This is a genomic window from Chloroflexia bacterium SDU3-3, assembly GCA_009268125.1.
GTDB lineage: Bacteria > Chloroflexota > Chloroflexia > Chloroflexales > Roseiflexaceae > SDU3-3.
This window is the reverse complement of sequence record WBOU01000002.1, coordinates 461,374-519,044: the sequence shown is the minus strand read 5'-3', so window position 1 is coordinate 519,044 and position 57,671 is coordinate 461,374. Positions and strand designations below refer to the sequence as shown.

The following is a 57,671-nucleotide window of genomic DNA, read 5'->3' as shown; positions in this document are numbered from 1 at the left end:
AGCGTGCAGGATGCGCCGCCGCGAGTGCGCGCCCTCCAGCCCCAGGGAGACCTCGCCATCGTGGCGGTCGAAGGGCACCTGGTAGCTGAACAGGTCGCGGATGCGAGCGGGGGCCTCGTCGGTCAGCACGCGCACCGCCGCCTCGTCGCACAGGCCAGCGCCTGCGATCAGGGTGTCCTCGTAGTGCAGCGCCGGGCTGTCCTCGGGCGAGAAGGCCGCCGCGATACCGCCCTGGGCATAGCGCGTGTTGCTCTCCTCCAGCTTGCTCTTGGTGAGCACCAGCACGCTGCCGTGCTGGGCCGCCCGCAGCGCGGTGTACAAGCCTGCGATCCCGCTGCCGATGATAATATAGTCGTACATAGCTGTTCCTCACTATATCGTGGCCGCGGTCAGCACGTGGGCCTCGGCCTGGCGGGGCCGCGCGCACGGCGGCCCCTGGGAGAAAGCGACGCGCTACCGAAGCTGAAGCATGCGCTCAAGGGCAACCTTCGCCCAGCGCTTGGTGTCCTCGTCCACCGTGATGCGGTTGATCACGCGGCCCTCAAGCAGGTTGTCGAGCGCCCAGGCCACATAGGCCGGGTGGATGCGGTACATCGTCGAGCAGGGGCAGATCACCGGGTCCAGGCAGAAGATCGTCTTGTCGGGGTTCTCAGCGGCTAGCCGCTTCACCATGCTGATCTCGGTGCCCACCGCCCAGATCGAGCCTGGCTCGGCCTTGGCGATCTTGGCCAGGATGTGCTCGGTGGAGCCGTAGCTATCGGCGGCCTGCACCACCTTGATATCGCACTCGGGGTGCACGATCACGTTCACGCCGGGGTAGTCGCGGCGGGCCTGCTCGATCTGGGCCACGGTGAAGCGCTTGTGCACCGAGCAGTGGCCCTGCCAGAGAATGATCTTGGCCTCGCGCAGCTGCTCGGGGGTATTGCCGCCCAGCGGCTTGCGCGGGTTCCACAGCACCATCTGCTCCAGCGGGATGCCCATGGCGAAGCCGGTGTTGCGGCCCAGGTGCTGGTCGGGGAAGAACAGCACGCGCTCGCCGCGCTCGAAGGCCCAGCGCAGCACCGTGTCGGCGTTGGACGAGGTGCAGACCACGCCGCCGCGCTCGCCGCAGAAGGCCTTGAGCGAGGCCGCCGAGTTCATGTAGGTCACGGGCAGCAGCGGCTGGCGCTGGCCCTGCTGGGGGCCGTACAGCTCGGCCAGCTGATCCCAGGCGTTCAGCACGTCGTCGGGGTGGGCCATGTCGGCCATGGAGCAGCCCGCCGCCATGTTGGGCAGGATGACCTGCTGGTGCGGCTGGGCCAGCACGTCGGCGCTCTCGGCCATGAAGTGCACGCCGCAGAATAGGATGTAGTCGGCCTGGCTGCGGGCGGCGGCCAGCTCGGAGAGCTTGAACGAGTCGCCGCGCAGGTCAGCGTACTGGATGATCTCGTCGCGCTGGTAGTGGTGCCCTAGGATCAGCAGCTTCTCGCCCAGGATGGCCTTGGCCTGGCGGATGCGCCGGTCAAGCTCGGCGGCGTCCATGGCGCGGTAGCTGGCGGGCATCTGCTGCTGCACCGGCGCATCCAGCGGGATGGTGTCCTCCTGGCTTGCGCCTGGGCCGTACTGCGGTGCCTTGGGGGCGTCGAAGTTCCAGGGCTGAAGCTCAAGCTCGGGGCTGCATGTTGCGCCGACCAGTGTCGGCGGAAGAGCGGTGGTCATGGATGCTCCTTTGAGTAAAGGTCACAAATACCTTTACACTAAACACACAAAAACCTGTAGGCTAGTGACACGCATCCGAGCAACATCGCTCGCGTGTTGGAAAGGCTTCTCTTAGCTTTGCGGCCCCTTAAAGAGCTGGTCGGGCGAAAGGGTGCAGCGGTAGAGCTTGGGCGGGCGGTGCGCGCCGCCCTCCACCCGCGTGCCGGTGGGCACAATCGTGCCGCTGGCCTCCACCTTGCGGCGGAAGTTGGTCGGGTCGATCTCGGTGCCGAGGATGCCCTCGTACACCTCGCGCAGCTGGGTGAGCGTAAAGGTAGGCGGAAGCAGCTGGTAGGAGATGTAGGCGTAGCTGACCTTGTTACGCAGCCGCCAGAGCGCATACTGCACGATCTCGTCGTTGTCGAAGGCCAGCGGCGATGGCAGGCGATCCACGGCAAACCAGCGGGCCTCGCGGTCGGGCGCGGTGGCGATCTCGCTCTCGTCGTTGCGCACTAGGGCGTAGTAGGCCACCGCAATGCGGTGCTCGCGCGGGTCGCGGTCGGGCCGCCCGAAGGTGTAGAGCTGCTCAAGGTAGGTGGGCCGTAGCCCGGCCTTGGTGAGCAGGTGCCGCCGCGCCGCCTGCTCCAAGCCCTCGCCGCTGTGCACCCAGCCGCCCGGCAGCGCCCACGCGCCCTCGCACGGGGCGCAGGTGCGGCGCACCAGCAGCACCGACAGCTCGCTGCCGCGCTCGGCGGGCTGCAGGCTGAAGATCACCACACTCACTCCGACGGTGGGCCATTGCCCATCGCGTAGCGGCGGGGTCGCAGGTTTGTCGAGCGTGATCGTCATTTCACTAGTAATAGTTATAATAACCTTTACTTTCAGTGAGGGTAGTATACCACACTTTGTCTATTTTGTTAAGACCACAATAAGCTATACCATGGCCTCAATCGGTACCACTTTTTGGCACGTAGCACCTGCCGCACCAGCAACGCCAGCGGCACGCACACCGCCCCAATTGCTTAGCTCGCCGCGCCGAGATACCAAGCGCAGATAAAATCTTGGTTAGCATTTGCTGGCAGATCACTACTCTCAGGGCACAGCAGTGCGCAACAACCTCACCCAGCGCAGTACGAAGGTGAGTAGAATGTTATCGCGGTGGTTGCAGCAGTATGGCAAAATGTGTCATCATGGTGGGCACAGCATCGGCGCGGGCACACTGCCGGTCTCCATGCCAAGATGAACGAATAGACAGCTCGGGGCGCAGAATGTTCATGCTGAACATGGCCAATGCCGCTACAATAAGCACTGCACACAGGCCCAACAGCGCTGTTCTGATTCGGCGCGCCCTGGCGCTGCCCGCCAGCGAGCCATAGAGCCGCGTGGCCGACACCTGCCCAACATCGCCACTATCTGTTCCTACCTTGGGAATGCCAACAACCGGAGGATGGTGCCCATATGATACGACTTGCGCTGCTGCGATTGATCGAATCGCTGTTTCGCTATTTCTGGCTCTACATGCTGCCGATCGTGATCGCGGCGGCGGCGAGCGGCTTCTTCGCGCTGAGGGAGAAGCCCTCGTACACATCCGCCGGGTCGATCTATGTCCAAGGCTCCTCGCTGGTCTCCTCGCTCACCGATCTGCCGGGCAACGGCACCGCAGCCTGGGTCACACCATCCTCGGTGTTTGTCAGCGAGATCTCGGCGCTGATGAAGACCGAGGCCTTCATGCGCCGCGTGGCCGCTGGCACCTCGCTTGAGGCCAAGATGAACAAGAGCCAGGAAGACCTGAACAAGGCCATGGCCGACCTCAGCAAAAACCTGGCGGTCGCCTCGGTGAACGACAACCTGGTGGGCTTCAGCGCCACCGCCGAGGATGCCGACACCGCCTACCTGCTGGCCCAGCACCTGCCAGAGAGCTACGTGGTCTGGAAGCTGAACAGCAACAAGCAGGACAGCCAGGCCGCCGAGGAGTTCTTCCAGAAGCAGCTCGACCCGCTGAAGCAGGAGCTAGAGACCGCGCGCCAGGCCCAGCTCGAGTACCTGCTGGCCCACCCCGCCCCCGAGCGCGGCGAGCGCCCCGGCGACGAGCTGGTGAAGGTCGACCAGCTCCAGTCGGCGGTGAAGCAGGCCGAGGATCGCGTGCAGGATGTGCAGTCGAAGGTCGAGAGCGCCCAGCTGGCCAAGGACCAGGCCGAGCGCAACCTGCGCCAGATGTACCTGATCATCGACGCGCCGCTGAGGGCCGACGAGCCGACCAACGGCCTGCGCAAACGCCTGATGGAGAACATCATCTTCGTGATCGCAGGCTTCCTGCTCAGCATCATCGCAATCGTGGGCGTGGCCGTGCTCGACCCGAGCCTGCGCTTCCCGATCGACGTAAACAACCGCCTGAGCCTGCCCGTGCTGGCCATGCCGCCGCGCAGCCGGGTGCGCAAAGAGCTGCTGGCCGCAGCTATGCCCGCCGCCAGCCCTGGCGAGCCAGCCGCCGAGCCGCCAGCAGCCGAGCCAGCAGCGCAGCCCATGCCCGGCGCACTGGCCCAGAGCACCCAGGAGTAGCCCATGCCCAAGCTAGGAAAGCGCAGCAAGCCCATACCCGCCGCCAGCCTGCCCACCGTGCTGCTCTCGGCGGCGGGCGTGCCGCTCACCGTGTTCTCCGCCGAGGTGATCGCCAGCTACCGCCGCATGATCACCGGCATGCTCTACCGCGAGCACATCCCCGCGCGCATCGCCATGGTCAGCGCCATCCGTGGCGAGGGCGTGACCTACAGCGCCCTCGCGCTGGCCACCACCATGGCATCCGACCTAGCCCAGAGCGTATGCGTGGTCGAGCTGAACTGGGCCAGCCCGGGCCTGCAGCGCCAGCTGGGCGAGGCCACCCGCCCGCCCAAAAAGCGTTTCGGCAAGCCCGCCCCGCCGCCCGATGTCGATCTGCCCACCAGCCTAGGCGTCAGCGGCGTGCTGGCCGGGCAGGCCACCCTGGATGAGGCGCTGATCGCCACCAGCCTGACCAACCTGCTGTTGCTGCCAGCGGGCGAGATGCCGCCGCACCAGTGGGCCATGGCATCGCGTAGCCAGGGGCTAGATCAGCTGCTGGCCGAGCTGGCCGGGCGCTTCGACCACATCATCATCGACGCGCCCGCGCTGATGGCCAACAGCGACGGCATCGCAATCGCGTCGCGGGCCGACGCCGCGTGCGTGGTGGTGCGCCAGGGCATCACGCCGGTGAGCTTCGTGCGGCGCGCGCTTGATGAGGTGAAGCACATCCAGATGCTGGGCGTGGTGCTCAACCAGACCAAGGTGAGCATGCCGCGCTGGATCTACAACCGTATCCCGCAGGACTGACGCCATGAAAGTTGTGCTGACCTTCACTGTCGCGTGCATCGCGCTGGGCATCTTCTGGAAGCCCAAGTCGAACTACACCTACCTGCTGCCGGTTATCGGCATGACCATCCTGTTCGCCATCGGCATCTACTTCATGGACCCATCGTAGCCGCCAGGCGAGGAGCCGGATGAACCAGCCGATCACCACCGATCCCAAATACCTCTCGATTGAGGCCCAGATCAAGCGCGGGTGGATCCGCAACGGCCTGTGGGCGCTGTTCGTGCTGGCGGCGGCGCTGTTCCAGTCGTACGCCATGGGGCGGCTGATGGCACCCGTGTCGCTGATCGCGTGGCTGTGCTTCTTCACCTGCGTGGGCCTGATCATCTACGAGCCGCGCAACGGTGTGTTCTGCCTGCTCACCTTCAGCTTCCTAGGCGACGCGCTGCTGATGCCGTGGTACCCCTTCCGCAAGAACCTCTCCAGCGCCGAGTCGCTGCTGTACTTCAGCGACTCATTCAGCTTCTCGCCCTTCGAGCTGTGCCTAGCGCTGACGCTGGCGGTATGGTTCCTGCGCATGGCCTTCCAGCGCAAGTGGCGGTTCCGCTTCGGGCCGGTGTTCTGGCCGCTGGCGCTGTTCAGCGGGTGCGTCATGTTCTCGCTGCTCTACGGCATCGCGCGCGGGGGCGACCGCGTGATCGCGCTGTGGGAGGCGCGGTCGCTGCTCTACATCCTGCCCGCGTACTGGCTGACGGTGAACCTGATCGAGCGGCGCAGCCACGTGCAGACCATGCTGTGGCTGATCATCCTGCCCAACATCGTCAACGGAGTCGTCGGCTCGGTCTACACCGCCACCGAGCTAAAGTTCCAGCTGGCGGGCGTCGAGGCGATCGGCGAGCACGCGCTCTCTATCCATTTCAACGCCTTCTTCATCATCTTCTTCGCGTCGATGCTGTTCCGCACCTCGGTCGCCAAGCGCACGGTGATGTGGATCGGCTTCCCGGTGGTGCTGCTGGCCTACGCCGCAAACAACCGCCGCGCCTCGTTCATCACCATGGGCATCGCCGTGGTGATCATCTTCTTGCTGCTGCTGCGGCTGAACAAGCAGAAGTTCTGGCTGATCGTGCCGCCACTGGCCGCATGTGGCATGCTGTACGTGGCCATCTTCTGGAACAGCTCGGGGGCGCTGGGCGCGCCGGCCAAGGCGGTGCGCTCGGTGTTCGGCCAGGCCGACCCGCGCGACGCGGCCTCGAACATTTACCGCGTCTACGAGAATATCAACAACCTCTACACCATCCACAAAAACGTGCTTTTTGGCGTCGGGTTCGGCAATAAGTTCATGCAGATCGTGCCCACGCCCGACATCAGCTTCTTCGAGTGGTGGGAGTACATCGTCCACAACTCGATCCTGTGGATCTGGATGGACATGGGTGCGCTTGGATTCCTCTCGATGGCAGCGACCTTCGGCACGGCCTTTGTGATCGGCGGGCGGCGACTATGGGAGACCGCAAACGACGAGGTGGGCATAGCCACCGTGCTGGCGCTCTCGTATCTGGTGGTATTCTTCGTCTACGCCTACGTCGATATGGCGTGGGAGGTCAGCAACATGGGCGTGATCGGCATTATGATGGGGCTGGTGTGCATCTTCGATGTGGTCGCACGCGAGCGCCCCGCCGTCGCGCCCATCCGCTGGCCCTGGCAGCAGCCAGCCGCGCCCCAGCCAAGCAGCTAGCGCCGGGCACGCGCTCCAGGGCCACATCTTGTAGAAGGATCGCTTGTGTCTGGTAACAACTGGAGCCATACGAGATCGGCCCGCACGCGCTGGCGCTGCGCGCTGCTGCTGGCGGCCATCGGCGCGCTGGCGGCCTGCGGCAGCCCCGACAGCGCCGCCACCACCACCGCGCTGGCGCGCCCCACCCCCACCATGTCGCCGCTCTTCGCCGACCCTGTCACCGAGGTGCCCACGCCAGTGACGCCCACCGCCATCCGCACGCCCGCGCCCACCCGCGACCGCGCCGCCACCCCCCAGGCCGCAGCTTCGGCCCAGGCCGACGCCACCCCCGACATAGCTTACGAGTACCAGTCGGTCTACACCGACAAGCTGGCCGCAGGCTGGAGCACAGCCCAGAGCCAGAATATGAAGCTGAGCCTCGCAAGCCGCACCGAGGTCTACACCGGCACCGCCGCCATCCTGGCCCAGCCCCAGGCTGGCTATGGGCGGCTGTTCTTCACACGGCAGAAGGGCGCGGCCCCGCTGCTGCGCAGCGATGTGTTGGGCGTGAGCTTCTGGGTGAACGGCGGCGATAACGAGGTGAAGCTGGATGACCTGCTGATCGCGGTGGAGGGCAGCAACGACTACAGCTACTGGCTGAAGACCGATAGTTCGGTCGAGCGCCAGCCCGACGCCAACCCCAAAGACCCGCTGTTCCCCGAGACGCGGCTCTACTTTTTGGGCTACAACCGCGCCTTCCCGGCCAACCGCTGGACCGAGGTGGTGCTGTGGCTCGACGACCTGATCTACGACCCTCAGTACACCTATGTGACCGGCGTGGCGATCATCAACGACGAGAAGCGGCTCACGCCGTTCTCGATCGACCATGTGCGGCTGATGGTGCGTCCCGCGCAGTAGGACCACCAGCGGCGCAGAAGCGCATCATCCCTATCGCATCTCCCGCTATCCGCTTCTAGAGAGAGTACGACAGCATGAACTCATCGGGTAAGACCATCGTGAAGAACGTGAGCGTGATGCTCGTGGCCCAGAGCATCACCTGGGCGCTGGGCTTTGTGCTCTCGATCTACCTGCCGCGCTATGTTGGCGCGACCGACATGGGCAAGTACGCCCTGGCAGGCTCGATCTGGACGATTATGGGCATAGTGATGAGCACCGGCGTCACCACCTACCTCACCAAGGCGATCGCGCGCAACCCTGAGCGCGCCGCCGACCTGCTGGGCACGGCGCTGCTGCAGCGCTATGCGTTCTTCGCTATATCGTGCGTGGTGGTCTACCTCTACACCTTGGTGGTGCCCTACTCCGATGATACTATTCTGCTGGTGTGGGTGCTGGCGCTCTCGCAGCCGTTCCAGCAGACGGTGGTGGTGTTCAACGCGGTGTTCCAGGGCTACGAGGCCATGCACCGCATCTCGATCATCGAGATCGTAAATAAGGTGATCACCGTCGCACTCAGCTTTCTGTGTATTTTCATGAAGGCCAACATTATCGTGATCGCGGCCATCCCCGCTGTGGTCTACGCGGTGGCCACCATCATCGAGCTGTGGTTCCTGCGCAGCTACACCCGGTTCCGGCTGCACTGGGATGCCCAGATCGCCAAGTCGCTGCTAAAAGATGGCCTGCCCTACTTTATGTCGGGCCTGGCGCTCACATTCTACTTCGAGGTGGACAAGCAGATCATGGGCATGCTGGCCGAGGAGAAGGTGGTGGGCTGGTACACCGTGGCCATCGGCCTCACCGGCACGCTGATCTTCCTGCCCAACATCCTGACCACGGCGGTGTTCCCCGCGCTCTCGCGCACGGTGGCCGAGTCGATGGAGGCCGCATCCAGGCTGCTGCGCAAGAGCTTCAACATCCTGCTGCTGGTGGGCATCCCGGTGGGCTTCGGCACATCGGTGATCGCCAACCAGGTGGTGCTGCTGATCTACGGCCCCTCGTTCGCGCAGAGCGGGCCGATCCTGCACATCATGGGCTTCGTGCTGATCATCACGTGGCTGGCCACGCTGCTTGGCCAGTTCGTGGTGGCCGCCGACCGCACCAACATGTGGACGCTGCTGGTCTTCATCAGCACCGCGCTCACCGTCCCGCTCGACCTAGTGCTGATGCCCTGGGCCGAGCTGCGCTACCAGAACGCGGCTATCGGCGGCGCGCTCAGCTTCGCCGTGACCGAGCTGGCCATGACATGTATCGGCATCCTCATCCTGCCACGCGGCACCTTCACCTGGGAAAATGTGTCGGTGGCGGCCCGCACGGCCGTGGCCGGGGCGGTGATGGCGCTGGCCTGCTGGCTGGTGAGCGACCAGTTTGTGCTGGTGCCCATCGTGGTGGGCGGCGTGGTGTATGTGCCCATGGTGCTGCTGCTGCGCATCCTGCCCAAGGAGGATCTGGCGCTGCTGCTGCGCGGCTTCCAGAAGGTGCTGGCCCGCTTCCGCCCCCGCCCGACCGACGCGGTGGGCAGCGGGGGCTAGGCAGCCCCGCGATACAGCAAGGCGGGCTGGCACCAGTGGTGCCAGCCCGCCTTGTGTGTGCGCTGCCCTGGGCGCTACTGCCCGGCGGGCGAGGGGGCCACCGCAGGCACGCGGAAGCGCAGCACGCGCCCGTTGCCACGGTCGGTGGCGTAGACATTGCCGCTGGCATCGGTGGCGATGCCGGTGGGCAGGTTCATCGAGGCCAGATCGTTGCCCGAGCCGCCCCAGCTGAGCAGCGGCTCGCCGTTGGCGGTGTAGGCGCGGATGAGGTTCTCGCCCGGCACCGTCACATACACGCGGCCATCGGGCGACACCGCGATGAACGGGTCGTCGTACGAGTTGGCCTGCCAGCCGGGGACCGACCACACCGAGCTGGGCGTGGGGCTGACCTGGTCGATGCCGGTCGAGAACACCTGCACGCGGCCATTCCAGACATCGGCCACATAGACATTGCCAAACGAGTCCACCGCGATGCCGATCGGCTCGGTGAACTGGCCGTCCTGGCTGCCCTCGTAGCCCCACTGGTAGCGGTAGTTGCCCTCGGTGTCCGTCACCACCACGCGGCGGTTGCCCGTATCGGTGATGTAGACATTGCCCTTGCTATCCACCGCCACGCCGCGCGGCCCGAAGAAGCCCAGCTGGTTGGCCTGGTTGCCCGCCTCGCTGCGGTCGGTGGTGGTGGCGGTGCGCCCATTGCCGAAGTCCTCTTTGCCCTCGCCCCACGACTTGAGGAAGGTGCCATTGGCGTCGAACTTGGCGATGCGGGCGTTCCAGGTGTCGGCCACGTAAATATTGCCCTGCAGATCGACCGCGATGCCGCGCGGCTCGTTGAACTGGCCGGGGCCAGCGCCCAGGCTGCCGAAGGTGCGCAGCACCGCGCCCTCGGGGCTGTAGACCGTCACGCGGTTGCTGGCGGTGTCGACCACGTAGATATTGCCCTTGCTGTCCACCGCCGCGCTGCGCGGCTCGGTCAGCTGGCCCTCCTGGCCGCCCAGCGAGCCGACCGCCTGCTCGGCCATCAGCCGCAGCGTCGAGGATGCGCCAGCGCTGCCAGCGGGGGCCGAGGTGCTGGCGGCGGGGGCCAGATCCTTGCGCACCCACACCTGCATCTCGCGCCCGCTGATCTGCAGCGGCTCGGGCAGGTCGCGCCACATCACAAAGCGCCACAGGTCGGGCCAGTGCGACTGGTCGAAGACCCACGCGATCGGGGCCAGCGGCGGCTGGTACTTGGCGGTCGCAAAATCGATCGAGGCGCAGTCCTTGTCGGCCTTGGCCTGTTCCACCGACCACGAGCTGTAGAAGAACTGCTTGTAGCCGGGCGTCTCGGGGTTGCAGCCACTCAGGTCGCCCTCGGGGAACCACCAGTTGAGCTTCGAGTCGTAGCGCTTGACGTAGTTGGCCTCAAGCGCCTTGGCGGCCTGCGGCGTGATATGCTGCGAGTAGGCCATCACCACTGGCGCGGGCTTGGTCGAGCCGTCGGGCATGGTCACATCGAAGCTATTGGCCGTGGCGTCGCGGAAGAAGTCGGCGCTGCGGTTCTCCAGCCGCTGGTAGTCGCGCAGGTACCACTGGAACGGCCACGAGAGGCTGCCATCACCGCTGCTGTCGCCGTTGTCGATGATCACCGGCATCGAGAGGCCGCCCGCATCATCCTTATCGGTGCGACTGTTGCGCGTCTGGCTGATCGCCAGCGTGTTCAGGTCGTTAACGATCAGCGGCACATCGGGCGACGACTGGGTGTAGATCAGCAGCTCGCGCGGGGTGTCGGGGTGATCGTAGACCACCATCCAGCTGGCGCGGATGCTGTAGAGCGCCAGCAGGGTGCAAACCGTGAGCACGGCCAGCCCGCCCGTGGCCCGCCAGCCGATACGCTGGGCCAGGGTGAGGATGATGAAGATCAGCACACCGCTAACCACCAGCGGCACCAGCCCGGCGATCAGGCTAGAGCCAGCGGTCATGCCCACGCTGCCCTTATCGGTGAGCCGCCAGAACATCACGCCGATGGTGATGAGCAGTAGCACGAGGCTGGATGGGATGACCACGCGGCCTATGGTGGGGATATCGCGCCAGGGCATGCGCCCCAGCAGTTTGCCCAAGCCCCAGGCGAACAGCAGGTTGCCCGGCAGCGCGATGTGGGTCACCAGCCAGGGCATCTTCTCGCCCGCCCACGAGTAGGCCACCAGCGAGCCGAAGAACCAGAACACCAGAAACAGCGGGAACAGCCGCTTGACGAGACCCTGATCTGGATCGGCATCGAAGGATTTGCTCTCGGCGGCAACTTCCTCGCTAGGCGCGCGCCGCGCCAGCAGGGCGATGCTGGCCGAGATCGAGCCGAAGAAGCCCAGCGGCTCGTAGAGCGGCATCAGCATCAGGTAGTAGTACCAGGGCTGCTTGCCGCGCGCGTACTCCTGCTGCGAGCCAAGCCAGTACGAGATGCCCGCCACAAAGCCATCGATCAAGCCCTTGGGGTAGGTGAAGTAGGTGGTGAACAGCACAGCGTACAGCCCAAAGAACAGGCCCAGCGCCACCCACACCGCCACGCGCCGCTCGGCCCACAGCTCGCGGAAGCGCCGCACAAACAGCGGTCGGCGGTCGGCCACGCGCAGCGCCAGCAGGCTCACCAGGCTGACGCAGCCCACCAGCAGGCCCAGGCCCGAGACCATCTTGGGCAGCAACAGCCGCGTGCCCACCAGCTCGATCAGCACCGCAGCGCCCACCAGCACACCCAGGCCGATGATCACCGGCCTGCGCGGCAGCAGCTCGACCAGCAGCTGCACCAGCAGGTAGAAGCCGAACAGGAACACCAGGATGTACCACAGCTCGTGGGTGGCCACCGCCAGCACCGCGCCCGCGCTCAGCAGGTACAGCCAGCGGGCCTTGCCCTCCTGCAGGAAGCGGAACATGCCCACCACGATCCAAAGCGTCCACAGCAGCATCAGGCCGTCGTGGCGGGCGAACCGTGTGTAGTAGAGGATGGACGGCGCGAAGGCCAGCAGCGCGGCGGCGCTAAAGGCCCCGCGCCTGCCGATCAAGGGCCGCAGCATCCAGCACGAGGCCACCAGCACCACGCCCGCCACCGCCTGCGGCATGCGGGCCTGGGCCTCGCCGATGCCAAAGAGGAAGTAGGAGATCAGAGTCAGGGTGTAGAGCGCCGGGCCATGGTAGACCGGGTCGTAGCAGTAGGTGAACGAGCTACCGCCGTTGGCGCAGGTGAACCCGCCCGAACCCGTGAAGAACTTCCAGCTCATCCACGCGTGGATGGACTCGTCGTGGTGCATGGCCATGTGGCCCAGGCCCCAGATGTGCGCCACGATGCTGAGGATCACCAGGGCGGCGTAGGCCACAAGCTCGGTGTTGACCCGCGTAAACTCGATCACACGATCGATCGCGGGGGGCGCGGCATAGTCGCGGCTGTCGCTAGGTAGTGCTGACATAGTTGTGTGGGGGCCGCAGCACAGCGCGCCGCGCGGGCCAGCGCGCCGCGCTACGGCCTACTGCTTCGCTCCTGTTCCAAGGCCGATCTCTTGCGCAAGATCTGGGCGCACGGCGATCACAAAATCGGTGGAGCCGAGAATCCCCGGCGGGTTGCGGTAGATCAGAAACTGCCAGAGCTGCGAGGTGGTGGTGTTGTCGAACTGGAAGCGCATCAGCCGCATCAGCAGCGGCGATCCCTCGTTCACCTGGGCGGTGCGCCACTCGCTGGGCAGCCGGTACTGATCCTCGGGGAACCACCAGCGCAGCGGCAGCCGCTGGATGACAAAGCCGTTCAGCTTGTCGCGGTTCTGCGGGTTGGTGTCCAGGTTCTCCTGCAGCATCAGCACGGCCTGCACCTCTGGCCCAGGCGCGGCGGCCAGCGCGGGCGACTGCTGGGCCTTAGTGGTGAAGCGGCGGGTGTACCAGCCCCAGATCGTCTCGTTGTCGTACCAGATCGGCATGCCCATGCCGCCGGTGCGCCGCACCGAGGCCTGCTCCAGCCGGGACATCACCCGCGCCACGTCGGGCGAGGTCTGCACGAAGATCATCATCTCGCGCGGCGTGTCGCCCCACAGGTAGTTCAGCTGGTACGAGCTGCGCAGCGTGTAGCTGCCCAGCACCAGCACCATGCCCAGCGCCAGCGCGCCCAGGGCCTCGCGGAAGCCGCGCATCAGCCCGTAGAGCACGGTGGCCATAACGCCCAGCAGCAGTGCCAGCAGCGGGAACACCGCGATCGGCAGCGCGAAAGTGGTAGCGCTGTTGCTGGTGGCCGCGCCCATAATGATCACGGTGAAGATCGCCAGTGCGGCGACCACCGCCAGGTAGATCAGCAGCGCGCTGCGGCGCTGGGCGCGGTGGGCGCGCATGTCGGCCACCGCATCGCTGGCCACCGCGAAGCTCCACGTCACCGTCTTTACCAGCGCCCAGGCCGCCAGCAGCGCCATGGGCATCACCACGTGCATCGTCAGCCAGGGCATCTTCTCGCCCGCCCACGAGTAGATGAACCAGGTGGCCAGCGACCACCAGACCAGCATCGCTGGCAACGCCACCGACCAGTCGATGCCGCGCGCCACACCCTGCGCCGTGGCGGCTGCGCGGCGGCGCAGCACCATCAGCGCGCCGCCCACCAGCACCATCACGGTGCCGATCAGGCCCCAGCTGATCGCCAGCGGCTCGTAGACGCTGAGCAGCATGGTGTAGTAGTAGCCCGGCTGCCCGCCGCGCTGCACGTCGTGCTGGGCCATCCAGTACAGCACCGAGCCGAACATACCGCTCAGGATGCCCACCGGGTTGGTGAGGAACGCGGTGAAGAACAGCGCGTAGATCGCGAAGAAGATGCCCAGCGCCACCCACAGCCGCCGGTCGCGGCCCAGGCTGGTGAAGACCTCGACGATCGGGTTCTGTAGCTCCTTGGCCCGCTGCCACGGCGTCAGCCCGCTGGCATCTTTCAGCAGCCAGATCGGCGCAAACGCCGCGCCTAGGCCCAGCACTAGCACCGCCAGCGCCAGCAGGATGGCCGGGTGGCCGAAGAACTGGCCCAGCTTCACGAAGTAGGCCGGGAAGCTATTGTCGGGCTGGTTGCGCACGCACACGCCATAGTCGTTGTCGGCGGTGGGCAGCGGCGGCAGGCCCAGCACCGGGCCCGGCGTGAAGCGCATGGGGTTGTCGGGCGGGAAGAGGTTGCTAGGCGAGGGGCAGACATAGCTGCCGCTGGTGCGCAGCACCTTGTCGCCCGAGCGCTCGGGCGCGCCCGGCAGCACGAAGATCAGCGCGGCGAAGATCACGCCCGTCACCCCGGCGATCAGCAGGCTCGGCTTCCACGCGTACCACAGGAAGAGCGCGATCAGCAGCGGGAAGACGATCGCCACATACAGGAAGAACGACTCCATCGTCACCGACATCAGGCCCAGCGCCACCGCCAGCAGGTAGAGCCAGCGCTTCTGCTGGGTGCTCACATACCGCACGATGCCGATGAAGCCCAGCAGCTCGAAGGTGACGGCGAAGGTGTCGTGGCGGATGAAGCGCCCCACATACAGGATGGCGGGCGAGACCGTGAGGTAGAGCGCGGCGGCCAGCGCCGTGCCCCGCCCCAGCTCGCGGCGGATGAGGTAGGGCAGCCCCACCAGCAAGGTGCCAAACAGCGCGACACTGACGCGGGCGGTGGTGTTGTTGTCGCCAAACAGCATGTAGATAAAGGCGTTGGCGAAGTAGAGGAATGGCCCGTGCAGCAGCGGATCGTGGACATAGCCCTCGCCCTGGTAGAGCTTCCACGAGAAGAAGGCGTGGTGCGTCTCGTCGTGGTGGTAGGCCCGTACCCCAAGCCCCCAGAAGTGGGTGAGCAGGGCCACGAGGATGAGGGCGATGTAGAGGCACTGCTCTAGGGTGAGGCTCAGCCGAAATCGCTGCTGCGCAGTGTGTCGGTCCCGTGGGTCTGCCTCGGTTGAGCGCGGTGGAAACTCGGCAACTGACATGGTTGTTTGTTGTACTGGCGCTTTCCAGCGCCGTGGCGGCGCTGGGGCTGGCGGATCTTCTACAGAAGCGTGCGGTCTGCCGCGCCATTGTACACTATCTTGCCCATGTGTGGTGCATCCGCACCCGCATGTTTGCGGCGCGGCGCAAAAAGCCGCCGACTGCAGCTACTATGTGGCATCGGCCAGAGCGCGCAGGCGCGGCACCTCCAGCAGGTAGATCATGTCGCCAGCGATCCGGATCAGCCCGGCCTCGCGGAACTCGCCCACGGCCTTGGTCACGGTCTCGCGGTACGAGCCGAGCATCTCGGCCAGCTGCTGGTGGGTGTAGCGGATGACCGCAGGCGGTGCCGACTGGTCGATCCCATTGCCGCAGTCGGCCAGATCGAGCAGGATGGCCGCCAGGCGCTGGGGCACGCTCTTGAAGGCGATGTCGGCCAGCTTGCGCTCCAGCGAGCGCAGCCGCCGTGCGATGATGTCCATCATGCGCATGGCCACCTCGGGGTGCTGCGCCATGATCTGACGCACCTCGTCGCTGGGGATAGCCCCCACGCTGCACTCGGTCAGCGCCTCGGCGAAGCAGTCGTGGGCGCGGTCGCCCAGCAGCGCGGCCTCGGCGAACACCGAGTGGGCGCTCAGCACAAACAGGGTGAGCGAGCGGCCCTCGGGCGAGAGCTTGTAGAGCCGCACGCGTCCCGATTTCACAAACAGCAGGTGCTCGGTGTACTCCTCGGGCGAGAAGAAGATGTAGCCCGCCGGGTAGCTGCCATACGAGGTCTGGCGCTCAAGCGCCGCCCGCGCCCCGCTGTCTAGGTCGCCAAACAGGTCGTCGGTTGGCTCGCAGGCGCTGGTATCGATCGTATCGCTCATATGGCTTCCCCCGCAGGTGCGCAGATCCGGGCCTGTATTATGCGCTAGTTCACAGGGTTGTGCAAGGCAAGCGCAGCCCTTCACCAGCAAGGCGGCACAAGAACGTTTTACCACGAAGATAGGCCGCTGGCACGAGGAGTGCGCTAGATTTGATCTATCGCACCGGCTTGCGGGCCTTGATGATCACGAAGCCCGTCGAGAGGCTACGCACGCGGCCCCCCTCGGCCACAATCTGGAAGGCCGCCACGCAGGCCTCGGGCGCAGCCAGCAGCCAGCGCTCCAGGGCGGCCTGCTCGGCGGCGGGCATAGCCATGCGCTCGGCCCAGGGCGCAAAGTCGTAGGCCTTCACGAGCACATCGCTCACGTGCTCCACATCCAGCCCCGCCGCTGCGATCAGCGCGCGCCACTCGCTCACCGGCAGGCAGCGCACGTGGCTGGGGTCGCGCCAGGCCTCCACGCGGTTGATGAAGGCGGCCAGCTCCGCATCCTCGGGCGCGACATTGTCATCCAGCAGGAAGATGCCGCCGGGGCGCAGCACGCGGGCCGCCTCGGCTACGAAGCGCGCCGGGGCGGGGAAGTGGTGCGGCGCGATCCGCACCGTCACCACGTCGAAGCTGGCATCGGCGAAAGGCAGCGCCTCGGCGTCGGCCAGCTCGAAACGCACGTTCTGCGCGCCCTGGCCGCGCACAAAGCGCTCGGCGGCGGCCAGCATGTCGGGCGTCAGGTCGCTGGCCACCACCTCGCTGGCGTGGGGAGCGAAGGCCAGGGCGGTGTGCCCGCCGCCGGTGGCCACATCCAGCACCCGCTCGTGGCCGCGCAGCCCGGCCAGCGCCACCAGCTGGGCCAGGTCGTCGCCCTTGGCGTGGCCCGCGCTGGCCACATAGCGCTCGGCGGCGGCCCCGAACTGGGCCTGCACCCGCTGCTTCACGTCTGGCTCCATGGCATCCTCCTGTAGGAGTGTGAAAAGAAATCTCCTAGCAGCATAGCCTCATCACTACCATTTTTCCAATGTATCTATGGTATACCTATGATAGGAATTTTCTATACACTGCCGAGGCACGCCTATGGATCTGCACAAACTCCACATCTTCGCCACCGTCGCCCGGCTCGGCAGCTTCACGCGCGCATCCGAGGCGCTGCATATGACCCAGCCCACCGTCTCGCAGCAGATCGCCGTGCTGGAGGCCCAGGTGGGCGCGCAGCTGATCGAGCGCCAGACCCGGCGGCTGCGGCTCACCAGCGCGGGCGAGGCCCTGCTGCCCTACGCCGAGCAGATGCTGGCCCTCAGCGAGACCGCCGCCGAGGCCACCCGCGCCGCCGCAGGCGTGGCCGACCGCACGCTACGGATCGGCGTGGGCCACACCCTGGCCACCTATATGCTGCCCATGCTGCTGCGGCGCTACCGCGAGCTGCACCCCCAGCACCACGTGCGGATCAGCGTGGGCAACACCAGCGAGCTGCTGGATCTGGTGGCCGCCGACACGGTGGATCTGGTGCTGGTCGGCTCGCCCGCCATCCACCCCAAGGTCGAGGTCACGCCGTTCCGCCACGACAAGCTAGTGGTGATCGTGTCGCCCGAGGACGACTGGGCCGAGCGCGAGGAGGTGACGCGCGAGGAGATCCGGGGCCGCATGCTGTTCACGCGCGAGCCGGGGTCGGCGCTACACGCCACCGTGGAGCGGCTGCTGGGCACCGCCGTGCTAGAGAGCGAGGCCTGCATCCAGCTGGCCGAGACCGAGGCGATCAAGCGCTGCGTCGAGGCCGGGCTGGGCGTGGCGCTCATCCAGGGCATCGCGATCGGGCGCGAGGTGGCGGCGGGCATGCTGTGCGCGCTGGCCCTGATCGACGGCGACGACCGCCGCACCTACGCCTACGGCCTGCGGCGCGGTCGCGCGCCCAGCGCCGCCACCCAGGCCCTGATCGAGCTGCTGGGCAGGCACTAGAAAAATCGGGGTCGCCGCCTCGTTCTATACCACAGCAGATGACAAGCTGACAAGGAGCGAGGCGATGGCAACCCCCAAAAAAGCGCTCGTGCTCTCCGGCGGCGGGGCACGCGGAGCCTACCACATCGGCGTGCTTGAGGCCCTGGTCGAGCACGGCTGGATCGAGGATGGCAGAGGCCCCGATATCATCGCCGGCACATCGATCGGCGCGATCAACGCGGCGGCGCTGGCATCCGGCCTGACAGTGGCCCAGCTGAAGCAGCACTGGCTGGCCATGCACACCGAGGACGTGCACCAGCTTTCTGCCGACCTGCCGCCGGTGGTCAAGCCGCTGCTGCGCTTCCTGCTGCGCAGCGTGCTCACATCCGAGGCCCACGGCGGCCCGCTGTCGGTGATCACATCCGAGGAGCGCCAGGCCAGCCTGCACAACCTGTTCTCAAACCTAGGCACGCTGTTCGCCCAGCGCCCCTTCCTCAGCCTGCTCGACACCGCGCCCTGGCGCAGGACGCTGGCGGGCTGGATGGACTTTGGCCGGATCAACAGCCCGCAGTCGCCCGCGCTGCTGCTGGCCGCCACCGAACTGCAGACCGGCGCGCTTGAGCTGTTCTGCAACCGCGAGCTGAACGGCGCGCCCGCCACCACCATCGGCATCGAGCACCTGATGGCCTCGTCATCCATCCCGATCGTCTACCCGTGGACGCAGATCGGCGCGGGGCGCTACTGGGATGGCGCGGTGCTGGCCAACACCCCGCTGGAGCCGGTGATCGACCTGGCGGGCGACGATGAGGTAGACATCCTGGTGGTGATGATGACGCCCTGGAATGCCGACCCCAGTGTGGCCAAGGCCAGCTTCCACCAGACCCCGCAGGATCTCATCCAGGCGCTCACCCTGGCGCTCGACTGGACGCTGCTGGCATCGTACCGCGTGGCCTTCGAGGCGCTGGAGCGCCGCAACCGCGAGGCCGAGCTGATCGAGCGGCTGCGGCTGGCCGCCGTACGGCTGGGCGACGCCTCGCTGGTGCCCGCCGAGTACCCGCGCCGCATCCGCCCGCCGCTGGTGGTGGCCCCCAAAGACCTGATGCCTATGGAGTGGATCATCGACTACGAGGACAGCCAGCACCACCAGCTGTTCGCCATGGGCCGCGCCGACGCCGAGCGCGCCCTGGCCGCCGCGCAGTAGCGCCCCGCCCTGCCGCCGCGCGGGCCAGCCCAGGCCGGGCTGGCCCGCGCTTTTGCGCCCGCGGTGATACGAAGGTATCAGGCAACATGAACCCTTCGCATCTTCCCAGCCTAACCCCATTTTATTATCATCTTCCCATACCACATCGCCCAAGCAATAGCCGATCCCAACACGCAACATGATCCGAGCTGAGGGGCCATGGAGCCAGCTTCCGCCAAGCTTTGCCATGGAACCCGCTGGATAGAAGAGGTGATTCATGCCGCCAGATGCGAGAACCACACTTGCTGGCCTTGCTGCGCAGGGATCCGAGCAGACCGATGTGCTGCTGATCTCCATGCCATTTGGGCCGCTGAACCAGCCATCGATCGGCCTGGGGCTGCTCAAAGCGTCGCTCGCGCCGCTGGGGGTCTCGTGCAAGGTGCTGTATATGACTCTGGCCTTCGCCGAGCATATCGGGCCGGAGATCTACACCGAGATCTCAAACGGCAGGCCGCTCACCCACGATCTGGTCGGCGAGTGGATCTTCTCCGGCGCGCTGTTCCCCGACATCGAGCACGACGTCGAGGGCTACCTCGACAACGTGGTGCGGCGCGAGACCAGCCAGGGCGAGGCCATACGGCTCGCATCCGAGGAGTACATCGCCCAGGTGCTGGCGGTGCGCGCCCAGGCCGCCGAGTTTCTGGATGCCTGCGTGGACACCGTGCTAAGCTACCGGCCCAAGATGGTGGGCTTCACCAGCATCTTCCAGCAACAAGTGGCCTCGCTGGCACTGGCGCGGCGGCTGAAGCAGCGCGCGCCTGAGATCTTCACTGTGATGGGCGGGGCCAACTGCGAGGGCATCATGGGGGCCGAGGTGGTGCGGCAGTTCCCGTTCATGGACGCCACCGTCTCGGGCGAGGGCGACATCATCTTCCCGCAGCTGGTCGAGCGCGTGCTGGCCCGCCGCTCGCTGGCCGACCTGCAGGGCGTGAATACCCGCGCCAGCGCCGACCTGGCGATCATGACCGGGCGGGCCAGCAACGCGCCCTCGGTGCGCGACATGGATGCGCTGCCCTACCCCGATTACGACGACTTCTTCGCCCAGAAGACCGATGCCAACATCGACACGCGCTTCCCCATCCGCATCCTCTACGAGACCTCGCGCGGCTGCTGGTGGGGCGAGAAGAACCACTGCACCTTCTGCGGCCTGAACGGCTCGACCATGACCTACCGCAGCAAGACGGCGGACCGCGCGATGGCCGAGCTGGTGCACTTGGCCAGCGGCCACCCCGACAGCCCGATCTCGGTGGTGGATAACATCCTGGACATGAAGTACTTCAAAGACTTCATCCCCAGCCTGATCGCCAAAGAGATGAACCTCGACCTGTTCTACGAGGTCAAGGCCAACCTGCGCAAAGAGCAGGTGCAGATGATGCGCCAGGCCGGGATCACCGGCATCCAGCCCGGCATCGAGAGCCTGAGCGACTCGGTGCTGAAGCTGATGCGCAAGGGCGTGAAGGCCGTGCAGAACATCCAGCTGCTGAAGTGGTGCAAGGAGCTGGGGGTGCGCTCGTACTGGAATGTGCTGTGGGGCTTCCCTGGCGAGTCGCCCGAGGACTACGCCGAGGTCGCCCGGCTGCTGCCCTACCTCACCCACTTCGACCCGCCGATGGCCTCGGCCACCATCCGGCTCGACCGCTTCAGCCCTAACTTCGACCAATCCGCCGAGGCCGGATTCGCCAATGTGCAGCCCTACCCGGCCTACAGCTATGTATACCGCGTGCCGCCCGAGGCAGTGGCCAACCTGGCCTACTACTTCACCTTCGGCTACCACCAGCCACAGGATGTGGCCAGCTACACCGCGCCGGTGGCCCGCGAGATCACGGCCTGGAAGAAGCACCACGACGAGAGCGGCCTGTTCTTTGTCGATAAGGGTAGCTACCTGCTGATCTGGGATCTGCGCGCCAACCTGCCGCACCGCCTGATCACGCTCACCGGTGTGCAGCGGGCGCTCTACCTAGCCTGCGACCAGGCCAGCACCACCCGCGCGCTGGAGCAGATCTACCTTGAGCATAGCGGCGAGCCAGCCGCGCCCGGCCAGATCGACGAGCTGCTGCAGCCGCTGTGCGACCAGCACGTGATGCTGCGCGGCGGCGGTGGGCTGTACCTGGGCCTAGCGGTGCCACTGGGCAGCTACACGCCCAGCAAAGCCGTACTTGAAAATCTCCAGGCGCTGATCACCCAGATCGGCACCGCATCCAGCGGGGCCACCACCATCCGGCTCGGCGCACCAGCGCCCAGCCCCGAGATGGTAGAGGCCTAGCATTCCCAACGGCGTTCACTAGCGGACGCGCTAGCCTGACATAGTGTTGCGGCTGGTTTCAAACGAGAGCATAAGGAGCACACCAATGGCAGACGAGACCTTTCACGAAGACCAGAAACTTCAGCTGAGCGCCGACCAGTTCACCCTCAACGAGAAGGGCGAGCTGGTGATCAAGAACGATGAGATCGTCCAGGCCATCAAGAACGCGCCAGAGGTAGCCCAGTCCCCCGAGGCGGGCACCATCACGGTCGGCGTGAGCGTCTCGGTTTCCTAGTGCTCTTGGGGCCAGGGCCGCACAGCCCTGGCCCCGCTCACAGCGCCGTGAGGCACACCCGCCAAAGGAAAGGACTGAACCCATGGCCACGCAGAAAAAGGGCCGCAAGCGTGGGGCGGCGAACGCGCAAGCTGCCAGCCTGCTGCCCGACCAGTTCACGGTGAACGAGCAGGGCGAGCTGATCATCCAGCAGGACGAGCTGGCGCAGCAGATCGCCAACGCCCCCACCCCATCCGACGACCCGCCAGAGCAGGGCGGGATCTCGGTATCGCTTCAGGTGGAGTAAGGCCCTAGCCGCTGGCTGGGGCCGTTGCCGTGTTGGCGATGCGCCCGAGGCCGCCCCGCCAGGGCGCTGACGCGCATCGCCGCACGCCCAAGCGCCGCCCGGAACCCCGCGACACATGCATAGGATCGGCGATGGCAAAAGAGACAATCATCCAGACCGTGCTGAGCAATGGGCTGCAGGTGCGCCTGAAGCCCCACCACCACCAGCGCACGATCAACCTGGGCCTCTACATCGGCCACGGCTCGCAGCACGAGGACTACGAAAGCAACGGGATCGCCCACTACATCGAGCATGTGATCTTCAACCCCAACCACATGCCCGCGCACGTGCGCTCGCTGCTGAACGACCTGATGGACGCGGGCGTGAGCTACGAGGCCTACACCAGCAAAGAGTACACCCGATTCGTGGTGAACTGCCGCCCCGATCTGCTTGAGCGCGCGCTGCACCTGCTGAGCATCATCGCCAGCAGCAAGCAGACCTCGGTAGATGTGATCGAGCACGAGCGCTCGATCATCCTCCACGAGCACTCCATGGCCTTCTCATCCAGCAATGTGCTAAAAGAGCTGCTCGACAACGCCATGTGGGGCGATCACTCGGTGGGGCTGTTTGTGATCGGGCGCAAGGAGAACATCAGCCGCTTCGACCGCGACGCCATCGAGCAGCGGCTGCAGCAGAACTACGTGGCCGACCGCATGACCCTGGTGGCGCTTGGCCCGATCGACTTCGCCAGCTTCTCCGACATAGTCGAGCGCTACTTTGGCGCGTGGGAGACCCAGCCGAGCCGCACGCTCGACCTGCCCATCCAGACCGAGCCGCGTGTGATCGCCCTGCCCACCAGCAGCCAGCGCATCGACCTGCTGTTCGCCTACCCTGGGGCCTCGTTCCTCTCGCACGACCGCCACGCCATGGATCTGCTGGCCGACGCGCTGGGCGGCGGCCTGAAGTCGCGCCTGTTCCTTGAGCTGCGCGAGCGCCAGCAGCTGGCCTACCTGGTGCACGCCTACACCGTCACCTACGGCGTGGGCGGCTACATCGCCTTCAAGGTCAACTGCGAGCAGAAGGACATGGAGCGCGTCTACCAGACGATCGGCGAGGAGCTAGAGAAGATCAAGCAGGATGGCGTGAGCGAGAGCGAGCTGGGCCGCGTGAAGGCGGCGCGCACCACCGCGCTGTTCGGCGTGCTAGAAAATAGCAGCCAGCACCTGCAGATCATGGGCCGCCGCGCCATCCTGGGCGACAACTTCTTTGTGGATGTGGAGACCCGCAGCATCGATGCGGTGAGCCGCGAGGACATCGCCCGCGCCGCCCGCGAGATCTTCGTGCCCGAGAACGTGGCGATCGTTGGCCTTGGCCCCAAGCAGGAAAGCCTGCTACAGCTGATCTAGCCCAGGGAAAGGAGCACCGCTATGGATCAGGCCGATCTCTCCGCCGCGATGCATGTGCGCTTGGCCGATAACGAGGCGATCGATGTGCTGAGCGAGGGCGGATTCGCCGTGATGAACGCGCTGATGGACAACCCATCCACCACCCGCCAGCTGGCGGTACGGCTGGGGCTGAACCGCGCGCGCATCCAGTTCATCATCGACCGCTTTCTGGAATGCGGCGATGTCTACCTCTACCGCGAGACCAACGAGGGCGGGCGGCGCGAGCAGTACTACGCCCTGACTGACACCAAGACCGTCTTTATGGTGCGCGACCGCAACGCATCGCAGAGCCGCATGGCCGTGGTCGAGCTGATCAGCCAGACCCTGCGCACCAACGTGGCCCAGCTGGATGAGCAGCAGGCCCAGGCCACCGTGATGGCGCTGAAGATGACGCACTGCAAGCTGCGCCCCGCCCGCGCCGCCGAGTTCCTGCGGCGGCTGGAGGAGCTGGCCCAGGCCTTCAGCGACGCCGAGGAGGAGGATTCTGAGGAAAGCTTCGGCATGGCGCTGGCGCTCTATCCGGTGGCCAAGTAATCTGTAGCGATAGGGGAGAACCATGACAACACCAGCGCCGACCCGCCTGTGGAACCGCGACTTTCTGCTGCTGTGGCTGGGGCTCATCCAGTCCTACCTCGGCGACGCCTTCTACACCGTGGGGCTCACATGGCTGCTGCTGAACACCACCGGCTCGCCCACGGTGGTGGCCACGGCGCTGGGCATCCAGGCGCTACCCAAGCTGCTGGGGCCGCTGGCCGGGGTGGTGGTGGACCGCACCAACAAGAAGGCGCTGATGATCGGATGCGACCTGGCGCGCGGCGTGCTGCTGGGGGCCATGTTTCTGCTCGAATCGATGGGCATGCTGGCGATCTGGCAGATCTACATCTTCATCATCCTCATGTCGCTGCTCTCGATCTTCTACATGCCGTCGCTGCGGGTCATCCTGCCCAAGGTGGTGCCCGACACCGCGCTGCCCAGCGCCAACTCGGCGCTGCAGTTCGGCCTGCAGGCCGCGCTGATTGGCGGCGGCAGCCTGGCCGGGGCGCTGCTGGCCTTCACCGATGTGGCGGCGGGCCTGCTGATCGACGCCGGGTCGTTCTTCGTGTGTGCGCTGATGCTGTGCTTCGTGCGCTTCCCCGCCGACATGACCAAGAGCAGCGCGCTCAGCCCGCGCCAGGTGTGGGGCGATATCGGCGAGGGGTTCCGCTACATCGCCACCAAGCACACCATCCTAGCGCTAGCGGGCCTGGCGTTCTGCCTCAACCTGGTGCTCAGCCCGGTGAATATCATCTTTCCGATCTTCGCCGAGCAGCTGGGCAGCGGTGTGCAGGGCTTCGGCATCCTCACCTCGGCGCTGGCGGCGGGTCTGCTGGTGGGCAGCCTGCTGGCAGGCCTGATCGGCGACCGCCTGACGCCGCTGCAGGCCTTCGCGCTGGGGCTATCGGGCATGGCGCTGGCGCTGCTGGGCCTGGGCTATGCCCAGGTGTTCGCGCTGGCGCTGGGGCTGGCCGTGCTGCTGGGCAGCATGGCCCCGATCATCCAGGTGCCGCTGGTCTCGCTGCTGCAGCGCAGCGTGCCGCAAGAGTATCAGGGCCGGGTCTTCGCCACCATCGACACGATGATGACGATCTCCATCCCGCTGGCGTCGCTGCTGGCGGGCCAGTCGCTCAGCCTATTCCCGCTGTCGTGGGTGTTCTGGGGCGGGGCCGCAGGCGTGGCCGCCCTGGTGCTGGTGTGCCTGCTGGCCATGCGCCGTCAGGCGCTGCCCGAGGCCCAGCCCTCGCCCAGCTAGCGACAGCCCTCCAACGGCGTTCACTAGCGGACGCGCTAGCCTAACATAGTGTTGCGGCTAGTCTGTAGTGCTTCGAAAGGAGCAAGCCGATGAGGGATGTGGAAGAGCAGAACGTGTCGTTCGACGCGGATATGTTCACCCTGAACGAGGATGGCGATCTGGTGGTCGACAGCGAGTCGCTGCGCGAGGCGGTGGCCGCCGCCGAGCACACGCCCGAACCGCAGCCGTACTCCACCAAGATCATCTTCATCTACTAGCCCATGTCTGCCTCGGGCCAGGGCATTCAAGCCCTGGCCCGAACGGCTTGCCCTCGCATAGCACCGAGGATGAAACCTATGACCACTGGAACTCGTCTCTGGAACCGCAATTTCCTGCTGCTGTGGCTCGGCCTGGTGCAGTCGTACCTGGGCGATGCGTTCTCGGTGGTGGGGCTCACGTGGCTGCTCTCGCGCTCAAGCGATGGGGCGGGGGCGGTGGCCACCGCGCTGGCGCTGCAGTCGCTGCCCCGGCTGCTGGGGCCGCTGGCCGGGGTGGTGGTGGACCGCGTCAGCAAGAAGGCGCTGATGATCGGCTGCGACCTGGCGCGCGGCGCTATTTTGCTGGCCATGGGCGGGCTAGAGGCGGCGCATATGCTCTCGCTCGGGCATATCTACGTCTTCAGCGTGCTGCTGGCAGTGCTGGCGCTGGGCTACTCGCCCTCGCTGCGCATCCTGCTGCCCAGCGTGGTGCCAAACGAGGCGCTGCCCACCGCCAACTCGGCCATCCAGTTTGGCATGCAAGCCGCGCTGATCGTGGGCAGCAGCCTGGCGGGGCTAGCCCTGACCTTCACCGATGTGGCGGCGGCGCTGCTGGTGGATGGCGGCTCGTTCATCCTGTGCGCCCTGATGCTCGGCCTGGTGCAGTTCCCGGCCCGCCTGACCGCCAGCAAGGCGCTGGGCGCAGGCCAGATCTGGCAGGATCTGGCCGAGGGCTTCCGCTACATCGCTGCGCGGCGGCTGATCCTGGCGCTCACCGCGCTGGCCTGCTGCCTGAACTTCCTGCTCGGCCCGGTGAACATCGTGTTCCCGATCTACGCCGATCTGCTGGGCAGCGGGGTGCAGGGGTTCGGCGTGCTCACCTCGGCGCTGGGGGTGGGCCTGCTGCTGGGTAGCCTGGCCGCAGGCGTGATCGGCGACCGCCTGACGCCGCTGCAGGCGTTTGCGGTGGGGCTATCGGGCATGGCGCTGGCGCTGCTGGGCCTGGGCTACGCGCCCACCATCGCGCTCTCGCTGGCCATGGCCGCGCTGCTGGGCAGCATGGTGCCGATCATCCAGGTGCCCCTGGTGTCACAGCTGCAGCGCAACGTCGCGCCCGAGTTCCAGGGCCGGGTGTTCGCCACCCTTGAGACGCTGGCCACGCTCTCCATCCCGATCTCGGCGCTGCTGATCGGCCAGTCGCTGCGCGTGATCCCGGTGCGCTGGGTCTTTGTGGGCGGGGCCGCTGGCGTGGCCGCCCTGGTGCTGGTGTGCCTGCTGGCCCTGCGGCGGCAGCCCGCCCCCGAGGTCCAGCCCTCGGCCACCTAGATGATGCCCAGCCGCAGCGCGGTGGCCACCGCGTGCACGCGGTTGCTAGCCGAGAGCTTATCCTCGATCGTGCGCACCTTGCGCTTCACCGTCACCTCGCTCCAGAACATCCGCTCGGCGATATCGCGCGAGGTCGCGCCGCTGGCCAGCAGCTGCAGGATGTCGATCTCCTGTAGCGAGAGCCGCGCGTCGGCGGGGGCCGCGCCCTGCACCAGCAGGTGGCCGTAGCCATCCACGATAAACGGCATCATCTCGGGGGCAAGCAGCCGCTGGCCACGGTAGACCGCGCGGATGGCCTGCACCAGCTTGTCGTGCGAGGTGTTCTTCAGCAGGTAGGCATGCGCGCCCGCGTCGAGCGCGTGCAGCATGTGCTTGACATCGCGGTAGTTGGAAAGCACCACCAGCCGTGCGCTGGGCATCGCCTGGGCGATCTCGCGCACCTGCTGGATGCCGCCCTCGCCATCCATGCCCGTATCCAGCAGCACCACATCGGGCAGCGCCGCGCCCAGCGGGGCGCACAGGCGCTCGTCGCTGGCGCACTCGCCGATCACATCCAGATCCTGCTCGCGCGCAAGCAGGACGCTGAGGCCATGGCGGTAGATGGCCTGATCATCGATCAGAAACACGCGAATCCGCATATGTTCCCCCTCTCTCCCCAGCGCAGCGAAGGCTAGCCGCTCCGATCCGCTCGGCCTTGCACCCTAACATCTTCTAGACAAGTGCTCAACTTCATCCGATAATGGGTAAGATCCACGTTATACATGAGCAACGAGGCTACGACAGCGGGGGGCTGTGGCCGATCAGGCCATTGGGGAAGTCGTCGGCGGCAAGGGCTGGGGCCTGCGGTATCGGGGGGACGATCTGACCAAGCCCAAAGGTGAACAGCAGCAGCAGGGCGGTAAGCGCGATACATAGCCGACGAAGAATGTGCTGCAGCATAAGAACCTCGCTTGCTATAATGGGGGATACAGAATGTACGATAGCATATACCGGTGAGTTCGCATAAATCTCTCATGGACTCCCTGAGGTCGAGCGCATGATCGATGTACCGCATAAGATCTTTGTCCCACAGCGCCCCTACCACCTCATCACGCGCCAGCAGCCGCTCACGTACTTCTGCAAGCTGGTCCAGCAGCGCCAGATCATCGCCGTGACCGCCCCGACGGGCTATGGCAAGACATCGCTGCTGATCGATTTTGCCCAGGTGTCGCCCTTCCCGCTCTGCTGGTACATGCTCGACAGCTACGATGCCGACCCGTGGGTGTTTATCGAGTACCTGGCCGCCGCCATCCGCCGCACCTTCCCCGCCTCGCTGCCGCAGACATGGACCATGCTGGGCAGCAACGGCCACCCCATGTGGCGCTCGGTGGTGGCCTCGCTGATGCGCGAGATCAGCATGCTGGGCCAGGATGCCATCCTGGTGCTCGACGACTGGCACCTGGTCAGCACATCTACCGAGATCGCCCACCTTATCGCCGATCTGGCCACCCACTGCCCCAATTTGCACATCATCCTCACCTCGCGCGAGCGCACCGTGCTGCCAAACGAGATGCTGCTGACCGCCCGTCGCCAGTTTGTCTGCCTGGATGAGGGACTGCTCTGCTTTACGCCCGACGAGGTGATGGCGGTGGTGGCCGCCGACGAGACACTGGCCCTCCCGCCCGAGCAGGTGCGCGGCCTGGCCGCCGAGTACGACGGCTGGATCGCCGGGATCTTGCTGGCGGTCGAGTCGGCCCAGCAAACCCCCGACGGCGCAGCGCCGCCCAGCCACCAGCGCACCCAGCGGCTGCTCTCCGAGCAGATCCTCAACCACCTGCCCCCGCACATCCAGACCTTCCTGCACGAGACCTCGCTGCTCGATGAGGTGACAGCCCCCCAGTGCGATGCGCTGCTGGGCCGCTGCGACTCCGCCGAGCTGCTCGACTATGTGCTGGCCAAGCGGCTGTTTGTGCGCGAGCTGCTGCCCGGCGTGGTGCGCTACCACCCGATCTTCCGCGACCTGCTGATCGCGCGCTTTCGGCGGCTGGAGCCAGCCCGCTACCGCGCCATTATGGATCGGCTCACCCGCTTGTACGTCGGACAGCGCCACTGGTCGCGGGCCTTCGACCTGCACAAGCAGGCGGGCGACCTGGAGTCGGCCCGCCAGATTCTGGAGGCGGGCGGCCACGACCTGCACGCGCAGGGGCGACTTGAAACGCTAGAGCACCTGTTCGCCGCCATCCCGCAGCACCTGCTGGATGCCCCGCTGCTCTGCCTCAAGGCGCGGGTCGAGCTCGACCGCGGCAACCCGCAGCGGGCCGCCGCCCTGATCGAGCGCGCCGCCCAGGCCGCCCCCATAGCCCCCGATGTGCTGCTGGCCCAGGCCCTGCTGGCCAGGGTCTCGGGGCGCTACCAGGATGCCATCGACTTTGCCTCGCAGGTGCTCGCAGGGGCGCCAGGTGGCGCCGATCGCGGCGCGGCCATGCGCACCATCGCCATCGCCCAGCACCGCCTGGGCGACCGCCGCGCCGCCATCGCCACCCTGCAGGCCGCGCTGGATGCCGAGGAGCACACCGGCAGCTCGTTCACCTACGCCCAAACCCTCTACGATCTGGCGATCTGCTACAGCGGCTGTGGCGAGCTGCGCGCCGCCGAGGCCGCCTTCATCCAGGTCGAGCAGCGCTGGGCCGAGCTGGGCAACCAGGGCCTGCACGCGCTGTGCGCCAACAGCCTGGCGCTCACCCAGCACCTGCTGGGCAAGACCAAGCAGGCCTGGGCGAGCACCCAGCAGGCCCTCGGCCACGCCCGCGCCGCCGCCATCCCGCAGTACCTGGCCGCGGTGCTCTCGACCGTGGGCGATATCGCCGCCGACCTAGGGCAGTGGCAGGAGGCCGCCAGCGCCTACGAGAGCGCCCGCCGCGCCGGGGGTAGCGCCTACATCGCCGCCCATGTGGCGCTCTCGCAGGCGCTGCTGCTGGCCCACCAGCAGCGCTACACCGAGGCGGCCCGCACGCTCGACACGCTGGAGGAGGCGGCCCAGCGCCAGGAGCCAGCGCTGGCTCTGATCGTGCGGGCCACCCTGGCGGCGGGCGCGGGCGATCTAGCGGCGGCGCTGGCCCACGCCCGCGAGGCCGTGGCCCAGGCCCGCATGGCCAGCGCACGGCCCACCCAGGTGCGCGCCCTAGCGCTGCAGGCCGCGATCTGCTCGGCCCGCAACCCTGCCGATAGCGCCGAGCCAGTGGCGCTGCTGCGCGAGGCCATGGCGGTGGCCGAGTCGATCGGCCACGAGGCCATCCTGATCATCGCCACCATGCCGCACCAGGCCATGCTGCGCCGCTGCATCGAGGCGCTGCCCCAGGCCCGCCGCTGGCTGGCAACCCAGCGCCAGATGCGCGCCCAGGCCGCCGCGCTGGTGCAGCCGGTGCCGCTGCCAACCCTAGAGCTGCATACGCTGGGCGCCGCCGCCGCGCTGCTCGATGGCCACGATCTGGAGCTGGGCGGGCGCAAAGAGCACCACGTGCTGGCCTACCTGGCGGCGCACCCGCGCGGCGCGACATCCGAGGAGCTGATCGAGGCGATCTGGGTCGAGGATAGCCCCAAGGACACCGCCCGCGCGCTCTACAACGTGATCTACCGCCTGCGCAGCCTGCTCCCCGATCAGGCGATCACCAAATCGGGCCAGCAGCGCTACACGATCAACCCGCAGGCCGTGCGGCTGGTGTGGGATGCGGCACTCTTCCGCGAGCGGCTGCGCGCGGCCAGCGCGGCCTCGGCCCACGAGCGGCTGGACTATCTCTGGGACGCGGTCGAATACTACCATGGGTCGTACCTCGCCTACATCGACGCGCCCTGGTGCGCCGCCACCCGCGCCGAGCTAGAGGAGCAGTACCGCTCGGCGCTGCACCAGGCCGCCGAGCTGGCCAGCCAGCACCGGCTGTGGCTCGACGCCTACCACGCCTACCAGCAGGTGCTGCGGCTCGACCCCTGCGACGAGCAGGCCCACAGCGGCGTGATGCGCTACTACCTGGCGATCGGCAACCGCGCCGCCGCGATAGCCCACTACCACCGCTGCCGCGCCATCTTCCAGCAGGAGCTGCACATCGCCCTCGACCCCGCCTCCGAGCCAGCCCGGATCTTTCGATCGCTCCAGTAGCCTAGCCGCTACCAAATCATAAGCTCATCCGGCTATAAGGCGACTCTCAGCAGATTTTTATCAATCTGGTGCATCATAGTACACGGAAGCAACGTCCATACAACAAGATATAGATCCGGCGAAGGTAGTTCTCTGCCTAGCTTCGCCGCTTACCCCCTCTTTCACGGCTATGCTCACGCATAGCCGTTTTTGATTCTGCGCAGTAGAAAGCGGCGGCGCGGGCACTTTTGGCCCACGCCGCCGCCCGGCAGCCCGCGCAGCGCTACTGCTGCTGTTGCTGCTGCTGCTGATCCTGGATCTCCTGCGCGGTCATGCCTGAGGGCGCGGCCACCCAGCTGATCACCTGCGGCTCCTCGGTGGGCGGCGGCGCGTCGCTGGGCGTCACGTGTACCGCCACCTCCAGCGAGCTGGTGGCCTTACCCTTGAACACCCCGCGCGTCGGCGGCACATCGGCGTAGTCGCGCCCGATCGCGGTGCGGATATGGCGCTCACCAGCGATCAGGTTGTTGGTGGGGTCGAAGCCCACCCAGCCCAGATCGGGCAGCAGCGCCTCGACCCAGGCGTGGGTCGAGTCCGTCACCGAGCGGTCGTGGTCGCTGGTGCGGTGGAACAGGTAGCCGCTCACGTAGCGGGCCGGCACGCCTAGGTTGCGCAGCAGGCCCAGCATAATGTGGGCAAAATCCTGGCAGACCCCGCGCCGCGCCAGGATGGCCTCGGCGATCGGGGTATCGATGTCGGTGGACTGGGGCGCGTACTCGAAGTAGTCGTACAGCGCGGTGTTCAGCTCGCGCAGCATGGCCAGCGGGTCGTCGCCGCGCCGCAGGCCGATATCCTGCGACAGCATAGCCAGCTCGGGCACGGGCTGCACATAGGTGCTGGGGTTCATATAGTCGAAGTAGGCGTCGTCGGCCACCAGCGCGTCGAGCTTGGCCCACGCGCCCGCGCCCAGCCGCTCGGGCAGGGCCGGGGGCTTCTCCATATTCACCAGGGCCTGGGCCGTGATCGTCAGGTGGCTGTGGCGGCCCGGCACATCGAAGTGGTGCACGTAGTTGCCGTAGTCATCGCGGTAGGCCAGCACCCGCGAGCGCGGGCTGGTCTGCAGCGTAAAGTTCACGCTGCGCTGGAAGCCATCGCTGCGCGGCTGCATGCGGATCTCGGTGATGCTCTCGCTGACCGGCGCGCTGTAGTGAAAGCGCGTCACATGGCGGATGGCATAGTACATAGGTGCCCTGATCGCGGCGGCCCGGGTCGCCCCGCGCCGCCGCTGCTACGCCGCGCTAGGAAGCCAGCGCGATATCTGCCGGGTAGGTGATATAGGTCTGGTAGACCGAGTCGTGGATCTGGCCGCACTGGCGCTGGATGGACGCCAGGTACGAGTGCAGATCGTCGGCCATGATCTCATCGACCTGGCCGTAGTCGAGCGCGGCGCGCAGCCGACCGGCCAGGCGCTGGGCGCGGCCCGCGTGGCGCTGGCCGGTGCTGCGCCCGATCGCGCTCAGCGAGTTCTGGATGACCTCGGCGGCGAAGCACACTGAGCGCGGGAAGTCGGGGTTGAGCAGCAGGAACTCGGCCACACGCTCGGGCTGGATGTCGGCGGTGTAGGCCTTGCAGTAGGCCTCAAACGCAGTGCACGACTTCAGCAGCCCCACGAAGTCGAGGTAGTGGTACTCCATCACGGGCTGGGCCACCTCGTTCTCGCGCAGCACGGTGAACTGGGTGCTGAGCAGCGCCGAGGTGTTGTTGGCGCGCTCAAGGAAGCGGCCCACCTGGATGAAGTGCCAGCGCTCGTCGTAGCTCATGGTGCTGTCGGTGATGCCCTGGAACAGGTGAGCGCCCTCGCGCACCAGCTTGAAGAAGCTGTGCGGCTCGTCATCCCAGAACGCCGAGCGGTTGGTGTTGCGCACCTGGAAGTACAGGCGGTTGATCTGCTCGTACATCTCGGTGCTGATCTGCTCGCGCACCTGGCGGGCGTTCTCGCGGGCCTGGGCGATGCAGGCCGCGATCGAGCTGGTGTTGCCGGGCTCGAAGGCCAGCCCTTCGACGATGCCGTAGAGATCGGCCCCGCGCACCGTGGCGTTCAGGCTGGCCAGCACGCGCTCCCAGCGCCGGTCGCGGGCCTCGGGGGTCTGATCGAGCGACTGCGTGAAGTTCACATCCATCAGGCGGGCAGTGTGCTCGGCCCGCTCTAGGTAGCGGCTCATCCAGTAGAGGTTATCGGCCACACGGCTCAGCATACGCGCGCCTTTCCAATTGCATGGGTCTGGCTATTCATACAGCACCCAGGTATCTTTGCTGCCGCCGCCCTGCGAGGAGTTGACCACCAGCGAGCCGCGCTTGAGCGCCACGCGGGTCAGGCCGCCGGGCACGATCGTCACCTGATCGCCGTAGAGGATGTAGGGCCGCAGGTCGATGTGGCGCGGCTCGAAGTTGCCCTCCACAAAGCAGGGGGCCTGCGAGAGCGCCAGGGTGGGCTGGGCGATGTAGTTGCGCGGCTCGGCGATGATGCGGGCGCGGAACTCCTCGCGCTCGGCGGCGGTGCTGTGCGGGCCGATCAGCATGCCATAGCCGCCCGACTCGCCCACGGCCTTCACCACCAGCTTGTCCAGGTTCTCCAGCACGTAGCGCCGCTCCTTCTCATCATCCAGCAGGTAGGTCTCCACATTGTTGATGATCGGCTCCTCGCCCAGGTAGTAGCGGATGATCCGCGGCACGTAGGCGTAGATCGCCTTGTCGTCGGCGATGCCGGTGCCCACCGCGTTGGCCAGGGCCACATTCCCGGCCCGGTAGGCGTTGATCAGCCCAGCCACGCCCAGCATCGAGTCGGGGCGGAAGGCCAGCGGGTCGAGGAAGTCGTCGTCCACGCGGCGGTAGATCACATCCACGCGCTTGAGGCCGCCGGTGGTGCGGGTGTACACCACATTGTCGTGCACCAGCAGGTCGCGCCCCTCCACCAGCTCGATGCCCATCTGGCGGGCCAGGTAGGTGTGCTCGAAGTAGGCCGAGTTGTAGACGCCGGGGGTGAGCAGCACGATATTAGGGTCGGGCCGACCCGCCGGGGCCAGCGCGCGCAGCGTGGAGAGCAGCGCCTGGCCGTACTGGTCGACCGAGCGCACGCCGTAGCTGCCGAACAGGTTGGGGAAGACCTTCTTCATCACCGAGCGGTTGGCCAGCATGTACGAGACGCCGCTGGGCACGCGCAGGTTGTCCTCCAGCACGGCGAAGCTGCCATCCTCCAGCCGGATGAGGTCGGTGCCCACCACCGAGACGTAGATGTTGCGCGGCACGTGCACGCCGCGCATCTCGCGCCGGTAGTGGCGGCAGCTGTAGACCAGCGAGCGCGGGATGACCTTGTCAGCCAGGATCTTGCCCTCGTGGTAGATGTCGCGCAGGAACATGTTGAGCGCGGTGATGCGCTGGGTCAGGCCCTTCTCGATGGTGGCCCACTCGTGGGCGGGGATGATGCGCGGCAGCAGGTCGTAGGGGAAGACCCGCTCGGTGCCCTCGTCGCGCCCGTAGACGGTGAAGGTGATGCCCTGGCTGAGAAAGGCCAGGTTGGCGGCCTGCTGGCGGCGGTCCAGCTCGTCGGCGGTCATGTCGTTCAGGCGCTCATAGATCGACTGGTAGTGCGGGCGAACCTGCTGCTCTGTTGCGAACATCTCGTCGTACGCCACATCCAGCTGGTAGGCGTCGAACGACGTGTTCGAGGCATGCGCCGTTTCTTTCTGGCTTGCTGACAATGGTTCACCTGACCTTGATACACAAGCGCCCCGCGGCGTGCGCGGGGCGGCGTTGCGGCTATTATCAGTGGGCGGAAAAGACCGCTTCTCTGTAGTGTAGCCATCCGCGTCGGGGCATGTCAATCGTGAAAGATCACGAACTGCAAGCGACTTTAGTTGTATATTTCCACTTATCTTTCATGCAGGCAGTGGCGCGGCGCTCGATCCGCCGCGCCAGGGCAACCGCTAGCGCTGCGGGGGCGGGTAGAGGAAGGCGCCGGGGAAATCGTCGGCCACGCGCTTCTGCTTGCCGCTCCAGGCCTCGATGCGGATGCGGTACACCGCAGTGCGCTTCAGCTCATCCTCGGTGATGGCGCGGTAGTCCTCACCAGGGCGCAGGTGGGTGAAGTACTTGTCCAGCAGCAGCTGGAGACCGTGCCGGGCCTCGGCCTCATCCTCCACAATGCTGGCCCTGCCGAAGGCCACCACGCCGGTGTACTCCACGCTCATGTTCAGCGCGTTCTCGGCGGGCAGCAGCCGCCCCATGCTGAACACGCTGAAGCACACGCGGGCCTCGGCCTCGACATTGGCGCGGGTGCGGCCCACCTGGGCGGTGTGCATGTATAGGCAGTGGCGCTCGGCGTCGTAGGCGAAGATGTTGCTGTTGATAAAGGGCTGGCCGTCGTGCACGGTGGCCAGCACGCCCACCGGCGCAGCGGCTACCATCTCGGCGATCCAGGCCTCGTCGGCCACGGCGCGGTCGCGGCGGCGCACCTCGGCGTAGGGCTGGGCGGCGTAGTCTTTTGCCATGGTTGGTGCTCTCTCTCTAGCTACTTGGCCGCAGCCAACGTGCGCGTGATCTGGTCGGTGTGGGCCACACAGTGGGCGGCGACGCTGGCGAGCATGTCGCTCACCACCATCGGGCCGCGCTCGGGGTGGTAGAACGGGCGCTGCCAGGCCTCGTCGGGCAGGCTGGCGAAGAAGCTGGTCATGCGCACGTGCAGGCCGCGCAGCAGCGCCATTGATGGCGTTATGTCCAGCTCGGCGGCGTCGGGCTGGGCGGCCCACGCATCCTGGTCGAAGGGCTTGACCGTCGGGTTCTCCTGGGTGACGGCGAACTTGCAGCGCAGGTAGGCGTGCATATGCGCGTCGGCCAGGTGGTGGACGTTCTGCGCCACCGTCCACTCACCTGCCAGGTAGGGCGTGCCAAGCTGCTCGGGCGTCAGGTGCTCGACCAGGGCCGCCAGCTCGGCGGGGAAGCGGCGCAGCAGCTCGATCTGTTCGTGTATGCTCATGGGTGCTCCCTCACTCCTGCGCGGCGGCCAGCGTGCGCGCGATCTGGTCGATATGGCCCTGGCCGTGCGCCACATAGTCATCGAGCAGCTGGCCCAGGGTCACGGTGCCGCGCTCGGGGTGGAAGATCGTGCGCGCCCAGGCGGCCTCGGGCAGCGCCGCGAAGAAATCGGCCCAGCGCGTGTGCAGGCCGCGCAGCAGCGCCATGGATGGCGCGAGGTCGACATCCGACGCGTCGGGCAGCGCCGCCCACACATCCTGGTCGTAGGGCTTGATCGTCGGGTTCTCCTCGGCCAGCGCGAACTTGCAGCGGGTGTAGCTGTGCATGTGCGAGTCGGCTAGGTGGTGGACGTTCTGCGCCACCGTCCACTCGCCCGCCAGGTAGGGCGTGCCAAGCTGCGCGGGCGTCAGCTTTCCCACCAGCAGCGCCAGCTCGTTGGGGAAGATGCGCAGCCGGTCGATCTGCTCGTACAATCGTTCCTGTAGGGTCATGTTCTCCCTCGCTCTCTTGACACTGGCCCGATCGGCTCGCCAGCGCTCGGCTGGCCCGCCATGCGGAACTGCGGGTTCCATCCCAGCTCGGCGATAGCCCGCTGGCTCGTCACCTCCAGCGCGTCCTCGACCACGTTGTAGACGCCAGCGCCGCCGCGCGCCACCGCCAGCGCCGCCGCGTGCGCCGCCGCATCCACGTGCACCACGCAGGGCGGCGCGAGGGCCTCGACGCCCGTCGCTGGGCCGTAGAAGCGCCCGTAGCGCAGCACCACCCCCGCGAAGTCGCCCCCCAGCACCTGGCGCTCGAAGTCGCGCAGGGCTGGCGAGGCCAGCGGGGCCTGCTCGTCGTAGGGCTGCGGGCCGGGCTGGTAGGCAAAGGCGATGCTCTGCGCGATAAAGCGGCGCACCGCGAGGCCACGGCAGCCGAGGATGAGGTTGCGCGTGCCGACATCGCGGATCTTTGCGTTGCGGGCGCGGGCAGCCTCCATCTGCGCGGCTGGCAGGCCGAAGGGCAGATCGGTCAGCTGGTGGATGATCACGGTCGGGCGGATGGAGGCGAGCAGGCTGGACAGCTGCGGGGCGTCGTAGACATCGGCGATAGCCGGGTGCACCTGGAGCGACTCAAGCTGAGCGGCCCGCTCGCGGCGGCGGGTCATGCCAAATACCTCGTAGCCCTCGGCGGCCAAGATCTGGCAGACTACCCGCCCCACCGCGCCGGTGGCCCCCGCGACAAAGATCCGTGTGCTCATCTGCCCCCTGCCTCGCTTGCGGCTGCCGCCAATCAATCCTTCGCACCCATACTACATGCAGATTGGACCCGTGTTAAGAGCCAATCTGCATCACTTGTATGGTGCCAATGTCGTGGGGGCAAGCGCTCGCCAGCGGGCTAGGGGGCCAGCTTGGCGATCTCGGCCTCGATCTGGTCGAGGGCGGCGCGCGAGGCGAGGTCGAGCGCGCCGGTGCGCTCGGTGGAGATGCGGTAGCGCAGGGCCACCAGCAGGGCGGCCTGGCGCGGCCCTTTGGGGGTGGCGCGGGCCTTGGCCAGCCGGTCGCGCAGCTCGAACACTAGGGCGCGCGCGCTGCCGGGGGCGGCTGGGCTGGCGCTGGCCGGGTCGCCCAGGCCGCGCCGCGCGGGCACGGGCACATCCAGCAGCAGCGAGGCCAGCGCCGCCGCGCCCGGCTTGGAGAGGTGCTGGTTGCCGTTGCCGCACTTGGGCGACTGGATGCAGGCCGGGCAGCCGTCGGCGCAGGGGCACTCGACCAGCAGGGCGCGGGTCTGCTTCCACCACTCCTCGGCCTGCTCGTAGCCCACCTGGGCGATGCCCACGCCGCCCGGCACGCCGTCGTACACGAAGATGGTGGCCTGCTTGGTGTCGGGGTGATCGTCGGTGGAGAGGCCGCCGATGTCGGCCCTATCGCACTGGGCCAGCAGGGGCAGCATGCCGATGCAGGCGTGCTCCATGGCGTGCAGGGCGTCCAGCGGCTCGTCGCACTCGGCATCCAGCCTGCGCACCAGCTCGCGCGGCACCGTCCACCACACCGCCACGGTGCGAAACGAGAGCGGCGGCAGGTTCAGGTCGTGCTCCGAGATCACCTCGTCGCTATAGAGCTTCTTGCGGCGGTAGCCGGTGACGCGGCGCGTGACCTGCACCACGCCCAGGCAGAGCGTGGATGGCCCCAGCTGTCGCTGCTCGCGCACGCGCTCGACGGCGATCTCGGTCTCCTCGATCGTCTGGGTGAAGTAGTCGGCCTCGGTGCGGCGGGCCAGCGCGGCGCGCTCGTTCAGCTCGCTCACCAGGTACGAATCGCCCTGGTGCAGGTAGACCGCGCCGGGGTAGACCTCGAAGGGCGCGCGGGTGGCCGAGACCTGCTCGATGGTGCGGCCCGTCTCGCTGTCCTTCAGCGCGATCGGGTCGCCGTCCGCCGAACGGATGTTGACCTCGGCTGCGGGCTTCTCGGCGCAGATCGCGCGGCCATCCTCCAGCGCGCGCAGCTGGCCGTGGCGCAGCAGGTAGTCGCGCATCTGCGGGTAGGTCGGGCCGAACCACAGCGCGTCGGCGTCGTGCAGGGGCAGCTCGGCGGCGGCGCAGCGCAGCTGGTCGCGCAGGATGAAGGGGTTGTCGAGCGCCACGCGGGCGTGCTCGTGCGAGCGGGCGAAAAACTGCTCGGGGTGGCGCATGTAGAACTGGTCAAGCGGGTCATCCTGGCCCACCAGCACGGCCAGGGCATGGCCCTTGCTGCGCCCGGCGCGGCCCGCCTGCTGCCACGTGCTGGCCACGCTGCCGGGGAAGCCGCCCATCACCACCGCATCCACCCCGCCGATGTCCACACCTAGCTCCAGCGCGTTGGTGCTGACCATGCCGCGCAGCTCACCGCTCTGGAAGGCCAGCTCTAGCTCGCGGCGCTGCTCGGGGGTGTAGCCCGCGCGGTAGGCGGCCACCTGCGGGTTCTCGTCCGCCGCCGGGCGGGCGTAGGCCCCGGCGCGGCCCGCCAGCGCCTCGCGGGTGTAGCGCAGCACCAGCTCGGCCCCGCGCCTGCTGCGGGCGAAGGCCAGCGTCTTCACCGCGCTGCGCGACAGGTGGGCCAGCAGGCTGGCGGTCTCCACATTGGTGGATCGCCGCCTGCCGCTCTCCTCGGCGCTCCTGCGCCCCAGGCCGCGCTGGCGGCTGCGGTCCTCGGCCAGGGGCGGGTTCCAAAACACGAACGAGCGCACGCCCTGCGGCGCGCCGTCGCCGTCGATCACGCGCACGGGGTCGCCCACCAGCGCGGCCAGGTGCTCCTGCGGGTTGGCGCTAGTGGCCGAGCAGCAGATAAACTGCGGCGCGCTGCCGTAGTGGGCGCACACGCGGCGCAGCCGCCGCAGCACCAGGCCCACGTGCGTGCCGAACACCCCACGGTAGATGTGGGCCTCGTCGATCACGATGTAGCGCAGGTTGGCCAGCAGCGCAGCCCAGCGCTGGTGGTCGGGCAGCAGCGTGCGGTGTAGCATGTCGGGGTTGGAGAGGATGATCTGGGCCTGGGCGCGCAGCCGGTCGCGCTCGCGGTAGGGCGTGTCGCCATCCAGCGCGGCGGCGTGGATGGGCGGCGCGCCGTGGCGGGCCAGCGCATCCAGCAGGCCGCCCAGCGAGCGCATCTGGTCGTGGGCCAGCGCCTTGGTGGGGAACAGCAGCAGGGCGCGGCTCTGCGGGTCGGCTAGGATGGACTCGACGGAGGGCAGCTGGTAGCACAGCGTCTTGCCGCTGGCGGTGGCGGTGACCACGCCGATATGGCCGCCCGCCCGCGCCGCATCCAGCGCGGCGGCCTGGTGGGCGTAGAGCCGCGCCACGCCGCGCTCGGCTAGCGCCGCCGCCAGGGCGGGCGCAAGCGGCTGGGCAGGGTCGGCCAGCCGCGCCTCTTTGGCGGGCAGCGGCTCGACGTGGGCGATCTGGCTCTGGTAGCCGGGGATCTGGCGGAGCAGTTGGACAAAATCGATTGACATGGCGGCATTGTAGCACGACCAATGGCCACACCACGAGGGCGCGAAGGTCGTTTTACCACCAAGACGCCAAGACACCAAGGAGCACGAGACCCTAGGTAGCACACAGACCCGAAGGTTCAAAAAACCGATTTGCCCCAAGATGCCAAAAGGCGGAAAGAGCGCAGACAGAACGCATAGAGCCTGGAGCTTCGGCAGCGCCTAGGGGACTGCCCCTCGGCACCCCGCCAGGGGGCATCGCCCTCACATGGTGTCACTTTTTCGCAGTGTTTCCCATCAGCCATGGCGGTGGTACGTGTTCGGTGGGTGGATGCCCTGCGCGGGCAGCGCCTAGGGGCCAGCCCCTAGGAACCCCGCGAGGGGGCGTTGCCCCCTTCGAAACCCCCAATTTGGAGCATTCCTATGCCGAAATCAGGCATCTGGTGTTCGTGCATATGGCCAGTATGCACGAGCGGCACCTTCGCCGCATGGGCCGGGTGGGAAGAGGGTGTATCATCGCGGAACCCAATTGCGTCACGTCGGAAGGCGATTGCGTCACGCCGGAAGGCGATTGCGTCACGCCGGAAGGCGATTGCGTCACGTCGGAAGGCGATTGCGTCACGTCGGAAGGCGATTGCGTCACACCGGAAGGCGATTGCGTCACACCGGAAGGCGATTGCGTCGCACCGGAACCCAATTGCGTCACGCCGGAAGGCGATTGCATCGCACCGGAACCCGATTGCGTCACGCCGGAAGGCGATTGCGGCGCACCGGAAGGCGATTGCGTCACGCGTCGGCCTGGCGCAGGCGCTGGCCGAGGAAGGACAGGGCGGCCTGCTCGTGCGGGTCGAGGCCGCCATCATCGGCAAGCTCGGCGGCGGCGTGCTGCAGCAGGGTCTCGATCAGCGTGCCGTCGAGGTAGGCGCTGATCACCTCGGGGTGGATGTAGCTCTTGCGGCAGACCGAGGCGGTGTTGCCCAGCTGCCGGGCCACGCGCTCCACCGCCTGGGCCACGTGGCGCTTGGCCTCTGGCTCGCGCTCGGCGGGGCCAAGCTCGCCCAGGGCCACGGTGCAGAGCACGGTGCCCGCCCAGGTGCGGAAGTCCTTGGCGGTGAAGTGCTCGCCGGTGATCTCCTGCAGGTAGGCGTTCACATCGTCGGATGTGACATCGTGGCGCTGGCCCTGCTCATCCACATACTGGAACAGCTCGTAGCCGGGCAGATCGCGCGAGCGCCGCACGATCTGCGCCAGCCTGCGGTCGCGCACGCTGATCTCGTGGCGCACCCCGCTCTTGCCCTTGAACGAGAAGCGCACCTGCGCGCCCTCGATCTGCACGTGCTTGTCGCGCATGGTGGTCAGGCCGTAGGATTTGTTGCTGCGGGCGTACTCGTCGTTGCCCACGCGGATGAGCGTCAGCTCCAGCAGGCGCACCACGGTGGCCAGCACCTTGGCGCGCGGCAGGCCAGGCAGCGCCATGTCGCTGGCCACGCGCTCGCGGATGTGCGGCAGAGCCTGGCCGAAGGCCAGCATGCGCTCGAACTTGGTCTCGTCGCGCGCGGCGCGCCAGCGCGGGTGGTAGCGGTACTGCTTGCGGCCACGCGCGTCGCGCCCGGTGGCCTGGATGTGGCCGTTGGCGGTGGGGCAGATCCACACATCGGTGTAGGCGGGCGGGATGGCCAGCCGCCGGATGCGGTCGAGCGTGCGCTCGTCGTCGATCGGGCGGCCCCGCGTGTCGAGGTAGACAAACGCCTCGCCGCGCCGCTCGCGCCGGATGCCGGGGCGGCGGTCGCTCACGTAGCGCAGCCCGGCCTCGCTGGCCGCCTGCTGTGGCGCTTCGCCAATGGTGTGCTGCTGGGTCATGGCTGCTCCGCCTTTCGCTGGCCGTCGATCTGCTCGCTGCCTAGGCCAGAAGCAAAAGCGGTGCCACCTTTTTTCTAGGCAAAAACGGCGCGGCCAGGGCATGGGTGCCCTGGCCGCGCCGCGTTGTGGCCGCGAGAAAAGCTACTTGACCGCGCCCGCCGTCAGGCCCTCGACCAGGCGGCGCTGCAGCAGCAGGAAGAGCACGATCACCGGCAGGGTGGAGACCACCGCGCCCGCGCAGATCAGCTCGTAGCGGCTCTGGGCGCTCTGCGCGCCCGAGAACAGCATCAGGCCGAAGGGGATGGTCTTCACCTGCAGCACGCTGGCGAAGAACAGCTCGTCCCAGGCCGTCAGGAAGATGTAGATCGCCGTGGAGACCAGGCCCGGCATGGCCAGCGGCAGGATGATCTGCCAGAAGGCGCGGAAGCGGGTCGCGCCATCCACCTGGGCCTGCTCCTCCAGATCCACCGGGATGGTGGCGAAGAAGGCCCGCAGCGTCCACAGCGACACCGGGATGTAGAAGCCGATGTACAGCAGGATGCCGCCCAGGTTGCTGCCGATCAGCCTGATGCCGGTGACGTTGCGGATCCACACGAAGGTGAGGTAGAGCGGGATGAAGAACAGCGTGCCCGGGATCAGCTGGGTGCCCAGCGCGCTCAGGCCGTAGAGGTCGGAGCCGGGGAAGCGGAAGCGCGAGAGCGCGTAGCCGGTGAGCGCCGAGAACATGGTGGCCACCACGGTCGTCACCGTGCAGATCAGCATGCTGTTCCAAAAGTACTGGCCGAAGTTGGCGCGCTGCCACATATCGGGGTAGTTCTTGAACTGCCATACCTCGGGGAACAGGCCAGCGGTGGTGCTGGTGAACTCGCTGGTGGTCTTGAACGAGCTGATGATCAGGAACAGGATGGGCGCGACCATAAAGAACACCAGCACGATCAGCAGCGCGTCGAGCAGGCGCTCGCGGATGATGCGGCGCACATTCACGTAGGGGCGGGTGCGCACCTGTGGCGCGGGGACAGCCTGTGAGAATTTCATGTATTTCCTCCCCGCACTACTGCGCGGTCAGCGCGCCGCGGAACACGCGGTACCAGAGCGCCACAAAGATCATCGCCAGGAACATGGCCAGCACCGAGGCCGCCGCGCCGTAGCCGTACAGCTGGCTGGAGAAAGTCTGCCGCGCGATCGCGGGGATGAGCAGCTCGGCGTAGGAGCCGTGGTTGGTGCTGCCGAACATCGATGTGGCGATGTTGTAGGGGCCGAAGCCGAACAGCGTGAAGACCACGCCAAACATCACCTGCAGCGCGATGATCGGCTTGAGCATGGGGATGGTGATGTACCAAAACTGCTGGAGCCTGGTCGCGCCATCCACATGCGAGGCCTCGTAGAGATCGCCGGGGATGGTCTGCAGGCCAGCCAGCAGCATCAGGGCGGTGTAGGGCACGCCGCGCCAGATCGCCGGGATGAGCAGCGCCCAGCGGGTGTTCTCATTCAGCAGCCACTGGATGGGCTGGTCGACCACATGCAGCCAGTCGACCAGGATGCGGTTGGCCAGGCCGCCCTGCTGCAGCCAGATGTAGCGCCAGATCAGGCCGACCACGAAGGTGGGCACCACCCAGGGCAGCAGCACCAGCGTGCGGGCGATGCCGCGCCCGATGAACTTGCGGTTGAGCAGCAGTGCGAACACCATGCCCAGGCCCAGGGTGCCCACATTCAGCCACAGGGTGAACCACAGCGCGTTGCGCAGCGCCTGGCTCAGGCCCTTGATATTCGAGCTGCCGCCGCCGGTGAACAGGCCGACCAGGATGTCCTGGTAGTGCTCCAGGCCGACAAACGGCGCGCCCAGGTAGAGCCGCAGCGTGCTCTGGCGCAGGTCCAGGAACGACATATACAGCGCCTGCGCGGTGGGGATGAGGTGGATGAGGATCATCATCAGCAGCGAGGGCGCGATGAAGAGGTAGGCAATGCGGTTCTGCCGAATGCGCTGCCCCAGGCTCAGGCCCGAGGGGTGTCTCAGCTTCAGTTGGATCGCCATAGGGTGCTCCTAGCGTGCGCAGGGCGGGGCGCTGCGCGGGTCGGGTCCGGTATCTTCAAAAATGGCGGCAGGGGCACAAAGGCCCACAGGCAAAAAGGCGAAAAAAGCACAGCTCTTTGCGATTTTCAACAACGGGATGGGCTATCTCTCAAAACCCGCGCGGGCACTGCGGCCCCAACGCAAGGGAACGGGGGCATGCAGGTGTTGGCCTGCATGCTCCCGTACTGCTTCGCACTGGCGGATGCCAGGCTACTTGCCAAGCAGGCTGTCGACGGTCTGGGCAGCCTCATCCAGGCGAGCCTTCACCTGCTCGGTGGTGACGGGCTTGCCAGGCGACGCGGCCACATCCTCCCACACGCTCTGCAGCGCCGACTGGTAGGCATTCTCGATGCCGCCCCACTCGACCACCGCCGGAGCAGCCTTGCCCTTGTTCGCGCCAGCCTTGAAGGCGTCGAACAGCGGGTCGCTGAACGCCTTGTCGGCCTGGGCGGCCTTGAGGGCCGGAAGCATGCCGGTGCTGGCGTTGTAGCGCGCCTGCGACTCGCCGCCGGTCAGGTACTGCACGAACTTCACTGCGGCATCGGGGTTCGGGCAATCCTTGAAGATGCCCAGCTGGCTGCCGCCGACGAAGGTGTACTGGCCGCCCGGGCCAGCCGGGAACTCGGCGAAGGCCAGGTTGGCGCGGGCATCGTCGTTCGACCAGCCGCCGTTGTCCTTGGGGGCGCGGGCCTGGCTGACCAGGTACGACGAGGCGATGATCATCGCGGCCTTGCCGTCGCCAAAGCGAGACTCAGCCTGCGACGAGTTGAGCTCCAGGGTGTCGGGGGCGGTCAGGCCCTTGCCGTACAGGTCGCCGAAGAAGGTCGCGCCCTCAACCGCCTTGTCGGAGTTGAAGATCGCCTGGGTGTTGTCGGTCGACAGGATGTCGCCGCCGTAGTTCCAGATGAACTGCGAGGTGTTCTGCCACACGTTCCAGTCGTTGCGGCCCGGGTGCACGAAGGGGTCGATGCCCAGGTTGGCATCCTTGATCGTCTGCAGGGTCTTCTCGAACGAGGCCAGATCCTTGAAGGCGTCCTTCGGGTCCAGGCCAGCCTTCTTCAGCACGTCGGCGCGGTAGGCGATCGCGCGCACGTCGGTGAACCACGGCACGGCGTAGATCGCCGGGTCGCCCTTGATGCCGGTCAGCTCCCACGATGCGGGCACGAAGGCCTCGGCACCGCCGACAGCCTTGACCTCATCGTCGGTGAAGGTGCGCAGGCCGCCCGTGGCGCTGAAGCCGGGCACCCAGGTGGTGCCGAGCTGGGTCACACAGGCATCCGAGCCGCCCTGCAGGGCAGTCTGGATCTGGGTGAAGCCGGTGCCCCAGTCAACCAGCTGGTAGTCCACGCCGATGTCGGGGTTGGCCTTCACAAAGGCCTCGACCTCAGCCTGCATGAACGCCAGCGGCTGCGCGCCGTTGGGCATAAACCACATGGTGATCTTCTGAGCCGCGCTGTCGTAGTTGCTGGATTTGCCGGTGGTCGGCGCGGGCGTCGGCTCGGCAGTCGCCTCGGCGACGGGGGCCTCGGTGGCGGCGGCGGCGGGGGCCTCGGTAGCGGCGGCAGCAGGAGCCTCGGTGGCAACTGCGGCAGGAGCCTCGGTGGCGGCGGCGGCGGGGGCCTGGGTGGCCGGGGCCTGGGCAGCAGGTGCGCCACACGCGCCCAGCATCATGCTCACCGCGCTCAGGCCGGTGATAAACGGCATTGTTCGCTTCAACATAGGAATCTTTCACTCCTCAGAACACAACGTTCGGCATCAACAACGAAACTAATGCATCTCTGCATATTCGTACGTAGCGAGCGGGAAAACCAGGCTACCTCCCTTCTGGAACACTCCGCTCACGAACGGTACCGCTTGACTCGCGTATGACCAGCTCGGTGGGCAGGCAGATCTGCCGGGCCTCGACCGAGGAACGATGAAGCTGCTCGATAAGCAGATCGGCGGCGGCCATGCTCATCTCGCCGATCGGCTGCCGCACCGTGGTGAGCGGCGGGTCCGAGAACTCGGCGATCGGCAGGTCGTCGAAGCCGACCAGGGCGATGTCGTGCGGGATGCGCAGGCCGCGCGCGTGGATGGCGCGGATGGCCCCCAGGGCCAGGGCATCGCTGGTGGCAAAGATGGCGGTGGGCGGCTGGGGCATGTCCAGCAGCCGGTGGCTCAGCTCGAAGCCCGCGCCCTGCGAGAAATCGCCCTCGACCACCAGCTGGGGGTCGATCGCCAGGCCGCCCGCCATCAGGGCCTGGCGGTAGCCATCGCGGCGATCCATGTTCACGATCATGTGGCTGGGGCCGCTGATCAGGCCGATGCGGCGGTGGCCAAGCCCCACCAGGTGGGAGACCGCCTCGTACGCGCCGCGGCGGTTCTCGGCATCCACCCAGTTGAGGTGGTGGGCGTAGGCGTGCCGCCCGATCAGCACCATGGGCATGTGGTAGCGGATCAGCTCGGGCAGCACCGCGTCGGACATGTCGCTGGAGAGCATGATCACGCCGTCGAAGCGCTTGCCGCGCAGCACCGCATCGTACGAGGTGCTGGCCTCGCCGTAGCGCCCGGCGATCGAGAGGGTCAGGAAGTAGCCGCGGTCGGCGCAGCGCTCGGCGATGCCGTGCAGCAGCTGCGAGAAGAACGGGTCCTGAAACAGGAACGCCGCCTCGCGCGGGATGATCAGGCCGATGGCGTGGCTGGAGCTACCAGCGAGCCGCTGGGCGGCGGCGTGCGGCACATACTTGTAGGTGCGCATCACCTGCAGCACGCGATCGCGGACCACGGGTCGCACGCTGGGGTGGTTGTTCAGCACACGTGAGACCGTCGACCGCGAAACCTTTGCGAGCGCTGCAATTTGTTCGATGGTAGGCATAGCTTTTCAATAGCCCAACTTCGCGCTATCGGCATGAGAGAATCGTACAAGGGTGTAGGCTTATTACAGCATGCCCGCTTTTTTTAGGGAAGAACAGAAATGATACAATCAGCGATAGCAAAGTGATATATCACTGGTAGTGCTCTTTTTACCGGGGGGCGGGCATCCCGTGGTAAACTACAGTTCACGGCGCTGTCGCAGATTTTGCGCGATGCCCAGCGATCTGGTGATCGCTGGCGCTTGCCATACCCGCCCGCGACGCGCGTTACCATACAGCGCAGGAGGCACCGATGCTTCACGATGATTCTTTCGGCCAACGACTTAAGCAGCGCCGCAAGACGCTGGAGTTCACGCAGGATGATCTTGCGCGACGCGTCGGCTGCGCGGTGGTGACGATCCGCAAGATCGAGTCGGGCGAGCTGCGGCCCTCGCGGCTGGTGGCCGAGCGCCTGGCCGACCAGCTGCAGGTGCCCGAGGCCGAGCGGGCGGCCTTCATCGCCCACGCCCGCGGCGAGGTACAGATCCGCCGCAGCAACCTGCCCGCGCCCACCACCTCGCTGGTGGGCCGCGCCGCCGAACTGGCCCGCGCCCACGAGGTGCTGCGCTCCGACGCGCGCCTGCTGACGCTCACCGGCACGCCCGGCATCGGCAAGACGCGGCTGGGCCTGCAGCTGGCCCACGAGCTGCAGCCGGCCTTCCCCGATGGCGTGTTCTTCGTGTCGCTCACCTCGATCAGCGACCACGACCTGGTGCTCTCGACGATCGCGCAGACCTTGGGGCTGCCCGAGCGCTGGTCGCCGCCCATCCAGCAGCAGCTGGTCGATTTTCTGCACGACAAGCAGCTGCTGCTGCTGCTAGACAACTTCGAGCACGTGCTAGCCAGCGCCGCCCAGATCGCCGACCTGCTGACCGCCGCGCCCAAGGTGATGGTGATCATCACCAGCCGCGCCGTGCTGCACCTCTCCGGCGAGCACGTGCTGCTGGTGCCCCCGCTGGACACCCCGGCCAGCCAGCCCGCCGAGCACGCCGCCGCCGAGCGCCTGACCGCGCTGGCCGAGTACCCCTCGGTGGCGCTGTTCTTGGAGCGCGCGCGCGCGGCCAGCCCCACCTTCAAGCTCACCAAGGCCAACGCCCAGGCCATCGCCGACATCTGCATCGGCCTTGAGGGCATCCCGCTGGCGATCGAGCTAGCCGCCGCGCGCGTGCGCGTGTTCTCGCCCCCGGCCCTGTTGGCCCGCCTGGAGCGGCGGCTCACCGTGCTCACCGGCGGCGCGCACGACCTGCCGACCCGCCAGCAGACCCTGCGCGGCACGATCGACTGGAGCTACCAGCTGCTGGAGCCGGATGACCAGGCGGTGTTCCGCAAGCTGGCCTGCTTTGTGGGCGGCTGGTCGCTGGAGGCCGCCGAGGCGGTGTGCGCGCCCCAGCCCGACGCGCCCGCCCGCCCGCTGCTCGACAGCATCGAGTCGCTGCTGAACCAGAGCCTCATCCAGAGCCACGAGGACGCCACCGGCGAGAGCCGATTCACCATGCTGGAGACGATCCGCGAGTACGCGCTGGAGCAGCTGCACGACAGCGGCCAGTACGCCGCCGCCCGCCAGCGCCACAGCGCCTTCTTCACCGCCTTCGCCAGCGCCGCCGAGCCGCAGCTGCAGGGGGCCGACCAGCTGCTGTGGCTGAATAGGCTGGAGACCGACCACGGCAACCTGCGCGCGGCCATGGAGTGGAGCCGCACGCCCGGCGGCGACCCCCAGCACGGCCTGATGATCGCCGGGTCGATCTGGATCTTCTGGCAGACCCACAACCATGTGAGCGAGGGCCGCGCGCGCTTCGCCGCCGCCCTGGCCGAGGCCCCCCAGCCCAGCATCGCCCGCGCCAAGGCACTGAACGGCGCTGGCTTCCTGGCCCGCTGCCAGCACGAGCTGGTGCAGGCCCAGGAGCTGCTGGAGGAGAGCATCTCGCTGTTTCAGCAGCTGGGCGACCAGCGCGGCGCGGCCCACGCCCTGAACAACCTGGGCACCGTGGCGGTGGACCAGTATGACTACGAGCGCGCCGTCTCGCTCTGCTCCGAGAGCCTGGCGATCTCGCGCCGCCTGGGCGACCGCATGCTCTGCTCGTGGGCGCTCACCAACCTGGGGCACCTGGCGGCGCTGCGCTACAACTACGCCGAGTCGGCCCGGCTCTACGCCGAGAGCCTGGCGCTGTTTCAGGAGCTGGGGGCGCGGCGCGGCATCGCCCACGCGATCAGCAACCTGGCGCGCATCGCCTACCTGCGCTACGATTACGCCGAGGCCGAGGAGCGCTACCACGAGGCGATCACGATCTTCCGCGCCCTGGATGACCGCCACAGCGCCGGGCAGACCCTGCTCTCGCTGGCCGATGTGGCGCTGGCCCAGGACAAGCTGGCCTACGCGCTCGACCTGATCGAGCAGGGCCAGGCCATGCTGCGCGCGCTGGGTAACAAGCAGAGCCTGGGCATGGCCATCGCGCTGCGCGGCCAGATAGCCGAGCTGCAGGACAGCCCCGAGCAGGCCCGCAGCTACTACCAGGAGAGCCTGGCGATGTTCCGGCTGGTGGGCGACCAGAGCGGCGCGGCCAAGGCCATCCTGGGCATGAGCAACGCGCTGCTGATGCGGGGCGACAGCGGCATGGCACGCCAGTGGCTCAACGCCTATGTGGCGCTGGCCAGCGAGCTGCGCCAGCCGCGCATGCTGGCCGTGGGCATCTGCATCCGCGACGCGGTGGATATCGCCAGCAGCACCAGCACGGCGATCGTCCAGCTGGAGACCGACCTGGCCCAGTTCCAGGCCGAGCAGAACGAGTGGGGCGTGGGCATCGCGCTGCACATGCTGGGCATCGCGCTGCTGCGGCTGGGCCACCTGGATCGCGCGCAGGCGTGCTACATGCGCAGCCTGGCCATCGCCTACGAGTCGAACGACGCCTGCGGCATCCCCATGCGTCTGATGGGCCTTGCGGCGGTGGCACTGGGCCAGGGCCGCAGCCAGGACGCCATCCGCCTGGGGGCCGCCGCCGAGGCCGCCCGCCAGACCTTCGGGGTCGGGCAGGTGAGCAGCGCGATGATCACACTCGACCGCGACCAGTACGCCGCCACCACGCGGGCGCTGGCGGCGGCCAGCGGCAGCACGCTGGCCCAGCTGGCCGCCGCGCTGCCCCACACATCCTCCGCCGAGGCGGCGCTCGAAAACGCCTTCGGCCCTGGCGCGGTGCAGTACATCCGATCGTATCAGGGCGAGCAGCTGCCCGCCGGGTACGCGCCGCTCTAGGCTGAGCGGCGCACAGAGAGAAAGGTCATAGGCGACACCCATGCACGAATCTTCCCAGCCGCTGGTTCACGTCAACCAGCTCGGCTACCTTCCCCACGGCATGAAGCGGGCGAGCGTGGCCACGCCAGCCACCGCCCCCCTGGCCTGGGAGCTGCGCCAGAGCGGCGCGGTGGTGGCCAGCGGCACCACCACCGTCTTTGGCCCCGACGCCGACTCGGGCGACCACATCCACATCGTCGATTTCTCGGCCTACGCCACCCCCGGCGGCAGCTATAGCCTGCGCGTGGCGGGTGCGGACAGCGCCCCCTTCAGCATCGCCGCCGACATCTACCAGCGGCTCACCCGCGACGCCATGGGCTTCTTCTACCACAACCGCTGCGGCATCGCCATCGCCATGCCCTACGCCGGGCACGAGCGCTGGGTGCGCCCCGAGGGCCACCCGCAGGATGCCCACGTGCCCTGCGCCCCCGGCACCGGCGACTACGCGCTGGATGTGGCGGGCGGCTGGTACGACGCGGGCGACCAGGGCAAGTATGTGGTGAACGGCGGCATCGCCACCTGGACGCTCCAGCACATCTACGAGCGCAGCCTGCACCTGGGCGCGGGCGACGCCCTGCCCGACGGCTCGCTCAGCATCCCCGAGAACGCCAACGGCATCCCCGACATCCTCGACGAGACCCGCTGGGAGATAGAGTTCCTGCTGAAGATGCAGGTGCCCGAGGGCCAGCCGCTGGCGGGCATGGCCCACCACAAGATGCATAACGACCAGTGGACGCCGCTGCCCACCGCGCCCCACGCCGACCAGCAGCCGCGCATCCTGCGCCCGCCCAGCACGGCGGCCACGCTGAACCTGGCCGCAGCCGCCGCGCAGGCCGCCCGCATCTGGCGCGAGATCGACCCGGCCTTTGCCCAGCGCTGCCTGGCCGCAGCCGCCCGCGCCTGGGATGCCGCCCGCGCCAACCCCGACCGCATCGCGCCCCACACCGATGGCGTGGGCGGCGGTGCCTACGGCGACCCGACGGTAGATGACGAGTTCTACTGGGCCGCGTGCGAGCTGTTCATCACCACTGGCCAGCAGCGCTACCGCGAGTTCCTGCTGGCCTCGCCGCACTTCGCCGCGCTGCCCAGCGCCTTCGGCAAGCACGCCGCGCCCACCGCCACCTGGGGCCAGACCCAGGCGCTCGGCACGATCGCGCTGGCCACCGTGCCAAACAGCCTCGACGACCGCCACATCCACGCCGCCCGCGCGGCGGTGGTGGCGGCGGCGGATGTGTACCTGGCCGACCAGCGTCGGCAGGGCTACGCGCTGGTGTTCGCGCCCGGCGAGGAGGGCTACCCTTGGGGGTCTACATCCTTCGCGCTGAACAACCAGCTGGTGCTGGCGCTGGCCTACGACCTCACCAAGAAGGCCGCCTACCGCGACGCGGTGCTGGAAGGCATGGACTACCTGCTGGGCCGCAACCCGCTGGGCCAATCCTATGTCTCGGGCTATGGCACCAGGCCGCTGCGCCACCCCCACCATCGCTACTGGGCCGACCAGATCGACCCGAGCTTCCCGCCGCCGCCGCCCGGGGCGCTCTCCGGCGGGCCGGACTCGCAGCGGCACGACCCTCACATCCAGGCGGTGATCGCCGCTGGCACGCCGGGGCAGCGCTGCTTTGACGACCACATCGCCTCGTACTCCACCAACGAGGTGGCGATCAACTGGAACGCGCCGCTGGCCTGGGTGGCGGCCTTCCTGGCCGAGCAGGCCGAGCAGATCGGCTAGCGGCATCGTTTGGTGCAAAAAAGAAGACGTCCCACCTTTTGTGGTGGGACGTCTTCTTGTCACACGAAGAATAGCGGCGCTATCAGCCTAACCTTCAGTATATGCGATCACCGCCTCTAGCGTAGTGATCCGCGTCAGCCCGGCCACCTCGCCAGCACCTGCGCGGTCGATATACAGCGCGCCCATGCCCGCCTCCAGCGCCCCGAAGCAGTTCTCGGCCGTATCATCCACCATTAGGCAGCGCTCGGGGGCCACGCCCAGGCGCTGCGCCACCGTGTGGTAGGCCGCCACGCTCGGCTTCTTCAGCCCGCCCATATGCAGCGGCGAGATGCGCAGATCGAAGCGCGTGGGGCTGATGCCCGCCTGCGCCAGGGTGCGGTCGACGCTGGGCAGGTCGAAGTTGGTGAAGAGCACCATGCGCACCCCGCGCGCCGCCAGCGTCTCCACCGTGGGCAGGGTGTCGGGGTAGACCACAAACATGCTGGGGTAGTCGAGCACCACCTCAATCAGGCGCTGGCGCTGCTGCTCGCCCAGCCCGTGGGCGGGCGCGAGATCGGCCCAGAAGGTGGCCCAGAACGCCAGCTCCTCGGCATCGCTGGCGGGCCAGGAGGTGTTGTGTGCAGCCCAGGCATCCATCATCACCGCATCGGTGAGGGTGGGGGAGACCGACTGGATGCGCTGGCTCAGCAGGGCCGAGCGGGCCGCGTTGATCTCAAGCAGCGTGCCGTCGCGGTCAAAAATCACAACGTCGTAGTGCTGGGGCATAGAAGGCGACATGGCTCCTCTCGTGTACAAAAATAGCTCAAACAACCATACGCCACACTGCCTACCGGCGCGGCACCAGCCTAAGACTCGCCGCGCGCGGTGCGGGCGTGGCTGTCGGGCATGGGCAGCACGAACTCGGCGGCCTCGCCGCTGAGGTGCCCGCACGAGGCCCAGGCCACCAGGGTGGCGCGCAGCCCGCGCTCGCCCTGCTCGAACAGCAGCTCGCTCACCGAGCAGTTCTGGTTGCCTGCTCGGAAGATCGCGGCCAGGTCGGCATCGGGCGCGAGGTCGCCGATCGATGAGAAGAACAGCCCGCCGTGGGCCACCACCACCACATTCTGGCCATCGCGGCCAGCTAGGGCCTGCGCTAGGCCGCGCCGCACGCGCGCCACCAGCTGGTGGTGGTTCTCGCCGCCGGGGAAGGCGCTGGTGGGGCGGCGCTCCACCCAGTCGCGCACAATGCGGAAGTAGGTGTCCCAGTGCTCCTGGAGCGGCTGCTCTGCCTCCAGATCGCCCACGTTGATCTCGCGAAACTCCTCGATCTCCACCGCCGGCAGCCCCACCGCCGCGCCGATGATCTCGGCGGTCTCGCGGGCGCGCTTGAGCGGCGAGGTGTAGATCGCGTCGATACCCTTATCGGCAAAGTAGGCCGCCGTCTGCTGGGCCTGCAGCACGCCCTTGGGCGTGAGCGAGTAGTCGATCAGGCGGTGCGAAAGCTGCTTGTTGAGGTTCGCCGGGTTCTCGCCGTGGCGAACAAAGTACACACGGTTCATGGGGCACACGCTCCCGCTCGACGGCACGCCATGGCGCGCCCGAGCCGCTGATGGTGGGCGATGGCAGCGCCGCCAGCGCGCACGGCACGAAGAGATTTCACGCAGAGCACTATGCTATCATACGGGCGAGCAAAAGCATAGCGAGAGCTTCACCCTATGATGATGATACAGGATCTGATCCGCCAGTTCGACCCGTTCCTCGACAGCGCACTGGCCTTCATCCCCCGCGCCGCAATCGCCATCGTGCTGATGCTGGTGGCGCTGTTCATGGCGCGCTGGGCCAGCGGGCTGGCCTTCCGGGGGCTGGGCAAGGTGCGCGGGATGCGCAGCAGCGCGGTGAGCATGATCGCCAGCACCATCAACTTTGGCTGCGTGCTGCTGGGCGTGATGGCGGTGCTCAATGTGCTGGGGCTGGGGCAGGTGGTGTTCAGCGCGATCGCCAGCCTGGGCGTGGTGGGCCTGATGGTGGGCTTCGCGCTACAGGACATCATCAAGCAGTTCGTATCGGGCGTGCTGCTGCTGCTCAGCCGCCCCTTCGAGATCGGCGATAGCATCAAGGTGGGCGCGCACGAGGGCACGGTGACCGAGCTAGAGCTGCGCACCACGCGGCTGCGCACGGCGGGCGGCGACGATGTGCTCATCCCCAACGCCGATGTCTACCTGGCCACCGTCTACAACCTGAGCCGCTACCCCAAGCGGCGGCTGGCGGTGCCCATCCAGCTGCCCTTCGCCGACAACCTCAACCAGCTGCGCGCCCAGCTGCTGGAAGAGGTGCGCCGCATCCCAGGGGTGGAACAGAGCCCGTCGCCCAGCGTAGTGTGCACCGCTGTGGCCGACCAGAAGGTGAGCGCCGAGGTGCGCTTCTGGGTCGATGGCGAGGCGCCCGACCCCGACGAGGTAACCACGCAGGTGATCGTGGCGGCCAACCGCGTGCTGGCCAGCACCTAGATGAAGCGGAACGGGTCGCCCGTGGGGATGTGCGTGACCGGCACGCCCGGCAGCACGGTGCGCACGTGCTCGGCCAGGTAGCGCATGCCCGCATCCTCGCTGTTGAAGTGGCCCACGATCACCAGCGCCTTGGTCAGGCCCATGTCGCGGGCGTCGCGGATGTACTCGCTGATCTCCCACTCGTTGATCTCGCCCGCCACCAGGGTGTCCAGGTTCTCGACGTGCATGGCGCGGATCTGCCACTCGCCGCCCGCCGCGCCCACCAGCAGGCCCACGTTCTGGCACACCTGCGCGTCCGATCCGATCACGCGCAGCATGGGCGCGCCCAGACGCTCTTTCAGGTGGGCGGCCAGCGCGCCCAGCGTGGTGGGCGGGATGGCGCAGCGGTAGGGGCGCTCGGGGTGGGCGTAGGTGTGCCAGCCCAGCTCGCGCAGCACGCCGGTGATAATGCCATCTGGCTCGCGAGCGTGCCACTGGTCGTGGCAGCGCCAGACCACGGCCTGGGTACGGCGCAGCAGGTCGCGCTTGGCCGTGTAGACCGGGTCGCTGGCCAGCCAGTCGGTCTTGTCCATATGGTTGTAGAAGGTCGGCTCGTGAGTGATGATCAGGTTCGCGCCCAGGTCGGCGGCCTGCTGGATCACCTTGCGCGAGGCCAGGAAGGTGGTCACAATGCCGCGCAGCGGCTGACGCGGGTCGCCTATCTTGACCGTATCGCAGGTGTGCTCAGGCGGTTCAACCTCGAACGACTCGACAATAGCATCGATCGCCTGCTGGATGGTGGGCATAGGACGCTCCTCTCGGTGGCAAAGCGCTGGGCCGCTGAAGGCCCGCCTGATGCCAGTATAGTACGCTTTGTCGACGGTCGGCGTGCCGCGCGCTGGCGGCCGTAGGACACCCTATAGTATACCTGCCGCCGCGCCCCGCGCTGGCCCAGCGAGGCTGCGATGTCGGCTGGCTCTAGTATAGTGCAAAACGGTTGACGCGAACATGCGCTAACAGTATAGTTAGCGCACAGGCTGAATCCGAGCCGCAGTTTAACGCGAGATGATAGGAAGCTATGACCCCTGAGCGCATCGGCGAGATCATCGAGTCTTCTACCACCAGCTTCACCGCTGGCGCATACGCGCTGCTCGAGGCCCCGCCCTTCGGGTCGCTGGTGCGCGCCCAGGCCCGCGAGCGCGACGCCGCCGTCTACGGCTTGGTGTACGAGATCCGCACCGGCAGCAAGGAGCCGGGCGGGCGGGCCAGCGTGCGCGGGCGCAGCTACACGGGCCGCACGATCTACGACGCCGAGATCTACCGCGAGCACCCCGACCTAGAGGAGGTGCTGCAGACCGAGTTCTCGGCCATCACCATCGGCTTCGTCGAGTACGGCCACCGCTTCCAGTACCTGCCGCCCCAGCCCCCGCCGGTGCACTACTCGGTCTACCCGTGCGATGAATCCGAGCTGGCCGAGTTCACCGAGCAGCTCGACTTCTTCCGCACGGTGCTGTTCGCCTACCAGGTGCCCAGCGACGAGCTGCTGGCCGCCAGCATCCGCGCCGCCGCCCGCGCCCGCGTGCGCAGCGGGGGCGACCGGCCCTACCTAGTGCGCGCCGGGCGCGAGCTAGCCTCGCTGCTGAAGGACGACTACGACCGGCTCTCGGCCATGCTGCGGCGCATCCGGCCCTAGCCCCAGAAAATGACAAATGCTCGTTACAGCTCATTCTGAAGCGTTGCAGCGCGACCGCGAACATGCTATAATCGATCGCCCCCATAGACCATGGTGGTATGTTCAGACAATGCTTCGCAGTGAGAAGGGACGTCGCATGAAGCTCTCGTGCCTCCAAGAAAACCTCAAGCGCGGGCTGGCGATTGTCGGCCACGCGGTAGCCGGTAAGAGCACGCTGCCGGTGCTTTCCAATATTCTGCTCGCCACCGACGAGGGCAGGCTCAAGCTCGCGGCCACGAACCTTGAGATCGGCATCACCTGCTGGATCGGCGCGAAGGTGGAGGACGAGGGCGCGGTCACCGTGCCCGCCAAGCTGCTCTCGGATGTGGTGGGCGGCCTGCCCAACGACAAGATCAGCATCAGCCTGGATGCCCGCACCCAGGCCCTGAACGTGCGCTGCGCCCGCTTCGAGGGCAATATCAAGGGCATCGAGGCCGACGAGTTCCCCGTCATCCCCACGATCGCCGACCGCCAGCCCACCGTCAGCTTCGAGCCAGCCGCCCTGCGCGAGGCCATCGAGCAGGTGGCCGTGGCCGCCGCCACCGACGACACCCGCCCGGTGCTCACCGGCGTGCTGCTGCGCCTGAAGGGCAACGTGGCGATCTTCGCCGCCGCCGACGGCTTCCGCCTGGCCGTGAAGACCCTGCAGCTAGCCGAGCCGGTGCGCGAGCCGATGGATGTGATCATCCCCGCCCGCGCGCTCAGCGAGCTGGCCCGGATCATCGGCGATGTCGAGGGCACGGTCGATGTGACGGTGACGCCCACCGGCGGCCAGATCCTCTTCCACACCGAGTCCACCGACCTGGTCTCGCGCCTGATCGAGGGCAAGTTCCCTGACTTCGAGCGGATCATCCCGGCCAACCACGCCACCCGCACCGTGCTGGAAACCCAGGATCTGGCCAAGGCGGTGAAGCTGGCCTCCTACTTCGCCACCTCGTCGGCCAATATCGTGAAGCTGACCATGGACGCGGGCAGCGACGGCCCTGGCAAGCTGACCATCAGCGCCAACGCCGCCGAGGTTGGCGACAACCAGAGCGCGCTCGACGGCATCATGAGCGGCGAGGGCGGCCAGATCGCGCTGAACGTGAAGTTCCTGGCCGACGCGCTCAACACGATCAAGACACCCCAGATCGCGCTGGAGACCCAGACCCCGCAGAGCCCCGGCGTGTTCAAGCCGGTCGGCCAGGAGGGCTACGTGCACATCGTCATGCCGATGACGGTGCGCTAGCACGCCACACGGCACGCCTCGCCCCGCACGGATGCACACGCACCTGCGGGGCTTGTTTTTTGCGAAGGGATACACCATGACCCACGACATCCGCCCGATCTCCCCCGCCGAGGCCCGCCCGCTGCGCCAGCAGGTGCTGCGCCCGCTGCGCAGGGCCGAGGAGCTGGTCTACCCCTGCGACAGCGACCCCGAGGGCGTGCACTTTGGCGCATTCCACCAGGGCACGCTGGTGGGCATCGTGTCGCTCTCGCCCGCGCCCTGCCCGCTGCACGGCGGCGCGGGCACCTGGCAGCTGCGCGGCATGGCCACCCTGCCCGAGGTGCGGCGCATGGGCTACGGCGCGGCCCTGGTGCGGGCGGGCATCCGCCATGTGGCCAGCAGGGGCGGCGAGCAGATCTGGTGCAACGCCCGGGTCGGCGCTATGCCCTTCTACCAGTCGCTGGGCTTTGTGGCCCAGGGCGAGGAGTTCCCGCTGCCCGAGGCCGGGCCGCACTACGTGATGCTGCGCGACATCCAGCCGGGCGAGTAGCGCTAGCGCGAGGCGAGGCGGCGTG

At 67.4% G+C, this 57,671-nt stretch carries 45 protein-coding genes (1 of these 45 running past the window's edge); 21 read left to right on the top strand and 24 right to left on the bottom strand.

Translation table 11 applies throughout. The features are described 5' to 3' along the window. The 3 genes from nadB to F8S13_04900 all read right to left on the bottom strand — a co-directional run. Positions 1-360 carry the beginning of an L-aspartate oxidase gene (gene nadB, locus F8S13_04910; protein KAB8145173.1) on the bottom strand. The gene continues 1,230 nt to the left of window position 1, outside the view, so 360 of the gene's 1,590 nt are visible here — the first part of the coding sequence; it begins with the start codon at positions 358-360; its stop codon lies beyond the left edge, outside the window. Between the two features lie 93 nt (positions 361-453). Beyond that, positions 454-1,698, bottom strand: coding sequence for a quinolinate synthase NadA (gene nadA / locus F8S13_04905; protein ID KAB8145172.1), 1,245 nt, complete (start codon positions 1,696-1,698; stop codon positions 454-456). A gap of 111 nt (positions 1,699-1,809) precedes the next feature. Next, the gene (locus tag F8S13_04900; protein KAB8145171.1) at positions 1,810-2,526 is read right to left on the bottom strand and encodes an NUDIX hydrolase; all 717 of its coding nucleotides are present in this window, start codon (positions 2,524-2,526) and stop codon (positions 1,810-1,812) included. Positions 2,527-3,135: 609 nt separating this feature from the next. On the opposite strand from F8S13_04900, the gene F8S13_04895 reads away from it, so the two are divergent. The 5 genes from F8S13_04895 (at position 3,136) to F8S13_04875 (ending at position 9,196) form a co-directional block, all read left to right on the top strand. Continuing rightward, positions 3,136-4,236: a hypothetical protein gene (locus F8S13_04895; GenBank protein KAB8145170.1), complete on the top strand. Its 1,101-nt coding sequence runs from the start codon at positions 3,136-3,138 to the stop codon at positions 4,234-4,236. Between the two features lie 3 nt (positions 4,237-4,239). Further along, a complete protein-coding gene (locus F8S13_04890) occupies positions 4,240-5,022 on the top strand; it encodes a CpsD/CapB family tyrosine-protein kinase (GenBank protein ID KAB8145169.1) in 783 nt (260 codons plus the stop codon). 167 nt (positions 5,023-5,189) lie between these two features. After that, positions 5,190-6,731, top strand: coding sequence for an O-antigen ligase family protein (locus F8S13_04885; protein ID KAB8145168.1), 1,542 nt, complete (start codon positions 5,190-5,192; stop codon positions 6,729-6,731). Positions 6,732-6,776: 45 nt separating this feature from the next. Further along, positions 6,777-7,628: a hypothetical protein gene (locus F8S13_04880; protein KAB8145167.1), complete on the top strand. Its 852-nt coding sequence runs from the start codon at positions 6,777-6,779 to the stop codon at positions 7,626-7,628. A gap of 74 nt (positions 7,629-7,702) precedes the next feature. Next, positions 7,703-9,196: a flippase gene (locus F8S13_04875; protein KAB8145166.1), complete on the top strand. Its 1,494-nt coding sequence runs from the start codon at positions 7,703-7,705 to the stop codon at positions 9,194-9,196. Positions 9,197-9,270: 74 nt separating this feature from the next. Here the strand turns inward: F8S13_04875 and F8S13_04870 are convergent, their stop codons facing one another. From F8S13_04870 to F8S13_04855, 4 genes are all read right to left on the bottom strand, one after another. Beyond that, positions 9,271-12,630, bottom strand: a complete 3,360-nt coding sequence (locus tag F8S13_04870) for a TIGR03663 family protein (protein KAB8145165.1) — start codon at positions 12,628-12,630, stop codon at positions 9,271-9,273. Between the two features lie 57 nt (positions 12,631-12,687). Beyond that, entirely contained in the window at positions 12,688-15,141 is a 2,454-nt protein-coding gene (locus tag F8S13_04865) for a TIGR03663 family protein (protein KAB8145164.1), read from the bottom strand. Positions 15,142-15,309: 168 nt separating this feature from the next. Beyond that, on the bottom strand, positions 15,310-16,008 hold the full coding sequence (locus tag F8S13_04860; protein KAB8145163.1) for a Crp/Fnr family transcriptional regulator: 699 nt from the start codon (positions 16,006-16,008) through the stop codon (positions 15,310-15,312). Between the two features lie 154 nt (positions 16,009-16,162). Beyond that, the gene (locus F8S13_04855; protein ID KAB8145162.1) at positions 16,163-16,948 is read right to left on the bottom strand and encodes a methyltransferase domain-containing protein; all 786 of its coding nucleotides are present in this window, start codon (positions 16,946-16,948) and stop codon (positions 16,163-16,165) included. 124 nt (positions 16,949-17,072) lie between these two features. On the opposite strand from F8S13_04855, the gene F8S13_04850 reads away from it, so the two are divergent. From F8S13_04850 to F8S13_04810, 9 genes are all read left to right on the top strand, one after another. Further along, entirely contained in the window at positions 17,073-17,951 is an 879-nt protein-coding gene (locus F8S13_04850) for a LysR family transcriptional regulator (protein KAB8145161.1), read from the top strand. A 64-nt stretch (positions 17,952-18,015) separates the two neighbouring features. Further along, positions 18,016-19,131, top strand: a complete 1,116-nt coding sequence (locus F8S13_04845; GenBank protein ID KAB8145160.1) for a patatin-like phospholipase family protein — start codon at positions 18,016-18,018, stop codon at positions 19,129-19,131. Between the two features lie 256 nt (positions 19,132-19,387). Next, on the top strand, positions 19,388-21,433 hold the full coding sequence (locus tag F8S13_04840) for a RiPP maturation radical SAM protein 1 (protein ID KAB8145159.1): 2,046 nt from the start codon (positions 19,388-19,390) through the stop codon (positions 21,431-21,433). A gap of 85 nt (positions 21,434-21,518) precedes the next feature. Further along, a complete protein-coding gene (locus F8S13_04835) occupies positions 21,519-21,707 on the top strand; it encodes a hypothetical protein (GenBank protein ID KAB8145158.1) in 189 nt (62 codons plus the stop codon). A gap of 82 nt (positions 21,708-21,789) precedes the next feature. Next, positions 21,790-21,993, top strand: coding sequence for a hypothetical protein (locus F8S13_04830; protein KAB8145157.1), 204 nt, complete (start codon positions 21,790-21,792; stop codon positions 21,991-21,993). A gap of 29 nt (positions 21,994-22,022) precedes the next feature. Next, complete coding sequence (locus F8S13_04825) at positions 22,023-23,378, top strand: insulinase family protein (protein KAB8145156.1); 1,356 nt, start codon at positions 22,023-22,025, stop codon at positions 23,376-23,378. Between the two features lie 21 nt (positions 23,379-23,399). Continuing rightward, complete coding sequence (locus F8S13_04820; GenBank protein KAB8145155.1) at positions 23,400-23,951, top strand: hypothetical protein; 552 nt, start codon at positions 23,400-23,402, stop codon at positions 23,949-23,951. 22 nt (positions 23,952-23,973) lie between these two features. Next, positions 23,974-25,206, top strand: coding sequence for an MFS transporter (locus F8S13_04815; GenBank protein ID KAB8145154.1), 1,233 nt, complete (start codon positions 23,974-23,976; stop codon positions 25,204-25,206). A 260-nt stretch (positions 25,207-25,466) separates the two neighbouring features. Further along, positions 25,467-26,768 (top strand): MFS transporter, encoded by a 1,302-nt coding sequence (locus tag F8S13_04810; GenBank protein ID KAB8145153.1) that lies wholly within the window; start codon positions 25,467-25,469, stop codon positions 26,766-26,768. Here F8S13_04810 and F8S13_04805 read toward each other — a convergent pair. Next, on the bottom strand, positions 26,765-27,406 hold the full coding sequence (locus F8S13_04805) for a response regulator transcription factor (protein ID KAB8145152.1): 642 nt from the start codon (positions 27,404-27,406) through the stop codon (positions 26,765-26,767). The genes F8S13_04810 and F8S13_04805 overlap by 4 nt on opposite strands. Before the next feature lie 398 nt (positions 27,407-27,804). On the opposite strand from F8S13_04805, the gene F8S13_04800 reads away from it, so the two are divergent. Further along, complete coding sequence (locus F8S13_04800; protein KAB8145151.1) at positions 27,805-30,900, top strand: tetratricopeptide repeat protein; 3,096 nt, start codon at positions 27,805-27,807, stop codon at positions 30,898-30,900. Positions 30,901-31,162: 262 nt separating this feature from the next. On the opposite strand, the gene F8S13_04795 is transcribed toward F8S13_04800, so the two are convergent. The 13 genes from F8S13_04795 to F8S13_04735 all read right to left on the bottom strand — a co-directional run bounded on the left by F8S13_04795 (position 31,163) and on the right by F8S13_04735 (position 46,640). Further along, the gene (locus F8S13_04795) at positions 31,163-32,122 is read right to left on the bottom strand and encodes a transglutaminase family protein (GenBank protein KAB8145150.1); all 960 of its coding nucleotides are present in this window, start codon (positions 32,120-32,122) and stop codon (positions 31,163-31,165) included. A 55-nt stretch (positions 32,123-32,177) separates the two neighbouring features. After that, positions 32,178-33,134, bottom strand: coding sequence for an alpha-E domain-containing protein (locus F8S13_04790; GenBank protein ID KAB8145149.1), 957 nt, complete (start codon positions 33,132-33,134; stop codon positions 32,178-32,180). Positions 33,135-33,164: 30 nt separating this feature from the next. Then, positions 33,165-34,556, bottom strand: coding sequence for a circularly permuted type 2 ATP-grasp protein (locus tag F8S13_04785; GenBank protein ID KAB8145255.1), 1,392 nt, complete (start codon positions 34,554-34,556; stop codon positions 33,165-33,167). 306 nt (positions 34,557-34,862) lie between these two features. Then, complete coding sequence (locus tag F8S13_04780; protein KAB8145148.1) at positions 34,863-35,426, bottom strand: pyridoxamine 5'-phosphate oxidase family protein; 564 nt, start codon at positions 35,424-35,426, stop codon at positions 34,863-34,865. Positions 35,427-35,446: 20 nt separating this feature from the next. Next, the gene (locus tag F8S13_04775) at positions 35,447-35,992 is read right to left on the bottom strand and encodes a metal-dependent hydrolase (GenBank protein KAB8145147.1); all 546 of its coding nucleotides are present in this window, start codon (positions 35,990-35,992) and stop codon (positions 35,447-35,449) included. Next, positions 35,922-36,482, bottom strand: coding sequence for a metal-dependent hydrolase (locus F8S13_04770; protein KAB8145146.1), 561 nt, complete (start codon positions 36,480-36,482; stop codon positions 35,922-35,924). The genes F8S13_04775 and F8S13_04770 overlap by 71 nt, the downstream gene beginning before the upstream one ends. Further along, positions 36,398-37,150: an NAD(P)-dependent oxidoreductase gene (locus F8S13_04765; GenBank protein KAB8145145.1), complete on the bottom strand. Its 753-nt coding sequence runs from the start codon at positions 37,148-37,150 to the stop codon at positions 36,398-36,400. The genes F8S13_04770 and F8S13_04765 overlap by 85 nt, the downstream gene beginning before the upstream one ends. 137 nt (positions 37,151-37,287) lie before the next feature. Continuing rightward, a complete protein-coding gene (locus tag F8S13_04760; protein ID KAB8145144.1) occupies positions 37,288-39,879 on the bottom strand; it encodes a DEAD/DEAH box helicase in 2,592 nt (863 codons plus the stop codon). A gap of 762 nt (positions 39,880-40,641) precedes the next feature. Beyond that, complete coding sequence (locus tag F8S13_04755; GenBank protein ID KAB8145143.1) at positions 40,642-41,715, bottom strand: DNA topoisomerase IB; 1,074 nt, start codon at positions 41,713-41,715, stop codon at positions 40,642-40,644. Positions 41,716-41,856: 141 nt separating this feature from the next. Further along, positions 41,857-42,750, bottom strand: coding sequence for a carbohydrate ABC transporter permease (locus tag F8S13_04750; GenBank protein ID KAB8145142.1), 894 nt, complete (start codon positions 42,748-42,750; stop codon positions 41,857-41,859). A gap of 16 nt (positions 42,751-42,766) precedes the next feature. Next, on the bottom strand, positions 42,767-43,747 hold the full coding sequence (locus tag F8S13_04745; GenBank protein KAB8145141.1) for a sugar ABC transporter permease: 981 nt from the start codon (positions 43,745-43,747) through the stop codon (positions 42,767-42,769). Positions 43,748-43,996: 249 nt separating this feature from the next. Then, on the bottom strand, positions 43,997-45,505 hold the full coding sequence (locus F8S13_04740) for an extracellular solute-binding protein (protein ID KAB8145140.1): 1,509 nt from the start codon (positions 45,503-45,505) through the stop codon (positions 43,997-43,999). Positions 45,506-45,599: 94 nt separating this feature from the next. Then, positions 45,600-46,640: a LacI family transcriptional regulator gene (locus F8S13_04735; protein ID KAB8145139.1), complete on the bottom strand. Its 1,041-nt coding sequence runs from the start codon at positions 46,638-46,640 to the stop codon at positions 45,600-45,602. 290 nt (positions 46,641-46,930) lie between these two features. On the opposite strand from F8S13_04735, the gene F8S13_04730 reads away from it, so the two are divergent. Both F8S13_04730 and F8S13_04725 read left to right on the top strand, forming a co-directional pair. Next, entirely contained in the window at positions 46,931-49,924 is a 2,994-nt protein-coding gene (locus F8S13_04730; protein ID KAB8145138.1) for an XRE family transcriptional regulator, read from the top strand. Between the two features lie 40 nt (positions 49,925-49,964). Beyond that, complete coding sequence (locus F8S13_04725; protein KAB8145137.1) at positions 49,965-51,692, top strand: endoglucanase; 1,728 nt, start codon at positions 49,965-49,967, stop codon at positions 51,690-51,692. A gap of 87 nt (positions 51,693-51,779) precedes the next feature. On the opposite strand, the gene F8S13_04720 is transcribed toward F8S13_04725, so the two are convergent. Together F8S13_04720 and F8S13_04715 are read right to left on the bottom strand one after the other, a co-directional pair. Beyond that, a complete protein-coding gene (locus tag F8S13_04720) occupies positions 51,780-52,469 on the bottom strand; it encodes an HAD family hydrolase (protein KAB8145136.1) in 690 nt (229 codons plus the stop codon). Between the two features lie 68 nt (positions 52,470-52,537). Then, the gene (locus F8S13_04715; GenBank protein KAB8145135.1) at positions 52,538-53,230 is read right to left on the bottom strand and encodes a histidine phosphatase family protein; all 693 of its coding nucleotides are present in this window, start codon (positions 53,228-53,230) and stop codon (positions 52,538-52,540) included. Positions 53,231-53,386: 156 nt separating this feature from the next. Here F8S13_04715 and F8S13_04710 point away from each other — a divergent pair, with 156 nt between their 5' ends. Next, positions 53,387-54,178, top strand: coding sequence for a mechanosensitive ion channel (locus F8S13_04710; GenBank protein ID KAB8145134.1), 792 nt, complete (start codon positions 53,387-53,389; stop codon positions 54,176-54,178). Here F8S13_04710 and F8S13_04705 read toward each other — a convergent pair. Further along, positions 54,175-54,963, bottom strand: a complete 789-nt coding sequence (locus F8S13_04705; GenBank protein ID KAB8145133.1) for an NGG1-interacting factor 3 — start codon at positions 54,961-54,963, stop codon at positions 54,175-54,177. The two genes, F8S13_04710 and F8S13_04705, sit on opposite strands and share 4 nt — an antisense overlap. Before the next feature lie 272 nt (positions 54,964-55,235). Between F8S13_04705 and F8S13_04700 the strand changes: the two genes are divergently transcribed. The 3 genes from F8S13_04700 (at position 55,236) to F8S13_04690 (ending at position 57,646) form a co-directional block, all read left to right on the top strand. Next, positions 55,236-55,850: a hypothetical protein gene (locus F8S13_04700; protein ID KAB8145132.1), complete on the top strand. Its 615-nt coding sequence runs from the start codon at positions 55,236-55,238 to the stop codon at positions 55,848-55,850. Positions 55,851-55,986: 136 nt separating this feature from the next. Beyond that, the gene (gene dnaN / locus F8S13_04695; protein ID KAB8145131.1) at positions 55,987-57,117 is read left to right on the top strand and encodes a DNA polymerase III subunit beta; all 1,131 of its coding nucleotides are present in this window, start codon (positions 55,987-55,989) and stop codon (positions 57,115-57,117) included. A gap of 76 nt (positions 57,118-57,193) precedes the next feature. Beyond that, the gene (locus F8S13_04690; GenBank protein ID KAB8145130.1) at positions 57,194-57,646 is read left to right on the top strand and encodes a GNAT family N-acetyltransferase; all 453 of its coding nucleotides are present in this window, start codon (positions 57,194-57,196) and stop codon (positions 57,644-57,646) included. Positions 57,647-57,671 lie beyond the last annotated feature (25 nt).

Excerpts from the sequence above, each read along its gene's own strand:
- F8S13_04775 (KAB8145147.1), bottom strand. The coding sequence starts at position 35,992 with ATGACTATGTGGCGCACGGCCAGGGCCATATCGACCAGATCGCGCGCA.
- F8S13_04900 (KAB8145171.1), bottom strand. The coding sequence starts at position 2,526 with ATGACGATCACGCTCGACAAACCTGCGACCCCGCCGCTACGCGATGGG.
- F8S13_04755 (KAB8145143.1), bottom strand. The coding sequence starts at position 41,715 with ATGACCCAGCAGCACACCATTGGCGAAGCGCCACAGCAGGCGGCCAGC.
- F8S13_04810 (KAB8145153.1), top strand. The coding sequence starts at position 25,467 with ATGTCTGCCTCGGGCCAGGGCATTCAAGCCCTGGCCCGAACGGCTTGC.
- F8S13_04710 (KAB8145134.1), top strand. The coding sequence starts at position 53,387 with ATGATGATGATACAGGATCTGATCCGCCAGTTCGACCCGTTCCTCGAC.
- F8S13_04845 (KAB8145160.1), top strand. The coding sequence starts at position 18,016 with ATGGCAACCCCCAAAAAAGCGCTCGTGCTCTCCGGCGGCGGGGCACGC.
- F8S13_04875 (KAB8145166.1), top strand. The coding sequence starts at position 7,703 with ATGAACTCATCGGGTAAGACCATCGTGAAGAACGTGAGCGTGATGCTC.
- F8S13_04860 (KAB8145163.1), bottom strand. The coding sequence starts at position 16,008 with ATGAGCGATACGATCGATACCAGCGCCTGCGAGCCAACCGACGACCTG.
- F8S13_04855 (KAB8145162.1), bottom strand. The coding sequence starts at position 16,948 with ATGGAGCCAGACGTGAAGCAGCGGGTGCAGGCCCAGTTCGGGGCCGCC.
- nadA (KAB8145172.1), bottom strand. The coding sequence starts at position 1,698 with ATGACCACCGCTCTTCCGCCGACACTGGTCGGCGCAACATGCAGCCCC.
- F8S13_04745 (KAB8145141.1), bottom strand. The coding sequence starts at position 43,747 with ATGGCGATCCAACTGAAGCTGAGACACCCCTCGGGCCTGAGCCTGGGG.
- F8S13_04765 (KAB8145145.1), bottom strand. The coding sequence starts at position 37,150 with ATGAGCACACGGATCTTTGTCGCGGGGGCCACCGGCGCGGTGGGGCGG.
- F8S13_04800 (KAB8145151.1), top strand. The coding sequence starts at position 27,805 with ATGATCGATGTACCGCATAAGATCTTTGTCCCACAGCGCCCCTACCAC.
- F8S13_04805 (KAB8145152.1), bottom strand. The coding sequence starts at position 27,406 with ATGCGGATTCGCGTGTTTCTGATCGATGATCAGGCCATCTACCGCCAT.
- F8S13_04830 (KAB8145157.1), top strand. The coding sequence starts at position 21,790 with ATGGCCACGCAGAAAAAGGGCCGCAAGCGTGGGGCGGCGAACGCGCAA.
- F8S13_04750 (KAB8145142.1), bottom strand. The coding sequence starts at position 42,750 with ATGAAATTCTCACAGGCTGTCCCCGCGCCACAGGTGCGCACCCGCCCC.
- F8S13_04835 (KAB8145158.1), top strand. The coding sequence starts at position 21,519 with ATGGCAGACGAGACCTTTCACGAAGACCAGAAACTTCAGCTGAGCGCC.
- dnaN (KAB8145131.1), top strand. The coding sequence starts at position 55,987 with ATGAAGCTCTCGTGCCTCCAAGAAAACCTCAAGCGCGGGCTGGCGATT.
- F8S13_04740 (KAB8145140.1), bottom strand. The coding sequence starts at position 45,505 with ATGTTGAAGCGAACAATGCCGTTTATCACCGGCCTGAGCGCGGTGAGC.
- F8S13_04870 (KAB8145165.1), bottom strand. The coding sequence starts at position 12,630 with ATGTCAGCACTACCTAGCGACAGCCGCGACTATGCCGCGCCCCCCGCG.
- F8S13_04795 (KAB8145150.1), bottom strand. The coding sequence starts at position 32,122 with ATGTACTATGCCATCCGCCATGTGACGCGCTTTCACTACAGCGCGCCG.
- F8S13_04715 (KAB8145135.1), bottom strand. The coding sequence starts at position 53,230 with ATGAACCGTGTGTACTTTGTTCGCCACGGCGAGAACCCGGCGAACCTC.
- F8S13_04785 (KAB8145255.1), bottom strand. The coding sequence starts at position 34,556 with ATGTTCGCAACAGAGCAGCAGGTTCGCCCGCACTACCAGTCGATCTAT.
- F8S13_04850 (KAB8145161.1), top strand. The coding sequence starts at position 17,073 with ATGGATCTGCACAAACTCCACATCTTCGCCACCGTCGCCCGGCTCGGC.
- F8S13_04895 (KAB8145170.1), top strand. The coding sequence starts at position 3,136 with ATGATACGACTTGCGCTGCTGCGATTGATCGAATCGCTGTTTCGCTAT.
- F8S13_04760 (KAB8145144.1), bottom strand. The coding sequence starts at position 39,879 with ATGTCAATCGATTTTGTCCAACTGCTCCGCCAGATCCCCGGCTACCAG.
- F8S13_04730 (KAB8145138.1), top strand. The coding sequence starts at position 46,931 with ATGCTTCACGATGATTCTTTCGGCCAACGACTTAAGCAGCGCCGCAAG.
- F8S13_04840 (KAB8145159.1), top strand. The coding sequence starts at position 19,388 with ATGCCGCCAGATGCGAGAACCACACTTGCTGGCCTTGCTGCGCAGGGA.
- F8S13_04720 (KAB8145136.1), bottom strand. The coding sequence starts at position 52,469 with ATGTCGCCTTCTATGCCCCAGCACTACGACGTTGTGATTTTTGACCGC.
- F8S13_04820 (KAB8145155.1), top strand. The coding sequence starts at position 23,400 with ATGGATCAGGCCGATCTCTCCGCCGCGATGCATGTGCGCTTGGCCGAT.
- F8S13_04725 (KAB8145137.1), top strand. The coding sequence starts at position 49,965 with ATGCACGAATCTTCCCAGCCGCTGGTTCACGTCAACCAGCTCGGCTAC.
- F8S13_04885 (KAB8145168.1), top strand. The coding sequence starts at position 5,190 with ATGAACCAGCCGATCACCACCGATCCCAAATACCTCTCGATTGAGGCC.
- F8S13_04790 (KAB8145149.1), bottom strand. The coding sequence starts at position 33,134 with ATGCTGAGCCGTGTGGCCGATAACCTCTACTGGATGAGCCGCTACCTA.
- F8S13_04865 (KAB8145164.1), bottom strand. The coding sequence starts at position 15,141 with ATGTCAGTTGCCGAGTTTCCACCGCGCTCAACCGAGGCAGACCCACGG.
- F8S13_04890 (KAB8145169.1), top strand. The coding sequence starts at position 4,240 with ATGCCCAAGCTAGGAAAGCGCAGCAAGCCCATACCCGCCGCCAGCCTG.
- F8S13_04770 (KAB8145146.1), bottom strand. The coding sequence starts at position 36,482 with ATGGAACCCGCAGTTCCGCATGGCGGGCCAGCCGAGCGCTGGCGAGCC.
- F8S13_04780 (KAB8145148.1), bottom strand. The coding sequence starts at position 35,426 with ATGGCAAAAGACTACGCCGCCCAGCCCTACGCCGAGGTGCGCCGCCGC.
- F8S13_04735 (KAB8145139.1), bottom strand. The coding sequence starts at position 46,640 with ATGCCTACCATCGAACAAATTGCAGCGCTCGCAAAGGTTTCGCGGTCG.
- F8S13_04815 (KAB8145154.1), top strand. The coding sequence starts at position 23,974 with ATGACAACACCAGCGCCGACCCGCCTGTGGAACCGCGACTTTCTGCTG.
- F8S13_04705 (KAB8145133.1), bottom strand. The coding sequence starts at position 54,963 with ATGCCCACCATCCAGCAGGCGATCGATGCTATTGTCGAGTCGTTCGAG.
- F8S13_04690 (KAB8145130.1), top strand. The coding sequence starts at position 57,194 with ATGACCCACGACATCCGCCCGATCTCCCCCGCCGAGGCCCGCCCGCTG.
- F8S13_04700 (KAB8145132.1), top strand. The coding sequence starts at position 55,236 with ATGACCCCTGAGCGCATCGGCGAGATCATCGAGTCTTCTACCACCAGC.